General features: G+C 67.0%; 53 protein-coding genes and 1 tRNA gene (2 of these 54 cut by a window edge). 37 read left to right on the forward strand and 17 right to left on the reverse strand.

All coding sequences use genetic code 11. From position 1 onward, the window contains the following. Positions 1–413: the 5' portion of a GntR family transcriptional regulator gene (locus tag ASE61_RS11860; RefSeq protein ID WP_244492805.1), read on the reverse strand. The gene continues 265 nt to the left of window position 1, outside the view; only the first 413 of its 678 coding nucleotides appear in the window; its start codon is at positions 411–413; its stop codon lies off the left edge, out of view. Between the two features lie 76 nt (positions 414–489). Between ASE61_RS11860 and ASE61_RS11865 the strand changes: the two genes are divergently transcribed. The 4 genes from ASE61_RS11865 (at position 490) to ASE61_RS11880 (ending at position 5,303) form a co-directional block, all read left to right on the forward strand. Beyond that, complete coding sequence (locus ASE61_RS11865; RefSeq protein ID WP_061967108.1) at positions 490–2,214, forward strand: IlvD/Edd family dehydratase; 1,725 nt, start codon at positions 490–492, stop codon at positions 2,212–2,214. A gap of 203 nt (positions 2,215–2,417) precedes the next feature. Beyond that, the gene (locus ASE61_RS11870; protein ID WP_061967109.1) at positions 2,418–3,728 is read left to right on the forward strand and encodes a DUF3137 domain-containing protein; all 1,311 of its coding nucleotides are present in this window, start codon (positions 2,418–2,420) and stop codon (positions 3,726–3,728) included. Then, the gene (locus tag ASE61_RS11875; protein WP_061967111.1) at positions 3,725–4,297 is read left to right on the forward strand and encodes a LemA family protein; all 573 of its coding nucleotides are present in this window, start codon (positions 3,725–3,727) and stop codon (positions 4,295–4,297) included. The genes ASE61_RS11870 and ASE61_RS11875 overlap by 4 nt, the downstream gene beginning before the upstream one ends. A 19-nt stretch (positions 4,298–4,316) precedes the next feature. Then, positions 4,317–5,303, forward strand: coding sequence for an OmpA family protein (locus ASE61_RS11880; protein WP_156407063.1), 987 nt, complete (start codon positions 4,317–4,319; stop codon positions 5,301–5,303). A 73-nt stretch (positions 5,304–5,376) separates the two neighbouring features. Here the strand turns inward: ASE61_RS11880 and ASE61_RS11885 are convergent, their stop codons facing one another. From ASE61_RS11885 to ASE61_RS11900, 4 genes are all read right to left on the reverse strand, one after another. Continuing rightward, on the reverse strand, positions 5,377–5,871 hold the full coding sequence (locus tag ASE61_RS11885; RefSeq protein WP_061967114.1) for a hypothetical protein: 495 nt from the start codon (positions 5,869–5,871) through the stop codon (positions 5,377–5,379). A 13-nt stretch (positions 5,872–5,884) separates the two neighbouring features. Further along, complete coding sequence (locus tag ASE61_RS11890) at positions 5,885–6,142, reverse strand: hypothetical protein (protein ID WP_061967116.1); 258 nt, start codon at positions 6,140–6,142, stop codon at positions 5,885–5,887. Positions 6,143–6,231: 89 nt separating this feature from the next. After that, positions 6,232–7,179, reverse strand: a complete 948-nt coding sequence (locus tag ASE61_RS11895; RefSeq protein WP_162260095.1) for a tetratricopeptide repeat protein — start codon at positions 7,177–7,179, stop codon at positions 6,232–6,234. 67 nt (positions 7,180–7,246) lie between these two features. Beyond that, positions 7,247–8,962 (reverse strand): caspase family protein, encoded by a 1,716-nt coding sequence (locus tag ASE61_RS11900; RefSeq protein ID WP_061967119.1) that lies wholly within the window; start codon positions 8,960–8,962, stop codon positions 7,247–7,249. Positions 8,963–9,212: 250 nt separating this feature from the next. Between ASE61_RS11900 and ASE61_RS11905 the strand changes: the two genes are divergently transcribed. Further along, entirely contained in the window at positions 9,213–9,608 is a 396-nt protein-coding gene (locus ASE61_RS11905) for a cupin domain-containing protein (protein ID WP_061967120.1), read from the forward strand. A gap of 494 nt (positions 9,609–10,102) precedes the next feature. Here the strand turns inward: ASE61_RS11905 and ASE61_RS11915 are convergent, their stop codons facing one another. Both ASE61_RS11915 and ASE61_RS26445 read right to left on the reverse strand, forming a co-directional pair. Further along, positions 10,103–11,536 (reverse strand): undecaprenyl-phosphate glucose phosphotransferase, encoded by a 1,434-nt coding sequence (locus ASE61_RS11915; RefSeq protein ID WP_061967123.1) that lies wholly within the window; start codon positions 11,534–11,536, stop codon positions 10,103–10,105. A 184-nt stretch (positions 11,537–11,720) separates the two neighbouring features. Further along, positions 11,721–12,323 carry a hypothetical protein gene (locus ASE61_RS26445; RefSeq protein WP_156407064.1) on the reverse strand — a complete coding sequence of 201 codons (603 nt, stop codon included), beginning with the start codon at positions 12,321–12,323 and terminating at the stop codon, positions 11,721–11,723. Between the two features lie 86 nt (positions 12,324–12,409). Between ASE61_RS26445 and ASE61_RS11925 the strand changes: the two genes are divergently transcribed. Next, the gene (locus ASE61_RS11925; RefSeq protein ID WP_061967308.1) at positions 12,410–13,159 is read left to right on the forward strand and encodes an aspartate/glutamate racemase family protein; all 750 of its coding nucleotides are present in this window, start codon (positions 12,410–12,412) and stop codon (positions 13,157–13,159) included. 3 nt (positions 13,160–13,162) lie between these two features. Here the strand turns inward: ASE61_RS11925 and ASE61_RS11930 are convergent, their stop codons facing one another. From ASE61_RS11930 to ASE61_RS11945, 4 genes are all read right to left on the reverse strand, one after another. Next, positions 13,163–14,086, reverse strand: coding sequence for a 3-hydroxyacyl-CoA dehydrogenase NAD-binding domain-containing protein (locus ASE61_RS11930; protein ID WP_061967125.1), 924 nt, complete (start codon positions 14,084–14,086; stop codon positions 13,163–13,165). Continuing rightward, positions 14,086–15,819, reverse strand: a complete 1,734-nt coding sequence (gene araD, locus ASE61_RS11935) for an L-arabinonate dehydratase (RefSeq protein ID WP_061967126.1) — start codon at positions 15,817–15,819, stop codon at positions 14,086–14,088. The genes ASE61_RS11930 and araD overlap by 1 nt, the downstream gene beginning before the upstream one ends. Before the next feature lie 139 nt (positions 15,820–15,958). Further along, entirely contained in the window at positions 15,959–16,876 is a 918-nt protein-coding gene (locus tag ASE61_RS11940) for a dihydrodipicolinate synthase family protein (protein ID WP_061967128.1), read from the reverse strand. Continuing rightward, positions 16,866–17,567 carry a GntR family transcriptional regulator gene (locus tag ASE61_RS11945; RefSeq protein ID WP_061967130.1) on the reverse strand — a complete coding sequence of 234 codons (702 nt, stop codon included), beginning with the start codon at positions 17,565–17,567 and terminating at the stop codon, positions 16,866–16,868. Before ASE61_RS11945 ends, ASE61_RS11940 begins: the two co-directional genes overlap by 11 nt. Before the next feature lie 198 nt (positions 17,568–17,765). Here ASE61_RS11945 and ASE61_RS11950 point away from each other — a divergent pair, with 198 nt between their 5' ends. After that, entirely contained in the window at positions 17,766–18,737 is a 972-nt protein-coding gene (locus tag ASE61_RS11950; RefSeq protein WP_061967131.1) for a Bug family tripartite tricarboxylate transporter substrate binding protein, read from the forward strand. A gap of 37 nt (positions 18,738–18,774) precedes the next feature. On the opposite strand, the gene ASE61_RS11955 is transcribed toward ASE61_RS11950, so the two are convergent. Further along, positions 18,775–19,545, reverse strand: coding sequence for an HpcH/HpaI aldolase family protein (locus ASE61_RS11955; RefSeq protein ID WP_061967133.1), 771 nt, complete (start codon positions 19,543–19,545; stop codon positions 18,775–18,777). A gap of 203 nt (positions 19,546–19,748) precedes the next feature. On the opposite strand from ASE61_RS11955, the gene ASE61_RS11960 reads away from it, so the two are divergent. The 4 genes from ASE61_RS11960 (at position 19,749) to ASE61_RS11975 (ending at position 23,516) form a co-directional block, all read left to right on the forward strand. Continuing rightward, on the forward strand, positions 19,749–20,759 hold the full coding sequence (locus tag ASE61_RS11960) for a DUF2891 domain-containing protein (protein ID WP_061967134.1): 1,011 nt from the start codon (positions 19,749–19,751) through the stop codon (positions 20,757–20,759). Positions 20,760–20,969: 210 nt separating this feature from the next. Next, positions 20,970–22,175 carry an NnrS family protein gene (locus tag ASE61_RS11965; protein ID WP_061967137.1) on the forward strand — a complete coding sequence of 402 codons (1,206 nt, stop codon included), beginning with the start codon at positions 20,970–20,972 and terminating at the stop codon, positions 22,173–22,175. Between the two features lie 194 nt (positions 22,176–22,369). Further along, on the forward strand, positions 22,370–22,807 hold the full coding sequence (locus tag ASE61_RS11970; RefSeq protein ID WP_061967139.1) for an RrF2 family transcriptional regulator: 438 nt from the start codon (positions 22,370–22,372) through the stop codon (positions 22,805–22,807). A gap of 79 nt (positions 22,808–22,886) precedes the next feature. Beyond that, entirely contained in the window at positions 22,887–23,516 is a 630-nt protein-coding gene (locus ASE61_RS11975; protein WP_061967141.1) for a hypothetical protein, read from the forward strand. Here ASE61_RS11975 and ASE61_RS11980 read toward each other — a convergent pair whose 3' ends face one another. Further along, complete coding sequence (locus ASE61_RS11980) at positions 23,517–24,209, reverse strand: Crp/Fnr family transcriptional regulator (RefSeq protein ID WP_061967143.1); 693 nt, start codon at positions 24,207–24,209, stop codon at positions 23,517–23,519. 347 nt (positions 24,210–24,556) lie between these two features. Here ASE61_RS11980 and napE point away from each other — a divergent pair, with 347 nt between their 5' ends. The 16 genes from napE to ASE61_RS26815 all read left to right on the forward strand — a co-directional run bounded on the left by napE (position 24,557) and on the right by ASE61_RS26815 (position 37,050). Beyond that, positions 24,557–24,751: a periplasmic nitrate reductase, NapE protein gene (gene napE, locus ASE61_RS11985; protein WP_061967144.1), complete on the forward strand. Its 195-nt coding sequence runs from the start codon at positions 24,557–24,559 to the stop codon at positions 24,749–24,751. Between the two features lie 10 nt (positions 24,752–24,761). Next, the gene (gene napF / locus ASE61_RS11990; RefSeq protein WP_061967146.1) at positions 24,762–25,274 is read left to right on the forward strand and encodes a ferredoxin-type protein NapF; all 513 of its coding nucleotides are present in this window, start codon (positions 24,762–24,764) and stop codon (positions 25,272–25,274) included. Next, positions 25,267–25,554, forward strand: a complete 288-nt coding sequence (locus ASE61_RS11995) for a chaperone NapD (RefSeq protein WP_061967148.1) — start codon at positions 25,267–25,269, stop codon at positions 25,552–25,554. Before napF ends, ASE61_RS11995 begins: the two co-directional genes overlap by 8 nt. Continuing rightward, positions 25,551–28,052, forward strand: a complete 2,502-nt coding sequence (napA, locus tag ASE61_RS12000; protein WP_061967149.1) for a periplasmic nitrate reductase subunit alpha — start codon at positions 25,551–25,553, stop codon at positions 28,050–28,052. The genes ASE61_RS11995 and napA overlap by 4 nt, the downstream gene beginning before the upstream one ends. Then, positions 28,019–28,522, forward strand: coding sequence for a nitrate reductase cytochrome c-type subunit (locus ASE61_RS12005; protein WP_061967151.1), 504 nt, complete (start codon positions 28,019–28,021; stop codon positions 28,520–28,522). The genes napA and ASE61_RS12005 overlap by 34 nt, the downstream gene beginning before the upstream one ends. A gap of 9 nt (positions 28,523–28,531) precedes the next feature. After that, positions 28,532–29,245: a NapC/NirT family cytochrome c gene (locus ASE61_RS12010; protein ID WP_061967153.1), complete on the forward strand. Its 714-nt coding sequence runs from the start codon at positions 28,532–28,534 to the stop codon at positions 29,243–29,245. 169 nt (positions 29,246–29,414) lie between these two features. Beyond that, a complete protein-coding gene (ccoN, locus tag ASE61_RS12015; protein WP_061967154.1) occupies positions 29,415–31,070 on the forward strand; it encodes a cytochrome-c oxidase, cbb3-type subunit I in 1,656 nt (551 codons plus the stop codon). Positions 31,071–31,074: 4 nt separating this feature from the next. Then, complete coding sequence (gene ccoO, locus ASE61_RS12020; RefSeq protein ID WP_061967156.1) at positions 31,075–31,809, forward strand: cytochrome-c oxidase, cbb3-type subunit II; 735 nt, start codon at positions 31,075–31,077, stop codon at positions 31,807–31,809. 4 nt (positions 31,810–31,813) lie between these two features. Beyond that, positions 31,814–31,984, forward strand: a complete 171-nt coding sequence (locus tag ASE61_RS12025) for a cbb3-type cytochrome c oxidase subunit 3 (protein WP_061967157.1) — start codon at positions 31,814–31,816, stop codon at positions 31,982–31,984. A gap of 3 nt (positions 31,985–31,987) precedes the next feature. Next, positions 31,988–32,866 carry a cytochrome-c oxidase, cbb3-type subunit III gene (ccoP, locus tag ASE61_RS12030; RefSeq protein ID WP_061967159.1) on the forward strand — a complete coding sequence of 293 codons (879 nt, stop codon included), beginning with the start codon at positions 31,988–31,990 and terminating at the stop codon, positions 32,864–32,866. Beyond that, complete coding sequence (locus ASE61_RS12035; RefSeq protein ID WP_061967160.1) at positions 32,863–33,069, forward strand: hypothetical protein; 207 nt, start codon at positions 32,863–32,865, stop codon at positions 33,067–33,069. Before ccoP ends, ASE61_RS12035 begins: the two co-directional genes overlap by 4 nt. Positions 33,070–33,083: 14 nt before the next feature. Continuing rightward, positions 33,084–33,869, forward strand: coding sequence for a DUF2189 domain-containing protein (locus ASE61_RS12040; protein ID WP_061967162.1), 786 nt, complete (start codon positions 33,084–33,086; stop codon positions 33,867–33,869). After that, on the forward strand, positions 33,866–36,124 hold the full coding sequence (locus tag ASE61_RS12045) for a heavy metal translocating P-type ATPase (RefSeq protein ID WP_061967163.1): 2,259 nt from the start codon (positions 33,866–33,868) through the stop codon (positions 36,122–36,124). Before ASE61_RS12040 ends, ASE61_RS12045 begins: the two co-directional genes overlap by 4 nt. Then, positions 36,121–36,336, forward strand: a complete 216-nt coding sequence (gene ccoS / locus ASE61_RS12050; RefSeq protein WP_061967166.1) for a cbb3-type cytochrome oxidase assembly protein CcoS — start codon at positions 36,121–36,123, stop codon at positions 36,334–36,336. Before ASE61_RS12045 ends, ccoS begins: the two co-directional genes overlap by 4 nt. Continuing rightward, on the forward strand, positions 36,333–36,635 hold the full coding sequence (locus ASE61_RS12055) for a DUF6522 family protein (RefSeq protein WP_061967167.1): 303 nt from the start codon (positions 36,333–36,335) through the stop codon (positions 36,633–36,635). Before ccoS ends, ASE61_RS12055 begins: the two co-directional genes overlap by 4 nt. A 163-nt stretch (positions 36,636–36,798) precedes the next feature. Further along, positions 36,799–37,050: a hypothetical protein gene (locus ASE61_RS26815; protein ID WP_162260089.1), complete on the forward strand. Its 252-nt coding sequence runs from the start codon at positions 36,799–36,801 to the stop codon at positions 37,048–37,050. 54 nt (positions 37,051–37,104) lie between these two features. On the opposite strand, the gene ASE61_RS12065 is transcribed toward ASE61_RS26815, so the two are convergent. Further along, a complete protein-coding gene (locus ASE61_RS12065) occupies positions 37,105–37,968 on the reverse strand; it encodes a LysR family transcriptional regulator (protein ID WP_061967170.1) in 864 nt (287 codons plus the stop codon). Between the two features lie 121 nt (positions 37,969–38,089). Between ASE61_RS12065 and ASE61_RS12070 the strand changes: the two genes are divergently transcribed. From ASE61_RS12070 to ASE61_RS27415, 6 genes are all read left to right on the forward strand, one after another. Beyond that, a complete protein-coding gene (locus ASE61_RS12070) occupies positions 38,090–38,563 on the forward strand; it encodes a formate dehydrogenase subunit gamma (protein WP_061967172.1) in 474 nt (157 codons plus the stop codon). Beyond that, positions 38,560–40,116 carry a formate dehydrogenase beta subunit gene (locus ASE61_RS12075; protein WP_061967174.1) on the forward strand — a complete coding sequence of 519 codons (1,557 nt, stop codon included), beginning with the start codon at positions 38,560–38,562 and terminating at the stop codon, positions 40,114–40,116. Before ASE61_RS12070 ends, ASE61_RS12075 begins: the two co-directional genes overlap by 4 nt. 11 nt (positions 40,117–40,127) lie before the next feature. Continuing rightward, complete coding sequence (fdhF, locus tag ASE61_RS12080; protein ID WP_061967176.1) at positions 40,128–42,968, forward strand: formate dehydrogenase subunit alpha; 2,841 nt, start codon at positions 40,128–40,130, stop codon at positions 42,966–42,968. Positions 42,969–42,973: 5 nt separating this feature from the next. After that, positions 42,974–43,201: a formate dehydrogenase subunit delta gene (locus tag ASE61_RS12085; protein ID WP_061967178.1), complete on the forward strand. Its 228-nt coding sequence runs from the start codon at positions 42,974–42,976 to the stop codon at positions 43,199–43,201. A 58-nt stretch (positions 43,202–43,259) separates the two neighbouring features. Beyond that, positions 43,260–44,705 carry an OFA family MFS transporter gene (locus ASE61_RS12090; protein ID WP_061967180.1) on the forward strand — a complete coding sequence of 482 codons (1,446 nt, stop codon included), beginning with the start codon at positions 43,260–43,262 and terminating at the stop codon, positions 44,703–44,705. A 283-nt stretch (positions 44,706–44,988) separates the two neighbouring features. Further along, a complete protein-coding gene (locus ASE61_RS27415; protein WP_274532868.1) occupies positions 44,989–45,114 on the forward strand; it encodes an MFS transporter small subunit in 126 nt (41 codons plus the stop codon). 153 nt (positions 45,115–45,267) lie between these two features. Here the strand turns inward: ASE61_RS27415 and ASE61_RS12095 are convergent, their stop codons facing one another. Continuing rightward, on the reverse strand, positions 45,268–45,522 hold the full coding sequence (locus tag ASE61_RS12095; protein ID WP_156407065.1) for a hypothetical protein: 255 nt from the start codon (positions 45,520–45,522) through the stop codon (positions 45,268–45,270). Positions 45,523–46,111: 589 nt separating this feature from the next. Between ASE61_RS12095 and ASE61_RS12100 the strand changes: the two genes are divergently transcribed. Both ASE61_RS12100 and ASE61_RS12105 read left to right on the forward strand, forming a co-directional pair. Next, on the forward strand, positions 46,112–47,212 hold the full coding sequence (locus ASE61_RS12100) for a TRAP transporter substrate-binding protein (protein WP_061967183.1): 1,101 nt from the start codon (positions 46,112–46,114) through the stop codon (positions 47,210–47,212). A 25-nt stretch (positions 47,213–47,237) separates the two neighbouring features. After that, positions 47,238–49,955, forward strand: a complete 2,718-nt coding sequence (locus tag ASE61_RS12105) for an EAL domain-containing protein (protein ID WP_061967185.1) — start codon at positions 47,238–47,240, stop codon at positions 49,953–49,955. Positions 49,956–50,061: 106 nt separating this feature from the next. Here ASE61_RS12105 and ASE61_RS12110 read toward each other — a convergent pair. Both ASE61_RS12110 and ASE61_RS12115 read right to left on the reverse strand, forming a co-directional pair. After that, positions 50,062–50,135 (reverse strand) — tRNA-Gly (locus ASE61_RS12110). 62 nt (positions 50,136–50,197) lie between these two features. Further along, a complete protein-coding gene (locus ASE61_RS12115) occupies positions 50,198–52,351 on the reverse strand; it encodes a caspase family protein (protein WP_061967186.1) in 2,154 nt (717 codons plus the stop codon). A gap of 374 nt (positions 52,352–52,725) precedes the next feature. Between ASE61_RS12115 and ASE61_RS12120 the strand changes: the two genes are divergently transcribed. Beyond that, positions 52,726–54,282, forward strand: coding sequence for a methyltransferase domain-containing protein (locus ASE61_RS12120; RefSeq protein ID WP_061967188.1), 1,557 nt, complete (start codon positions 52,726–52,728; stop codon positions 54,280–54,282). A 65-nt stretch (positions 54,283–54,347) separates the two neighbouring features. Further along, positions 54,348–55,882, forward strand: partial view of a transglycosylase SLT domain-containing protein gene (locus ASE61_RS12125; RefSeq protein ID WP_061967189.1) — the 5' portion only. 238 nt of this gene lie beyond the right edge of the window; the window shows 1,535 of its 1,773 coding nt (coding positions 1–1,535); the start codon lies at positions 54,348–54,350; its stop codon lies beyond the right edge, outside the window.

The raw sequence follows: 55,882 nt of genomic DNA on the forward strand, positions 1-55,882 counted from the left end.
GTCTCGTGGAACGTCATGTTCGCCCGAAACGCAGCGCGGGCGTCGCTGTTGGCCACCGCAGCGCTGTGCGTGTCCTGGATGTCTTCGAGCCGCGAGACGAGGCCGGCAGGCGCGGGGAGGGGAATCTGCTCGGCGGCCAGCGTTTCGAGAGCCACCCTGACCGAATAGATCTGGCGGACGTCCCCGGGGTCCAGCAGCCTCACGACAGCGCCGCGGTTGGGAACGCGCTCCACCAGCCCGACCCTTTCGAGCTCGGCCAGCGCCTCGCGCACGACATGGCGCTTCACCTCCAGCCGTTCGGCCAGGTCTTCCTCGACCAATCGCTCGCGGGGCATCAGCCAGCCGAGCACGATCTCCTCCTCAAGCGTCGCAGTGATGCTGCGGACGCGGTCGGTCGTCTGAAGCTTGAGCAATCTCGCGGGCATGTCACCTTATATCTCTTCAACAGTATTGTTGACAATCCTGGCAACGATATGCATCCGATGAGGCATGACCCAGCACGACGATGATACGCCGCCTCCCGGCCCTGCTGCGCGTGGCATGCGTCGCAATCTCGCGACCTATGGCGACCCGGGCTTCTCGCTGTTCCTGCGCAAGGCCTTCATCAAGGCGGCCGGCTTCTCCGATGATGCGCTCGACCGGCCGATCATCGGCATCACCAACACCTTCAGCGATTTCAACCCCTGCCATGGCAACGTGCCGCGCCTGATCGAGGCGGTGAAACGCGGCGTCATGCTGGCTGGCGGGCTGCCGATGGAGTTTCCGACGATCTCCATCCACGAATCCTTCGCCAATCCGACCTCGATGTTCCTGCGCAACCTGATGGCGATCGACACCGAGGAGATGATCCGCGCGCAGCCGGTGGATTCCGTCGTGCTCATCGGCGGCTGCGACAAGACCGTTCCGGCACAGCTCATGGGCGCCGTCAGCGCCGACGTGCCGGCGATCCAGCTGATCACCGGGCCGATGCTGGTCGGTCATCACAAGGGCGAGGTGCTCGGCGCCTGCACCGATTGCCGCCGTCTCTGGGGGCAGCACCGCGCCGGCCAGATCGACGAAGCCGAGATAGAGGTGCTGAGCGGGCGCCTTGCCCCGACCCAGGGCACCTGCATGGTCATGGGCACGGCCAGCACGATGGGCTGCCTTGTCGAGGCGCTCGGCATTGCGCTGCCCGGCACCGGCACCATCCCTGCAACCCATGCCGACCGGATCCGCGCGGCCGAGGCCAGCGGGCGCGAAGCGGTGCGCCTCGCCAAGGGCGGCCCGAAGCCGAGCGAACTTCTGACCGAGGCCGCCTTCCGGAATGCGCTGACCGTGCTGCAGGCGATCGGCGGTTCCACCAATGGGCTTGTCCATCTCGCCGCGATTGCACGCCGGGCCGGCCTGAGCATCGATCTCGAGGAGTTCGACGCGATCGGCCGCAAGGTGCCGGTGCTGATCGATCTCAAGCCCTCCGGCGACCATTACATGGAGCATTTCCACTGGGCCGGTGGCGTGCCGAAGCTGATGAAGGAGCTGGGCGAGCATCTCGACCGCTCGGCCGCCACCATCGACGGCCGCACCATCGGCGAGATAGCGGACGCTGCCGAGGAGGTGCCGAACCAGAGCATCATTCGAACGACGCAGAGTCCGGTGAAGCCGACCGGCGGTATGGCAGTGCTGCGCGGCAATCTCGCGCCCGGCGGGGCGGTCATCAAGCACTCCGCCGCTTCGCCCGCGCTGCTGACGCATACGGGCCGAGCTGTCGTCTTCACCTCGGTCGAGGACATGGTCCGCCGCATGGATGACCCGGGTCTCGACGTGAAGGCCGATGACGTCCTCGTGCTGACCAATGCCGGCCCCCGAGGCGCCCCCGGCATGCCCGAGGCAGGCTACATCCCGATCCCGAAGAAGCTGGCCCAGGCCGGCGTCAAGGACATGGTCCGGATTTCGGATGCCCGCATGAGCGGCACGGCCTTCGGCACCATCGTGCTGCATATCACCCCGGAATCCGCCGTGGGTGGCCCGCTCGGGCTTGTTCGCGATGGCGACCTGATCCGGCTCGATGTGCCCGCGCGGACGATTGCGTTGCTGGTCGACGAGGCCGAATTCGCGCGCCGCAAGGCACAATGGCGCCCGCCGGCGCATCTTTCCGAAGAGTCGCGCGGCTACCGCCATCTCTATCTGACCACCGTCCTGCAGGCCGACGAGGGCTGCGATTTCGATTTCTGCTGAACAACCTCCGCGAAGCGACCGGAGGCGACGCCACCTGCGACATCGATAAGGTCGACGCGCTTGCCGGCGTCGGGCGGTGCGTCGTCGAGGCCGGCATCCGCCATCCCCGGCAGAAGGCGAAGCCTGGTCCATCAAACGAGGGACGCGGAGCCTGACGGTTTCCGGCGTGATCGTGCGAGGTGAACCGCACGGATACGCGCTGGATGGAACGGCCCGATCGCCCTGTCACAACGCAGCCCGAAGAGGGCTGGCCGTCTTCGGCGGTCGCGTTGCAACGCCAGCAGCGCAGGGCGAAGCGTTTCATCGTACGCATTGCGCTTTTCGTGATGGCGGGTCCGGTCTGCCTGGCGCTGCTGGCTTTCCTGATCTTCTGGCTCGGCTCCGATTCCGGCTGGTCGCTTCTCGGCCTTCCATTGATCGCGCTCGCGGCGCTGGTCTCGCTGGCGCTGCCGCTGCTGGTTCCGGCGCTGTTCGTCCTCGGAGCCTGGGCGCTCTTCCGCAGCTATTACAAGAAGCCTCCGGCGGCACCTGCCGCGGCACTGGTTTCCTCCGATACGACTTCGCCGCTCGTGGCAGAAGTCGCCCTGCTGGAGGCCTTGCGCGGCAAGCTCGCAATCGAAGCTCGGCGGCGGACGCTGCTCTTCGTCCCACTCGGCCTTGCGGCGGCTCTGCTGCTGTATTGGCTGATGATCGGAAGCAGTGGCTCCTCGAAGGGCTCGCCTTTCGTCGCCCTCGTCATCTTCCTGGTGATCGGCGGCGGCGGAGCGTGGATCTGGGCGGTCGGGGTCCCGGGAGGCCGCTACCGGAAGGCCTTCAAGGAAAGCCTGATCCCGCGCCTGCTCGCGGCCCATGGCGAGCTGGTCCACAACCTCGGGGCGAAGCCCGATCTCAGCCGTGCCGTCGCGCTCGGCCTTCTGCCCGCCTATGACGATCTCGATGCCGATGACGGCTTTACCGGGCGCTATCGCGGCCGCCCGATCACGATCAGCGAGATCGCGGTTACCCGCAAGGCGGGCAAGAGCAACCAGACACTGTTCCAGGGGCTCTATGTCGAGCTCGGCGTCTCCACGCCGTTTCGCGGCACGACGATCCTGCGCGACCGGGACGGCCAGCAGCCCGGCAACGGCTTGCAGAGGCTGCGCCTCGAAGATCTGGTCTTCGAGGAGGTCTACGCGACATGGTCGAGCGATCAGGTCGAAGGCCGCGCCGTCCTGACGCCGGCGGTGATGGAGCGGCTGCTCGTGATGGCGGACGGCCAATCCTTCCTGCCGCCGCTCTTCCTGGTCAGCGGCGACAGGATGGTGTTTGCGCTTCCGACCATCATTCCTGGCGCGCTGTTCGAGCCCCCCGGCCTCGAGACCCATGTCGCGGCACAGCAACTCGCCAGCCTCGAAGCCGATTTCGCCCGCGTCTTCGCGCTCGTGGACGCGATGATCGACATGCATGTCGCCGTGCGCGCGCCGCACGAGGCGCTTCCTATTTCGCCCACACACCCTGCCGGGAGCCCGCCATGACCCTGTTCCTGATCCTGTTCGCGCTCGCTGCCGGCATCGTCCTCTATGTCTGGTATGCGGCGATCGTGACGCGCCGGAACAAGGTCGCGGAGACGCTGGGCGGCATCGACGCGCAGCTCCAGCAGCGCCACGACCTGATCCCGAACGTGCTCGCCATCGCCCGCCGCTTCCTCGAACACGAGAAGACGCTGCTCGACCAGATCACGGCGCTCAGGACGCAGGCGCTGCCGCAGATCGGCGAGCGCGATTTCGGGCGGATCGCCGAGAAGTTCAAGGCGGAAGCCTCGCTCGGCGCCGACATGACCCGACTGTTCGCGGTGGCGGAGAGCTATCCCGAGCTGACCTCGTCCGGGCCGATGATGGAGGCCCAGCGTAGCTATGCCGAGGTCGAGGCCAACATCGCTGCGGCCCGGCGCTTCTACAACAGTGCCGTCGGCAATCTCCGCAACGCGGTGCAGATCTTTCCTGGCGGCTTGCTCGCCGGGGCGGCCGGCGTCGGCACCCTGCCACCGTTCTACGAGGCGGAGGCCGCAAGCCGCGCGCCGATTTCCGCAGCCGACCATCTGTGACAGCCAAAGAGGTGTGACGATGCCCCGTTCGCTAAAGCTCTTCACGCTCCTGCTGACGCTGCTGCTCGCGCCGCTTGCAGCGGCGGCGCAGGATCATCCGCTGCTCGGCCGCTACGGCGATTCCAAGCAGGTCGGCTACAAGGTCGACGCCTATGACGAGGCCCGCATCATCACCGGCAAGATCAACGAACGCGGCTCGACGGCGCAGGACGGGCCGGGCTGGGCGCTGATCGAAGGCAAGATCACGACGCTCTACTACATCCTGCCAGCAGGCCGGACGAGCCTGGAAGCCCAGCGCAACTATGAGGCCGCGCTGAAATCCAAGGGCTTCGAGATCGCCTTCACCTGCTCGACGGAAGGCGGGACCTGCTTCAACGAGGGGCCGTTTCCCGGCCTTTTCCTCGGGCTCGCGCTCGATGGCCGGGTCGACATGCCCAAGCTCCAGCTCGGCGATCTCGTCCGCAATTACTTCGGCAAGGGCAATGGCCGCTATCTCTATGCCAGGCTGAACCGGCCCACTGGGACGGTGCATGTCAGCCTGGCCTTCTCCGATGACGAGAGCCGGGGGCGGGCGGTGATCGCCCGCGTCATCGAGAGCACGACGATGGATACCGACATGATCAAGGTCGTCGAGGCCGACGAGATGAGCCGAAACCTCGATGCCCAGGGCCGGATCAATCTCTACGGAATCCTGTTCGATTTCGACAAGGCCGAGATCAAGCCGGAATCGCAGCCGCAGCTCCAGCAGATCGCGGCGCTTTTGAAGCGCAATCCGGCGCTCAGGCTCGATGTCGTCGGGCATACCGACGGGCAGGGCGGGGCGGCCTACAACCTCAAGCTCTCCGATGCGCGCGCCTTTGCGGTGGTCGCCGATCTCGCGATGCGCCACGGCATCGACCGGACGCGCCTCAACCCCGTCGGCAAGGGCATGGACCAGCCGATCGCCTCCAACGCCGACGAGGCCGGCCGGGCGCAGAACCGCCGGGTCGAGTTGGTGAAGCGATAGCGTTCTCGCGAAAGGGCGGCGTCGTTGCGGGCATCCCCCGGAACAACGCCGCCCTCATCGGGGCGACTGCGCTTCAGATGTTGTGCAATTCTGCGATGAGGATGGCTTCCCAATCCGTATTGTTCTTGGCCTCGCCCTTCGCCGGCCACTGGATGTGGATATGGGTCAGGTGCTCGAAGGCGATCCGGTCCATGGGCTTGGCGGTCGGCTTGGCAAACCGGGTCTTGTAGATGCCCTCGGCATCCCATTCACCTTGGTCATAGACCATGAGGTTCCAGGCCATGTCCTTCTGGCAGCGCAGGAAGGCATCGACCAGCCGATAGCCGATCTCGCGTTCGCTCGACCATTTCTCGAAGTTGGGCGGCTCCCAGGCGTAGATGATGATGTCGAGGGCGCGCCCCGTATTATGAGCGTCGTCGGCTGCGCCGCGGCCGGCTTTCTGCAGGCGGCCCTTGCGAACCTCCTTGCGGGTTTCCTTGTCGTAATGGTCGAAGGCGAGCGACTGGAGCACGCCCGGGCCATGTGCCTTGAGGACGCGCTCCAACGCTTCGACGGCTTTCGCGACCATGGCGCGACGGGCCTCAGCGCCTGCCGGGCCGTCCGCGGCGCCCCCAGCGGCGCGCGGCGGCGACGCGATGGCGCCACCATCCGCCGGCGCGTCGACGGTGGGTGAGGCGCCCCACCAGCAGCGAGAATTCGGCGTCGGTTTCAGGGGCTGCCGCGAGGGCTTGGTCGAGGGACAGGCGCGACGGCGCAGCTTCGGCAGGCGCTGTCAGCGCTGCGGTGGCGCCACTGGCGACAAGCCCGGCGAGGGCGATCAGAAAATCATGGCGTTGCATGGCGGAATCTCTCCTGTGAAGGGGGAGATGCTACGCTTCCTCCGTTCGAAATAAGTCATCCAAGTGGATGAGATCGTTGAATTTTATTACTAGCGCATGCGGCAGGAACGCCTCAGGTTCCTGGCGGCGACTTCGTCTCCCAGCGTCGAGCCTTCGCGCCAGTATTCGCAAGCCTTGGTGCGGTCGCGCGGCACGCCCTGGCCGTTGGCGTAGAGCACGCCCATGTTGGTGTAGGCGCCCGGCGTCTTCGCGGCGATGGCGCGCTGATAGTAGTCGCGCGCCTTGGCATAGTCGCGCCGGACGCCGCTGCCCTCCGCATACATCGCACCGAGCTGGACCAGGGATTCGTTGAGCCCGGTTCCGGCGGCACGCTCGTAGAGCGCCATGGCGAGGCCGGAATCGCGCTTCACCCCGGCGGCGCCGCGGCGCAGGATGCTGGCGAGATCGTGCATCGCCCCGGCATGGCCGAGTTCGACCGCCTTGCGCAGATAGGTGACCGCATCGGCGGTGTTGCCGCTTTTCTGGATCGCGCGGCCGAGCTGGAAATAGGCGCGTCGCGGCGCACCAGCCGTATCCACCGCCTTGCGGCAGGCGCGGATGGCGGCCCCGGCATCGATCGCCGCGAAGGTGACGCCGGGGACGCTTGCCGGCTTCTCGGGATCGGCCGCAGCGGCCGCGGCACGGTCGCAGGCCTCCAATTCGGCGGAGGAGCCGGCGGTCGGATCGGCATTGCCGATGACGACGGCGCGACCGGACCCCTGGTCGACGGGTTTCGGGATGGGGGCAGCACCCTTCAGGCTCGCGATCCTGATCTCGGCCAAGGCCTTGTAGATGCCGGTGAAGCGGCCAGCACCGACCTGGTCGAGATAGGCCTGGTACATGGCGGGATCGCTGCTGGACTGGATGCTCTGCCAGAAGATGTCCTCGGCCGAGAGCTGCGCCTGTGCGATGCGCAAGGGTGCCGGGGCGGCGGCCAGGGGAAGCGTGCCGCCTGCCAGGGCCGTCAGGATCAGGGCGAGGGAACGTGTGGACGACATGGCTGCTTCCTTCGGCATCGGCTTGCCGGCTCCGTGCCGGCGTCTCGTCTGCGGGCGATCGGCGGCGCTATCGCCCGGCGCAATTGGCTTTCTCCCCGGCGATGGAGGCGGCGTTTCCAGCCGCTGCACCTTGCCTGAACAACTCGCAGGCCTTGCCGATATCCTTGAGGACGCCCCGGCCGTTGAGATAGGCGGCGGCCAGCTCCGGATAGACCGTCGGTTCCTGAAGCTTGAGCGCGAGATTGTAGAAGGCGACGGCCTTGGCATGGTCGCGTCCGGTGCCTTGCCCATTCGCATAGATCAGGCCGATGCGGACGACCGCGCCGCTGATGCCGGCATCGGCGGCGCGGTAGAACAGGGCGAGCGCGCGGGATGCGTCGCGGGGCCTGTCCTGACCGGCGAGAAGCTTGTCGGCCAAGGTGTAAAGGGCGAGCGGGTGGCCGAGATCGGCTGCCTTCTGCAGGAAGCGGGTGGCGTCGACGCGGTTGCCGTTCGCCTCATAGGCGCGAGCGAGCTGGTAGAAGACGCGCCGGGGCGGCGCCTGCGCGTCGGCTGCCCGGGAGCAGGCGGAGATGGCCTGGATGGTGTTGCCGGCGCTCAACTCCCCGCCAGCGATGTCGGCCGGTTTCTCGGTGTCGCGGCTGTCGGCGGCAGTGCGGTCGCAGGCGGCGACATCGGGATCGCTGGATGGCGCCGGGGACGAGGCGGCCGGAGGCGGCTTCGGTGGCGCCATCTCGGTGCGGGCCGGCGGGGAGGGCGCGCCGCCGCGCAGCGCGATGAGACGCAGTTCGGCGAGTTTGCGGTAGGTGCCGCTGAAGGTGTTGCCGCGGACCTGTGCGAGATAGGCCTCGAACATGGCCGGCTGCATGCTGCCCTCGATCGATTGCCAGAAGACGTCCTCGGCGGCGCCGGGCCGGGGCTGTCGAGGCGCCGGCGCATCGGATTGGGCGAGGAGCTCCGGCTTTGCGGCCGGCAGCGCGCCGGTCAGGTTCACGCGGCCGACGATGCCGTCGTAATAGGCCGGGATCTGCTCGTGGCCGATGCTGCGGGCGAGGTCACGGACCTTGGCCTGCGTCTCCTTGGCGATGTCGATCAAGGTGAGGTCGGTGCGCTCGACCAGGGGCAGGAAGCTGCGGACGAAGATCGAGGTCGCCGCCGGATCGTTCGGCGAGAGCTTGTCCAGCGCCTGCTGCTTGGAGCCGGCCGAGAACATGATGAAGACGCCGTTCGAGGCATCCATGCGGGCGAGCCCCTGCGAACCGACGAGCGCGCGCGTGCCGGGGCGGGCGAAGGGATTGTTGCGGCAGGCATCGAGAATGGCCACCACGGTGCCGGCGCCGCGTGCCTGCAGGCGGTCGATGATCTCGGCGGCGTTGAAGGCGGCGTCCTTGACGAGCCCGGATTCACCTTCGCGGGCAGCGGGCACGTCGACCGGCAGCAGCCAGTTCTGGCCGTCGATCTCGAAGCCGTGGCCGGAATAATGGAAGAGCACGGTGTCGCCGGGGGCGATGCGCCCCTCGATGGCGGCCAGCGCGCGGCTGATCTGGCGCTGCGTGCCGTTCTCGACCAGCTCGATCTCGAAACCGGCGCGCTTCAGGGCGGCGCTCATCGCCCGCGCGTCGTTGACGCCGGCGCTCAGCGGCGAGATCTCCTGATAGGCGTCGTTGCCGACGACGAAGGCGAGCTGTTTCGCCAGAGCGGCCGCGGGCAGGACGATCGCAGAGAAGGCCGACAGGAGCGTGCCGGCGATCCAGGCGATCCATGAAGGGCGATCTCTTGCCATCGTCCGATGGATGCAGGCCGGACCTCCCGCTGGCTTCCTTCATTTGAACGATGCCGTGCGTGAATGCGGGAAGGGCGGAGCGAGGCGTGCCATCCCGAGGTGGTTTTTGGCGTGCTTCCCAGGGCCGCCACGGGCTGTTCGCAAGGTTGCCTGATACGCGCGGCGGCGACAGAGGCTTCATCGCACTGGATTCCCGGTCGCGGCGGCGGCATGCTCCTCGAAAATCCGGATCGGAGCGAGGAGCAGTTCATTGGACATCACGCGCGCAGGCTCCCGGCCTTCCGGGAAGGGGCCCTCGGACTGGTTCACCGGAGCGGTTCGGATCGATCCGCTCTGCAATGCGCATGCGGCCGAGCGCGTCCAGGGCGCTAGCGTCACCTTCGAGCCCGGCGCCCGCACGGCCTGGCATACGCATCCCCTCGGCCAGACGGTGATCGTCACGGCCGGCCTCGGCCGCGCGCAATGCTGGGGCGGGCCGATCATGGAAATCCGGCCCGGCGACGTGGTCTGGTTCCCGCCCGGGGAGAAGCACTGGCACGGTGCCTCTCCGGCCACGGCGATGACGCATATCGCGATCCAGGAGGTTCAGGACGGCAAGGCCGTCGACTGGATGGAGCAGGTCTCCGACACCCAATATGGCGGGTAGCGACAGTCGCGGTCATTGACGCGCCTGTTGGGGAGCGCTCGTATCTTGTGCTTTTATTTTGTTGCGAATTGGATCATTGATATATGCGTGGTTTAACGCCTGCGTAACCTTACGAGAGAGTCATGCGACCCGAACGCGTGCAACGGTTTCCCGCACCTGTTCACGCCCCCGGCTTCGGCCGACGGCCGCAAGCGGCGAACGATAATGAACCGGCCAATTCCGAAAGCATCGCGAGCATCGTGATCGGCCGCTCCCTGCTCGTCGGGGCGGCGCTGCTGGTCATCGCGCTTCTCGCCGGCTGGGGCTTCTGGCTCGGCCGCGCCGTATGGCGCCATTTCGCCTGACCGGGTGCCGGTGCGGCCTTCCGGTTCGCCGATCAGGGGCGGGCTGCCATGCGCTTGCCACGCGCCTCGCCGCCGCGACCCGATGATCCCGGCCGTTGATCCTGCACCGGCTTCTTCCGAAAACCGCATGCCACGTTTCAGGCCGATGCTTCAGCGGGCGTTGGCGAAGGCCTTCCGGCTCAGAACGGTCCGGAACAGGATCCGGATGTCGAGCCAGAACGACCAGTTGTCGATATACCAATGGTCATAGGCGACGCGCCCGGCCATCTTGGCGTCGGTATCGGTCTCGCCGCGGAAGCCGTTCACCTGTGCCCAGCCGGTGATTCCCGGCCTGACATTGTGGCGGCGGGCATAGTTGGCGATCTTGCGCTCGAATTCGACATCATGTGCCAGCGCGTGGGGGCGCGGGCCGACAAGCGACATGTCGCCGGCGAGGACGTTCAGGAACTGCGGCAGCTCGTCCAGGTTGTAGCGTCGCAGCAGATGGCCGAGGCGCGTGATCCGGGGATCGTTGCGCTTGGCCTGAACGACGACCTTGCCGTCATCGGTGGTGGTCATCGTGCGGAACTTGAAGATCCGGAAGGCCTGCTGATTGAAGCCGTAGCGCCGCTGGCGGAAGAGCACGGGACCGGGCGAATCGAGCCGGATCAGGACCGCAATCAGGAGGAGGAGCGGCAAGGTCAGGATGATGCCGCAGGAGGCGGCGACGATGTCGAAGGCGCGCTTGGCTGCGACTTCCACCGTCGAGAGCGGCTGGCGCGTCAAGCGCAGGCTCGACAGCGTGCCCGTATGCACGACATGCGCATTGCCGAAGCGCTCCATGATCGGCTCGGGCGCGAGATGGATCGCGACCGGCAGGTTCATGAAGGCGTCGACGCAGGCCGTGATGGCTTCCTGCTCGGACCAGGGGACGGCGATGAAGACCGCGTCCGGTCGCGTCATCCGGCAGTTCGCGACGGCGGCTGTGAGATCGGCGGCAAGCGCAGCTTCGCCGCCCGATTTCAGAAAGGCGACGTCGGTGACTGCGAAGCCCATATGCCAGGGCTTGTGCCGTGAAACGAAGGACATGATGTTCGCTTCCCGCCCGATGAGAAAGGCGCGCTCGGCGGTGATCCGTCCGCTCCGGCTGCCGGCGGCGACCAGCCGGACGACGGCCGAGCGGGACAGCGCAATGACGGGGATGCCGCAGAGATAGGTCGCGACCATCACGATGCGTGAATAATGGTCCGCGATCTTGGCGAGGAACAGCAGGGCCAGGAAGGCGACGAGGGTGATGTTCCAGACGGCGAAGGCCGAACCCATCTGTCCCCGTGCCGAAAGGTAATTCGCGATCTGATAGCGTCCGCGCATCAGATTGACGAAGACGAACAGCGTCGCGAGCATCGCCGCCAGCTCCCGCGTGGAGCGGTCGACGCCCGGCAGGCCGGTCGCGCCGAGGTGATAGGCGAAGGACACCGCATAGACGAGGGAGGCGACAACTGCCGCATCGCAGGCCGCCGTCAGGGGGCCGAGCCAAAGCCGCCCGAGACCCGCATAATTGTCGCGCAGAGCCTGCGGCATATCGCTCAGATCATTGACGCTCATCTCTCTCCCGCCCGGCTTGCGCATGTTCCGTCGCGGCACGATGTGCCGGTCTGGAGCATGGTGGGAGCAGAGTGGCAAGGCGCATGCCGCGGCGATGCGGGCCAGTTTGGCGCAGGTGAGGGCTTTCTTGGGGACAAGGAAGCCTGTGCCGACAGCGTGCCGGCACAGGTTGTGCCAGGATGAATCAGGCAGGCTTGCGGAAGCGCTGCGCCATCGTGTCGAAGGTGGCGGAGAGGATACTGCCGAGCGTTGCGCCGGCGACCTTCACGATCGCATCATGCGGCAGGCCGTGGCGGGTCTTTTCCAGCGTCTGGAGCCATTCGAGGCCGATGGCGAGGGCGACGATACCCGCCAATACGAGCCAGCGCTGCCGCGGATAGGCGAAGGCGAAGGTCGCGCCGGCTGCGAAAAAGGCGAGGAAGCGCTCAAGATCCGCACCCAGCAGCGGAATATGCGGGCGCACTCCCAGCGGCGACAGCGTCGAGAACAGAATCGTCAGCAGCGCGGCCCAGCCCGCGAACGCGGCAAGGCGGCGAAGCTTTTCAAGCGAAGGAATCAAGGCCGGGCTCCGGACGAACAGCGAGACGGGCAGGCGAGACCGGGACCAGCGCCGGCAGAAGCGCGCGAAAGCCAGTTTTATGACAATGCAAAAACGACGAAGCAATGGCGGCGGCGAGAGTTTTGGCCGGGCCTTATGAATTTTCTCTTCATGGGCTTTTCGGGCATCCAGGCCTGTGATCCCGCATCGGCTTTTCCTGAGAATCGCGGGATTGCTCCCGATTTTCATACAGTCGCATTTTCCACATGCGAACCGATGCCCACTTCGCCCGAAAATGCTCTAGCTTGCTGACACATCGGCAGATGGGAGGCTTGATGACCGAGATTTCGACAGCGTCTGCGGCGGGGCGGATCGCGCGGGGCGGCAAGGCGATCTATGGCGTTCCATTGGGCATCCTGATGCTGGAGGCGCGCTTCCCGCGGATTCCCGGCGACATGGGCAACGGCACGACCTGGCCTTTCCCGGTGCTGTACCGCGTCGTCGGCGGGGCCAGCCCCGAGAAGGTCGTGCTCAAGGGCGCTGCCGGCCTGCTGCCCGATTTCATCGAGGCGGCGCGCGATCTCGTCCGGCTCGGCGCCGAGGCGATCACCACCAATTGCGGCTTCCTCTCGCTCTTCCAGCGCGAGCTCGCGACGGCTGTCGGCGTGCCGGTCGCGACCTCGTCCCTGATGCAGGTGCCCTGGGTGCAGGCGACGCTGCCGCCCGGCAAGCGCGTCGGCATCGTCACGGTCTCGGCGGCGACGCTGACGCCGGCGCATCTCGAGGCGGCCGGGGTGCCCCTCGACACGCCCGTCACCGGTACGGAGAACGGGCGCGAATTCTTCCGCGTCCTGATCAAGGCCGAGAAGGACGACATGGATGTCGCGCTCGCCCGGCAGGACGTGGTGCAGGCGGCGCTCGATCTCGTCGCCGGCCACCCCGATATCGGCGCCATCGTGCTGGAATGCACGAACATGCCGCCCTATGCGGCCGATGTGCAGGCGGCGACCGGGCTGCCGGTCTACGACATCTATTCGCTGATCAGCTGGTTCCACGCCGGCCTGCGACCGCGCCGCTTCGGCTGAGCGTCACTCGCTGACGAGCTTGCGGGCGCGCAGCAGCGCCAGCAGCCCTTCGTCGCGGCGCTCTTCGAGCTGCGCGATCGTGCGCCCCGCGGCTTCCTCCGCCACGCCCTCGATGATCCGTTGCTGGACGTCTTCGTCGAGGGAAGGCGTCCCGAGGGATTCCCAGCGCCGGACCTGGCTCGGCCCGAGATGGGCGAGATAGCCGGCGATGCCGCCTTCGCCGCCGCCGAGATGATAGGTCATGTGCGGCCCCATCAGGGCCCAGCGCAGGCCGGGGCCGTTGCAGAGCGCGGCATCGATCTCGGCGACGCTGGCGACGCCCTGCTCGACCAGGTAAACCGCCTCCCGATAGAGCGCGGAAGCCAGCCGGTTGGCGACATGGCCGGGCATCTCGCGCTGGAGGACGACCGGGCGCCGGTCGAGGCTGCGATAGAACGCGGCGGCGCGATCGACGATCGCCTCATCCTCGCCGACGATCTCGACCAGCGGCACGAGATGAGGCGGGTTGAAGGGATGGGCGACGATCACCCGGCGCTTGTTCCGGCAATCCGCGATGATCGTGCTGCGCAGCAGGGCCGAGGTGCTGCTGGCGATGATGATCTCAGGCGGCAGCTCCGCATCGAGACGGGAGAGCAGCGCGCGTTTGGCGGATTCGTTTTCGGGGCCGTTCTCCTGAACGAAATCAACCCCTTGCAGAGCTTCATCGAGATCATTTGTGAACTGATACTGGCCGGTATTGGCCAGCCCGAGCTCGGCGAGCTGCTCGCGCGCCCGCTCGACCGTGTGGCGGAACTTCTCCTCCGCGCCGGGCGCGGGATCGTAGGCTGAAACGTTCAGGCCATGGCCCATGGCGAGCGCGGCCCAGGAACTGCCGATCAGCCCCGCGCCGATGACGGCGATGCGCCCGATGTCGCGGATATCCTGCATCAGTGGATCTCGGGCTCTGGCACCTTCGCCGTTCCCTCCAGATAATCGAAATCGCAGCCCTTGTCGGCCTGGCGGATATGCGCCGCCGACATCTTGCCCCAGCCACGCGGATAATCGCGGTCCGGCGGCGTCCAGACGGCGAGGCGGGCGGCGATCTCGGCCTCGGTGAGATTGACCGAGATGTTGCGCGCCTCGACATCGACGCTGATGATGTCGCCGGTCTGCACCGCCGCGAGCGGACCCTTGATATAGGCCTCCGGCGCGACATGGAGGATGCAGGCGCCGTAGCTGGTGCCGGACATGCGGGCATCCGAGATGCGGAGCATGTCGCGCACGCCCTGCTTCAGGAGCTTCTTCGGGATCGGCAGCATGCCCCATTCCGGCATGCCGGGGCCGCCGACCGGGCCGCAATTCTTCAGCACCATGATGTGGTCCGCGGTGACGTCGAGATTCTCGTCGTTCACGGCTTTCATCATCGCATCGTAATGCTCGAAGACGAGGGCCGGGCCGGAATGCTTGAGCAGCCGCGGCTCGGCGGCGGAGGGCTTGATGACGCAGCCATCGGGCGCAAGGTTGCCCTTGAGCACGGCGAGGCCGTTGGCGGTCGAGACGGGCTTGTCGAGCGGGCGGATGACGTTGTCGTCATAAACCTTGGCGAGTGCGATGGTCTCGGCGATCGGCTTGCCGGTCACGGTCATCGCATCGGTGTGGAGCTTGCTTTCGAGCTGCTTCAGCAGGGCGGGCAGGCCGCCGGCATAGAAGAAATCCTCCATCAGGAAATCGCCGGAGGGGCGCAGGTTCGCGACGACGGGGACATTGCGCGAGAAGGCGTCGAAATCATCCGGCGTCAGCGGCACGCCGGCACGGCCGGCCATGGCGACGAGATGGATGATCGCATTGGTCGAGCCGGCGACGGCCATATGCACCGTCAGCGCGTTCTCGAAGCTCTTGCGGGTCAGGATCTGGTCGGGCGTCAGGTCTTCCCAGACCATCTCGACGATGCGCTTGCCGGCGGCGGCGGCCATGCGGGGATGGGCGGCGTCGGCGGCGGGGATCGCGGAGGCGCCGGGGAGGGTGAGGCCCAGCACCTCGGCGTGGCTCATCATCGTCGCGGCCGTGCCCATCACCATGCAGGTGCCGTAGGAGCGGGCGATGCCGCTCTCCATGTCCTTCCAGTCGCTGTCGGTGATGTTGCCGGCTTCCTTCTCGGCCCAGTATTTCCAGACGTCCGCGCCGGAGCCCAGCACCTTGCCGGCCCAGTTGCCGCGCAGCATCGGCCCAGCCGGCACGAAGATGAAGGGCAGGCCGGCACTGCAGGCGCCCATGATCAGGGCCGGCGTGGACTTGTCGCAGCCGCCCAGAAGGACGGCGCCGTCGAGCGGGTGGGAGCGGATCGATTCCTCGGTCTCCATCGCCAGGAAGTTGCGGTAGAGCATGGTCGTAGGCTTCTGATATTGCTCGGAAACCGACATCACCGGGATCTCGATCGGGAAGCCGCCGGCCGCCCAGACCGCGCGCTTCACCGCCTCGGCGCGGTCGCGCAGATGGGTGTGGCACGGGTTGATCTCGGACCAGGTATTGATGATGCCGATGACCGGCTTGCCCATGAACTCCTCATGGCCGAACCCCATCTGCAAGGCCCGCGAGCGGTGCCCGAAGGAGCGCAGGTCGCTCGCCCCGAACCAGCGCCAGCTACGCAGGGTCTCGGGCGTCTTGCGGGGGCGGGTGGACATCGGCGTTTCCTCGAATTCTTGTCGTTCTAACCGGTGCCGGAGGCGTGATCGGGCTTGACCCGATCATCTCGGAAACCAGTGTCATCTTGTCATGAGATTCCCGGGGCTGCGCTATGCTTCGCCCGAGAATGACGGCCTATCACTCAGCTGCGGCTTTCACTGCGCCCCAGCCCGACACGATGCCGCGCAGCTCCGCCCGCTCGGCCTCGTTCAGCTCGGGCAGGCCGGGGAGGCGGACCGGGCCGACATCCGTGCCGAGCAGGCCGAGCGCCTCCTTCACCACGGTGACATTGGCGCCGTTGCCATATTTGGTGCGCAGCTTCTCGAAGCCGGCGATGGCATCGACCTCACGGCGCGCCGTGTCGTAATCGCCGGCTTCCAGAGCGCGCCAGACGGCGAGCGAGCGTTCCGGCGCGACATTGATCAGGCCCGAGGTGAAGCCTCGCGCACCCAGCGCATGGAAGGGCGCGGCCCAGCCTTCGGCGAGGCCGCAGATCCAGTTGGCGGAAGAGCCTTCCGTCTCGCGCACGCAATCGGCGAGCAGCATCATGTTGTTCGAGGCGAATTTCACGCCGGCGACGTTCGGGTGGGTCGCGACCCGGATCAGGTCTTTCACGCCGATCGCGTCCGAGCGGATATAGGCGACGAGCGGGATCGTCAGCGCCTCGGCGATGGCGAGGATGTAGTCGGCCTGGGACTGCGGCGCCGCGAAGGGGTCGAGCGGGTGATGCACCATCGCGGCATCGCAGCCGGCCTTGGCCGCGAGCTTGCCGGTCGTCACGGCTTCGCGCAGCGAGCGGCCGATGCCGGCGGTGACCAGCGCCTTGCCGGCGGCAGCTTCGGCAGCGATGGCGTGCGAGCGCTCCACCTCGGCCGTCGTCATCGGATAGAATTCGCCGGTATTGCCGGCCGAGACGATGTTATGGATGCCGGCTTCCGCGATGCGCCGGACGATCCTGCCGGTCAGCGCCCAGTCGGCTTCGCCATCCGCCTTCCAGGCGGTGACATGGACGCCGGAAATGCCGCGCAGCGCGCGGCGTACCTTGTCATTCGTCATAGTCCAGTCCCTCCGCATCCGCGCCGAAGACCAATCGTACATGGGCCTTCGCCGAGCGGACGATGTGACGGCGCATCCTGAGTTCGGCGAGCGCGGGATCGCGTGCCAGCAGCGCCTCGTAGACGTCCCGATGTTCCTCGAAGCCGCGGCGGCGCTCATCCAGCTCAGAGTGCAGGGCGATGCGCTGGGCATGGTCGTACATGCGCTGGCCGTCGAGCCGGCGTTCCAGATAGGTGCAGCCGGAGATGCGATGGATCGCGCGGTGATAGGCCTCGTTCAGCGCGACGAGATCTTCGAGGTCGCCATGTTCGGTGGCCTGCTCCATCTGGGCGATGAGCTGGCCGAGCTCGGCTGCGCCGACCTTGGTCAGATGGTTCGCCGCGATATGGGCCATGACGCTTTCGAGCGCGGCACGGCCGAGCGCCATCTCCAGCGCCTGACGGGGGGAGAATTCGACGAAGACGCCGCGCCGCGCCTCGGTCCTGACCAGCCCCTCGCTTTCAAGCTTGCGGATCGCGTCCTTCACCGGGGTGGTGCTGACGCCGAGCATCTCCGCGAGATGGCGTTCGTTCAGCCGCTCGCCATTGCGGAAGCGCCCGGCGACGATGGCGCGGCGCAGGCGCTCGTGGACATGCTCGCGCAGCGAGCGCAGCAGATCGGGAGCGACAGGTTCGACGGCAGGCTGCAACATGATTCTTCCGCGGCGCGCGGCCGAAACCGCCTCGTCGCGGTGGTCGGCCCTGCGCCATGAGCCATCAAGACAGCACAAAGCGCTGTGTGCGGCAATCTGAAATTTCAGATTTCAAACTCGCAATCCTGTGCTATCGCTTGGGGGTAAGCGCCCGCCACGAGGTGCGAGCGGATTGGCCGCAACGGGAGGAACGAACCGATGAGCATTACACGCAGGACCGTCATCGCCGCCGCCTGTCTCGCCGCGGCAGGCCCCGCCTTCGCGCAGGGCGAGTATCCCGGCAGCAAGGTCGTCACCATCGTCGTGCCCTTCGCGGCCGGCGGCACCACCGACCTGCTCGGGCGCATCCTGGCTGATCGGCTGGGCCAGCGACTCGGTGGCAAGTTCATCGTCGAGAACCGGCCCGGCGCCGGCGGCAATACCGGCGTCGCTGCCGTGGCGCGCGCTCCGGCCGACGGTTACACGCTGACCATGGGCACGGTGTCGAGCCATGCGATCAACCCGGCCGTCTATGCCCGGCTGCCCTTCGACCACATCAAGGATTTCGCGCCGATCTCGCAGGTGGCGAGCGTGCCGAACATCCTGATGGTCAATATCGACCTGCCGGCCAAGACCGTGCCGGAGCTGATCGAGCTCCTGAAGAAGAACCCCGGCAAGTACTCCTTCGGTTCGTCCGGAGCGGGCACCTCGACCCATATGGCGGCCGAGCTGTTCAAGGTCTCGACCGGCACCGACATGGTGCATGTGCCCTATCGGTCGAGCGGGCAGGTGACGCAGGACCTGCTCTCCGGCCAGATCCAGATCACCTTCGACAACATCACCATCGCCTGGCCGCATGTGCAGGCGGGCAAGATCCGCGCGCTCGCGACCGCGACGCCAAAGCGGCTCGCGGTCGCCCCGGACCTGCCGGCGCTGTCGGAGTTCATTCCGGGCTACGATGCCAGCTCATGGCACGGCTTCTTCGCGCCGTCGGCGGTGCCGAAGGAGATCGTCGCCAAGCTCTCGGCGGAGACGCAGGCGATCATGAAGGAACCGGCGGTGATCGAACAGCTCAAGAAGCTCGGTGTCGATCCGGTCGGATCGAGCCAGGAGCAGTTCACCGCCCATATCGCCTCCGAAACCAGGCGCTGGGCCGAGGTCGCGCAGAAGGCGAACGTGAAGATCGAGTGAGGGCCGGGGCGAGCGCCCCGGCTTCAGGTTCCGCCGATCAGCGCTGCGGGGCGAAAGCCTTGGCCAGCGCGTCGGCATGCTTGGTTATCAGGCCGAGATCGGAGCCGACGGCGACGAAGCGATAGCCCCATTCGATATAGCGGCGCGCATCCGCCTCGGACGGCGTCAGAATGCCGGCCGGCTTGCCGAGCGCGGTCAGGCGCTTCACCGCATCCTGGATCGCGGCCTGGACTTCCGGGTGGCCGGGGTTGCCGATATGGCCGAGCGAGGCCGAGAGATCGGCCGGGCCGATGAAGACGCCGTCGACGCCATCGACCGAGGCGATCGCCTCGATCTGGCTGAGCGCCTCGCCGGTCTCGACCTGCACCAGCACGCAGATCTCACCATCGGCGCGTTTCAGGTAGTTCTGCACGCGCCCGTAATGGCTGCCGCGGCCGCTGACCGTGATGCCGCGGATGCCGGCAGGCGGATAGCGGCAGGCTGCAACGGCCTTGCGTGCCTCCTCGGCGTTCTGGACGAAGGGCACGAGCACGGCCTGCACGCCGATATCGAGCAGGCGCTTGAGCAGCACGGCGTCATTCCAGGCCGGGCGGACGATCGGGGTCGCCGTGCCACCCTTCAGGGCCTGCAACTGGGCGAGAACGTCGGGCGGCTCGTTGGGGGAGTGCTCGGTATCGACCAGAATCCAGTCGAAGCCGCTCTGGCTGATGATCTCGGACACGATCGGGCTGCACAGGCTGCTCCACAATCCGATCTGAAGCTCGCCGCGCTTCAGCGCGGCCTTGAAGGCGTTGGCAGGCAGGTCCACGGCTTTTTCCCCTCGGGCGAATGGTTGGCGACGCTGCCGAGCCGATCGAAACCGGCGTGGAGCGCGCCATCCTTGTTAGACCAGACCGAAGCGATGAAGGAACCCGACGCGAGGAGATGGCGGGGTTGCACCTCGATGACGCATGGCGCTTTGCGATGGCCGAATCGCTGGTAGGTTGCGCGGCATCGGAGACAAGCCACGCCATGACCACCCCCTCGCTCACCGAAGAGATCGCCCAGCGCTTCGCCCGTATCGCACTGGGTCATGTCCGCCGCGAATATCCGAACAAGCCGGACCATACCCTGGCCGGGCCGCAGGACGCGCGGACGCCGAGCGAGCTGCATCCGGTGTTCTACGGCAGCTATGACTGGCATTCCTGCGTGCACAGCTACTGGATGCTGGCGCGCCTGCTGCGGCGCCATCCGCAGATGGAAGCCGCTGCCGATATCGTCGCATTGTTCGACGAACAGCTCGTTCCGGAGAAGATCGCGGTCGAATGCGCCTATCTCGCCCAGCCGACGGCACGCGGCTTCAAGCGGCCCTATGGCTGGGGCTGGCTGCTGAAGCTCGCGTCTGAGTTGCGGGGGCTGGATGACGGGCGCTGGGGCCGGGCGCTGGCGCCGCTCGCCGAGGCTTTCGCCCAGCGCTTCCGCGACTTCCTGCCGATCGCGACCTATCCCGTGCGGGTCGGCACGCATTTCAACACCGCCTTCGGCCTGCGGATGGCGGCGGATTACGCGGATGCGACCGGGGATGGCGCCTTCCTCACCCTGCTGCGCGAGACGGCCTTGCGCTGGTACGGCGCCGACGCAGATTGCCCGGCCTGGGGCGAGCCGAGCGGCGACGATTTCCAGTCCTCGGCGCTGATCGAGGCGGAATGCATGCGCCGCCTGCTGCCGGCGGAACAGTTCCTGCCCTGGTTCGAGCGCTTCCTGCCGCGCATCGCGCAGAGCGAGCCGGCGATCCTGTTCACGCCGGCGACCGTGACCGACCGGACCGATGGCAAGATCGCGCATCTCGACGGGCTCAATCTCAGCCGGGCCTGGTGTTGGAGCGCGCTGGCCGCAGCCCTGCCGGAATGGGACGTGCGGCGCCCGGTCATAGCGAACGCCGCAAGGCTGCATCTCGAAGCCGGGCTGCCGCATATCGCGGGCGACTATATGGGCGAGCACTGGCTCGCGACCTTCGCCGTGCTCGCCATCGAGGAGCGGTAAGCCGGTCGATGCGGCTCCGAACCACGCCGGGCAGGGAACATAAGGGATCTCATGCGCCGGAAGGATCGGCGCCGGCGCAGCGCTTTTAGCGATCAACCCAGAGTTTGCGTTTTCGCAAATAGGCGATCCGCCCAGCGGCTAAAGTCGCGACGCCAAGGGGGGCGGGCGCGCAACGATCCGCCGCGCCCGGTTACGCCAGGAGAAGCCAGCATGGCGCCCATTCCGAGGCTGAAGGCCTATGACGGACCTGCGCTGCTGTCTTACGGCTTTCGGCCGCTCTTCCTGCTGGCTGCGCTGCAGGCCGGGCTGACGATCCTGGTCTGGCTCGGCTTCGTCACCGGCCATCTCGCCATCCCCACGGCTTTCGCGCCGGTGGACTGGCATATCCATGAAATGCTCTTCGGCTATCAGGCGGCCGCGGTCGGCGGCTTTCTGCTGACGGCCATTCCCAACTGGACCGGGCGATTGCCGGTGCAGGGCGCGCCGCTGCTCGTGCTGGTTCTCGCCTGGATCGCCGGCCGTGTCGCGGTCGCGACTTCGGCGTTGATCGGATGGCATTTCGCGATGGCGATCGATGCGCTGTTCCTCATCCTGCTGGCTGGTGCTGCTGCACGCGAGGTCGTCGCCGGCCGCAACTGGCGCAATCTCAAGGTCGTCGTGCTGATCGGCCTGCTGCTCGCGGCCAATCTCGCCTTCCACCTCGAAGCGGCGCTGACGGGTGGGGCCGATTATGCCCGCCGCTTCGCCATCGCCACCGTGCTGATGCTGGTCGGGCTGATCGCCGGGCGTATCGTGCCGAGCTTCACGCGCAACTGGCTGGCGCCGCGCGGGGCAGGGCGCCTGCCGATCCCGTTCGGCGGCTATGACAAGATCGTGCTGGCGGCGAGCGCGTTCGCACTCGGCCTCTGGGTTGTCCTGCCGAATACGCTTGCGAGCGGCATCGCGCTGGTGCTCTCGGCCGTGCTCCATGCCGTCAGGCTCGCGCGCTGGGCGGGCGATCGCACCTGGCGCAATCCGCTGCTCGTCATCCTGCATGTCGGCTACGCCTTCGTGCCGCTGGGTTTCGCGCTCTCGGCAGCGGGGAGCTTCGGGCTGGTCGGCCCCGGCGCCGGTTTGCATGCCTGGACAGCCGGCGCCTTCGGCACCGTGACGCTCGCGGTGATGTCGCGGGCCAGCCTGGGTCATACCGGGCGCCCGCTCGTCGCGACTGCGGCAACGCAGGCCTGCTACGCGCTGGTCGTCATCGGCAGCGTGGCGCGGATCTGCTCGGCGCTCGGGCATGGCCCGGTCGCGCTGCTGCATATCGCCGGGCTGTGCTGGTCGCTGGCCTTCCTCGGATTCGCGGCGAGCTACTGGCGGGTCCTGACCGGGGCGCGGCTCGGTTCGAAGGTTGCTTCCGCAGCAGGGCCGGCCTGAAATGGCCAAGGTAAAGGATCAGCTGATGCGCGCGGAAGCGGATTGCCGTATTGAGGCGCCGGAGATGTGCTGCGTCGTGCTTCAGAAGGCTGGTGCCCTGGGCGAGGGGGCTCACCGCGCCGCGAACAGGATTGTCGGATGGTGCTCCTTCCAGATCATGGCGAGAACCGACCCGGCTGCCGCGGACAGCGTCCATGCGCCTGACCCAGTTCAGCGAATATGCGCTGAGGCTGCTGGTCTTCGCGGCGGCGCATCCGGAGCGGCTGGTTACCGTCGAGGAGGCCGCGACCGCCCATGACATTTCGCGGACCCATCTGATGAAGGTCGCCAATCTCCTGGTCCGGCAGGATTTCCTCAAGGGCGTGCGCGGCCGTGCCGGCGGCCTGATGCTGGCGCGCGCACCGGCGGAGATCTCGCTGGGCATGCTGATCCGCGCGACGGAGCCGGCCTTCGCGATCGTCGAGTGCTTCGGCGAGGCGGAGGGGCGCTCGGTCCTGCGCGGGGATCGCTGGCGCGGCATTCTGAGCGATGCGATGGAAGCCTTCCTCGGCGAGCTCGATCGCTATTCCCTGACCGACCTGCTGGCCGATCCGGAGCGCCTCGGCCTCGGCCTTGGCCGGCAACCGGTCTGACGCGCGGCTGCTTTCACACGATGACATCATTCCGGGGCGAAGCCGCGAGGCCGGCAGCCCCTTGCTCGAAGGGAGTGCGATGAGTTTCCCGTCCTTCTTCGCCGACGCGCCGCGCCTCAAGGTCCGCGACCCGCTCTCCGCCTTCCTCGGGACCAGCGAAGGCGGCATCCTCGAATATGGCTACGAGGACGCGGTGCGGCTGGCCGGCCATTCCTGCCCGGCGGTCGCGGGCGCCTATCTGATGGTGCTCAACGGGCTCGGCTATCTCCATGACGAGGAGATGCCGGAGCGCGGCGGCATCGAGGTCTTCATGCGCGGCGAGCGCGACCAGGGCACGACCGGCGTCCTGGCCTCGGTCGCGACGCTGCTGACCGGGGCTGCGCCTGAGACCGGCTTCGGCGGGATCGGACCCGCGCAGCGCTTCTCCCGGCGCGACCTGCTGCATTTCGGCGCCGATATCGAAGGCACGATGGCTTTGCGCCGCCGCGATACCGGAGCCGGGGTTGTGATCGACATCGATACGGGTGCGGTGCCGCATGCGTTGGCGATGGGCGGATTGATGCCACAGGCGGTGGCCGGGGAGGCGGATGAGGCGGAGCTCGAGAGTTTTGCCGCGCTCTGGCAAGACCGCGTCCGCCGAATGCTGATCGAGCATGCCGACGATCCGAAGCTGATCCATCTCTACGACTGGTCGCCGGACGAGGCCTGATCAGCCGGCGTTCTCCGCCAAGCGTTTCAGGGCGGGTGCGTCGCAGACGACGAGCTTCTGGCGCCCACCCTCGACCAGTCCTTGCGCCTCCCAGGCGCTGAGGATGCGGGAGACCGTGTGCAGCGTCGTGCCGGTCATCTCGGCGATGTCGCGTCGCGAGATCGGGAAGTCGACCCGCAGGCCGGCCTCGACGGGCTTGCCGGCCTGCTCGACCAGCCTGAGCACGGCATGGGCCACGCGCCGCTCGACCTCCTCGGTCGACATCTCGCGGATGCGGGTATGGGCCTCGTCCAGACGCTGGCCGATGGTGCGGATCGCGTTCATCGCCAGATGCGGGTTGTCGGCGACGAAGACGTCCCAGGATTCGGTTGGCCAGCTCGCGACGAGGCTGTCGACCGCCGCTGTTGCGGTGCCCGGATAGTCGCTGCGGCCCAATGCCCGCGTGAAGCCGAACAGGTCGCCGGGATGGACGATGCGCACGATGATCTGCTGGCCGTCGCGCGTGACCTGCGTCACCTTCAGCCGGCCATGCAGCAGAAGGTAGAAGGCCTTGGCTGTCTCGCCCTGCTCGAAGACGGCCTCGCCCTGCGGGACCCGCCGTGCGCTGGCCTGCGCCGTCATGCGGTCGAGCTGCTCGTCGCTCATCGCGGCGAACAGCGGAACGCTGCGCAGCACGCTGCGGTCCATTCCCACGTGACAGCCTTTCCTTCGGACGGGTTCAGGGGCGCCCGCGATGTCCCGATCCGTCGGCGCGCGGCGCCGGATAAGACTGCAATCGATGGCCGCGTTCAAGTGCGGCACGGCGGCCCGCAGAGGAAAGGCGATGCCCATTACAGAGCGTTGTAAGAAGGGCAATATCCGGGCCACCAGGACCGGATAGGTCGCATTCGGCGGACCTTGTTTGCGTTATGTCAAAGACGGCTGCGAAAGGGCAGCGCAGTGTGGCCCTTGACATGGACAGCACCCGGGAATCCATATTCTCTTTAGTCAATCTCTCAACACGAGCCGGTGCGATATGCGGCCGGCCGAAAGGGGTGGAGATGACGATCGAGACCGCGAAGACGGGCGGCCCGGAGGCTGCGCCCGAGAAGCCGACACGTCGCGCCGAACTCCTCGCCTTCCTGACGCTGGCCGTGCTGATCTGGCCGGTTGTGGCGGTTGGCGTCGTCGGCGGTTACGGCTTCCTCGTCTGGATGTCGCAAATCGTCCTCGGCCCGCCCGGGCCTCCGCGTTGAGGAGGCGGGCATGGGCGAGAATGCCATCGATCTCGGGCGGCGACGTTTCCTGACAGGCCGCTCCGCGCAGCCGCAGCCTGAAGGCGTGCGGCCGCCGTGGTCGCGCGCGGCTGCGGTCGCGGCGGCCTGCACCGGCTGCGGTGCCTGCGTGCCGGCCTGTCCGCAGCACATCATCGCGCAGGATGCCGGAGGCCGGCCGATCCTGAGCTTCGCCGAGAGCGAGTGCAGCTTCTGCGGCGCCTGTGCGGAAGCTTGCCCCGAGCCGGTCTTCGATCGCCTGCTCCCGGCCTTCGAGCACGTTGCGGCGGTCGGCGCCGATTGCTTCGCCGGACGGGGCATCGTCTGCCAGAGCTGCGGCGATGCCTGCCCGGAGAGCGCGATCCGTTTCCGGCCGCGGCCCGGCGGCCCGGCCTTGCCGCAGATCGCGGCCGATCGCTGCAACGGTTGCGGCGCCTGCATCGCCGCCTGCCCGGCACAGGCCATCGCGGTTAGTGCGCATTCGGCGGAGGCCGCCCATGCCTGAGTGTCCGCGCCAGCGCTTCCATCACATTTCGAGCGCCGTCGTCTCGGCCCTGCCGGCCAAGATCGAGGTCGTGCTCGCCAGCATCGCAGAGCTTCCCGAGACCGAGATCCATCGGGTCGAGAACGGCAAGATCGTGATCGTGCTGGAAGGCTCCAGCACCGGCGTGATCGGCGACCGGCTGGCCGCCATCAGCCTGATCGACGGCGTGCTCTCGGCCAACATGGTGTTCGAGCAGATCGAAGACCTCGAAACCCTCGACGACCCCGGAGTGATCCCATGACCCTGTCTCGTCGCGAGATGCTGAAGGCGCAGGCGGCCGGCGTCGCCGCGCTCGCCGCCAATATGAGCGTGCCCGCCGAGGCCCAGCCGGTTGCGGGCGGCGTCGGCAGCCTGCAGATCAAATGGTCGAAGGCGCCGTGCCGCTTCTGCGGCACCGGCTGCGGCGTCATGGTCGGCGTCAAGGAAGGCAAGGTCATCGCCACTCATGGCGACATGAAGGCCGAGGTCAATCGCGGCCTGAACTGCATCAAGGGCTATTTCCTCTCCAAGATCATGTACGGCAACGACCGGCTGACCCAGCCGCTGCTGCGCAAGAAGAACGGCGTCTACGCCAAGGACGGCGAGTTCACGCCGGTGTCCTGGGAGGAGGCCTTCGACACCATGGCCGCCAAGGCCAAGGAAACGCTCAAGGCCAAGGGGCCGACCGCGCTCGGCATGTTCGGCTCCGGCCAATGGACGATCTTCGAGGGCTATGCCGCGACCAAGCTGATGCGGGCCGGCTTCCGCTCCAACAATCTCGACCCGAACGCCCGCCACTGCATGGCCTCGGCGGCCTATGCCTTCATGCGCACCTTCGGCATGGACGAGCCGATGGGCTGCTACGACGATTTCGAGCATGCCGACGCCTTCGTGCTCTGGGGCTCGAACATGGCGGAGATGCACCCGATTCTGTGGACGCGGGTGACGGACCGCCGGCTCGGCCAGCCGCATGTGAAGGTCGCGGTGCTCTCGACCTATACCCACCGCAGCTCCGACCTCGCCGATATCCCGATCGTGTTCAAGCCGGGCACGGACCTGGCGATCCTGAATTACATCGCCAACCACATCATCTCGACCGGGCGGGTGAACACCGATTTCGTCGAGAAGCACACCACCTTCGTCAAAGGCGCGACCGAGATCGGCTACGGCTTGCGCCCCGATGATCCGCGCGAGGTCAAGGCACGCAAGGCGGAGGATGTCACGGCGACGACGCCGATCGACTTCGCCGCCTTCGCGGCCTCGGTCAAGGACTACACGCTCGAGAAGGTCTCTGCGCTGACCGGGGTCGAGCCCGGTTTCCTGCAACAGCTCGCCGAGCTCTATGCCGACCCCAAACGCAAGGTCATGTCGCTCTGGACCATGGGCTTCAACCAGCATGTGCGCGGCGTCTGGGCCAACCAGATGGTCTACAACCTGCATCTGCTGACGGGGAAGATTTCGGAGCCGGGCAACAGCCCGTTCTCGCTGACCGGCCAGCCCTCGGCCTGCGGTACCGCCCGCGAGGTCGGCACCTTCGCCCATCGCCTGCCGGCCGACATGACGGTGACCAATCCCGAGCATCGCAAGCATGCCGAGGAAATCTGGCGCGTCCCGCACGGGATCATCCCGGAGAAGCCCGGCTACCACGCCGTCGAGCAGGACCGGATGCTCAAGGACGGCAAGCTCAATTTCTACTGGATCCAGGTCAACAACAACCTGCAGGCCTCGCCGAACAGCAGCAACGAGGCCTATCCGGGCTATCGCAACCCCGACAACTTCATCGTCGTCTCCGATGCCTATCCGACGGTGACGGCGATGGCCGCCGACCTGATCCTGCCCGCCGCGATGTGGGTCGAGAAGGAGGGCGCCTACGGCAATGCAGAGCGGCGCACCCATGTCTGGCACCAGCTCGTCAATGCGCCGGGCGAGGCGCGCTCGGACCTCTGGCAATTGATGGAGTTCTCGAAGCGCTTCACCACCGACGAGGTCTGGCCGGCTGAAATCCTCGACGCCAATCCGAACTACAAGGGCAAGACCCTGTTCGACGTGCTCTATCGCAACGGCAATGTCGACAAGTTCGATGTCTCCGAGATCGATCCGGGCTACGAGAACCGGGAGGCGAAGGCCTTCGGCTTCTACGCGCAAAAGGGGCTTTTCGAGGAATATGCCGCCTTCGGCCGCGGTCATGGCCACGATCTCGGGCCCTATGATCTCTACCATCAGGTCCGCGGCCTGCGCTGGCCGGTGGTCGACGGCAAGGAGACGCTCTGGCGCTACCGCGAGGGGCTCGACCCCTATGTGAAGCCGGGCAAGGGCGTCGAGTTCTACGGCAACAAGGACGGCAAGGCCCGGATCATTGCGGTGCCCTACGAGCCGCCGGCGGAATCGCCCGACACCGAATACGATCTCTGGCTCGTCACCGGCCGCGTGCTGGAGCACTGGCATTCCGGCTCGATGACGATGCGGGTGCCGGAACTCTACAAGGCCTTCCCCGGCGCGCGCTGCTTCATGCATCCGGAAGATGCCCGCAAGCGCGGGCTCAACCAGGGCGCCGAGATCCGATTGATCTCGCGCCGCGGCGAGATGCGTACCCGCGTCGAGACGCGCGGGCGCAACCGCATGCCGCCCGGCGTGGTCTTCGTGCCCTGGTTTGACGCCAGCCAGCTCATCAACAAGACGACGCTCGACGCCACCGATCCCATCTCCAAGCAGACGGATTTCAAGAAATGCGCGGTCAAGATCGTTCCGGTCTCGGGCTGATGCGCTCGCGGACCTTGCTCGGGGCGGCCCTCGCGGCCGGCCTCGTCCTCGCCTTCGGCGCCGCCGTCTCGCAGGAGGGCGGCCCGATCAAGATCGTGCCGCGCCTGACCGGGACGGTTGACCCGATGGCGCTCGAACGCGTGCCGGCGCTCGGCCGCCCGGTCGTCGACGATGTCCGGCGCATGCGCAACTATCCCGAGCAGCCGCCGGTGATCCCGCATGCGATCGACGGCTATCAGCTCACCCTGAACACCAATCGCTGCATGGACTGCCACAAGCGCGAGTTCACGGAAGGCTCGGGCGCGCCGATGATCAGCGTCACCCATTTCCAGGACCGCGACGGGCAGGTGCTCTCGGACGTGACGCCGCGGCGCTATTTCTGCACGGCCTGCCATGTCCAGCAGACCGATGTCCCGCCCCTGGTCCAGAATAGGTTCCAGGACGCCAAAGACATCGGCCGGAAGCCATAGGCGCGCATCATGGCCAGGCTCAAATCCTTCATTCTCTGGTGCTGGGGCGTCGTCGTCAGCTTCTGGCGCATCATCAGCCGGCCGAGCGCCTATCTGCCGCTCGGCCTGCTGACGCTCGGCGGCTTCGTCGGCGGCGTGCTGTTCTGGGGCGGCTTCAATACGGCGCTGGAAGTCACCAACACCGAGAAGTTTTGCACCTCCTGTCACGAGATGCGCGACAACGTCTATCAGGAGCTGCAGTCGACGGTGCATTTCTCCAATCGTTCGGGCGTGCGCGCGACCTGCCCGGACTGCCATGTCCCGCATAACTGGACCGACAAGATCGCCCGCAAGATGCAGGCCTCGAAGGAGGTCTGGGGCAAGATCTTCGGGACGATCTCGACGCGCGAGAAATTCCTCAACATGCGCCTCGAACTCGCCAAGCACGAATGGTCGCGGTTGAAGGCGAACGACTCGCTGGAATGCCGCAACTGCCACTCCTCCGTCGCGATGGACTTCACCAAGCAGACCCGCCGGGCCGCAGAGATCCACAGCCGCTTCCTGACCACCGGCGAGAAGACCTGCATCGACTGCCACAAGGGCATCGCGCATCTGCTGCCGGACATGACGGGAATCGAACCCGGCTGGAAGGACGCGCCCGAGCTGCAGGGCAAGGGCAGCGCCTCCTGGCATGGGCCGGAACGTGCCGTCCGCACCTATCTCGCGGAGATCGAGACGCGGTGAGATTCCGTTCCGCTGACGACCGCGTGGCGTGCCCTGCGTCAATTTTGCCTAGGGCATTATGTCCGATCTCCAGATCGGCAAATCAGGTATCTGAGATGATTCTTTTATGCGATATCCGTCGCGAAGGCACGGGGCCGTCGGCCCGCGCCAGTCATGGAGAAGGTGAGCGATGATTGCGGCACTCACTGTCGCTGAGCGGCAGCGCGCCATATCGATCTCGGCGCTTCTGGCGCTGTGCGGGTTTGCCATGGCGATCGCCGGCCGTGACGACCTGTTCGCCGTGCATGGCGCGATCATCCTGCTCTTCGGGCTCGGCTGCATCGGCCTTGTCATGTCGAGCTATTTCGCGCCGGAGCCGTCCGACGAGCGCCTGACGCGCTATTACGACGATCCGACGCGGGTCGGCATCGTGCTGTCGCTCGGCTGGGCCGTGGCCGGCATGTTCTTCGGCGTCTGGGTCGCGGCGCTCCTGGCCTGGCCGGATCTCACCTTCGATGCGGGATGGGCGAGCTTCGGCCGCCTGCGGCCGGTCCATACCTCGGGCGTGATCTTCGGCTTCGGCGGCAATGCGCTGATCGCGACCTCCTTCCACGTCCTGCAGCGGACAACGCGGGCGCGCCTGCCGGACCAGTTCAGCCCCTGGTTCGTGCTGATCGGCTACAACCTGTTCTGCGTGCTGGCGGCCAGCGGCTACCTGATGGGCATCACCCAGTCGAAGGAATATGCCGAGCCGGAATGGTATGCCGATATCTGGCTGGTCATCGTCTGGGTCACCTATTTCCTGATCTACATCCGCACGCTGCAGCGGCGGAAGGAGCCGCATATCTACGTCGCCAACTGGTACTACATGGCCTTCATCCTGGTCGTGGCGGTGCTGCACATCGTCAACAACCTGGCGGTGCCGATCTCTTTCGGCGAGGCCAAGAGCTATTCGCTGTTCTCCGGCGTCCAGGATGCGATGACGCAGTGGTGGTACGGCCACAACGCGGTCGCCTTCTTCCTGACCTCCGGCTTCCTCGGGATGATGTACTACTACCTGCCGAAGCGGGCAGGGCGGCCGATCTACTCCTACAGGCTGTCGATCATCAGCTTCTGGGGCATCACCTTCATGTATATGTGGGCGGGCTCGCACCACCTGCACTACACGGCGCTGCCGCAATGGGTGCAGACGCTGGGCATGACCTTCTCGGTCGTCCTGCTGGTGCCGTCCTGGGCCTCGGCCGGCAATGCGCTGGCGACGCTCAACGGCGCCTGGGGCAAGGTGCGCGACGACGCGACGCTGCGCTTCATGATGGTCGCCGCGGTGTTCTACGGGCTCTCGACCTTCGAAGGCTCGTTCATGGCGATCCGGGCGGTCAACTCGCTCTCGCACTATACCGACTGGACGGTCGGCCATGTCCATGCCGGCGCGCTCGGCTGGGTGGCGATGATCACCTTCGGCTCGCTCTACGCGCTGGTGCCGTGGATGTGGAAGGTCGAGCGGATGTATTCGCCCAAGCTGATCGAGGTCCATTTCTGGCTCGCTCTGGCCGGGACCGTCATCTACGTCTTCGCGATGTGGAACTCGGGCATCATCCAGGGCCTGATGTGGCGCACCTATAACGACAGCGGCACGCTGGCCTATTCCTTCATCGACAGCCTGGTCGCGATGCATCCCTATTACATCGCGCGCACCGTCGGCGGGCTGCTGTTCCTGATCGGTGCGATCGTGGCCTCCTACAATGTCTGGATGACGATCCGGATGTCCCGTTCGCAGGCTGCGGCGGGCGCCGGCGACAGCGACCTGCCGGCGCTCCAGGGCGCTGCGCTTCAGGCGGGGGAGTAAGCCGATGCGCGAGTTCTTTCATCGCAAGCTCGAACGCAGCGCGATCGGCTTCGTCCTCGCCATCATCGGCGTCTCCGCGATCGGCGGCTTCGTCGAGATCGCACCGCTCTTCACTATCGGCGAGACCGTCGAGAAGGCGCCGGACATGCGCGTCTACACGCCGCTCGAGCTGGCGGGGCGCAACATCTACATCCGCGAGGGCTGCTATGCCTGCCATAGCCAGATGATCCGGACGCTGCGCGACGAGGTCGAGCGCTACGGGCCGTATTCCCTGGCGGTCGAGTCGAAATACGACCATCCGATGCTCTGGGGCTCCAAGCGCACGGGGCCGGATATCGCCCGGCTCGGCGGCAAGTATTCCGATGCCTGGCATGTCGCGCATCTGATCAACCCGCGCGATGTCGTGCCGCAATCGGTGATGCCGAAATACGGCTGGCTGATGCGCAACGAGTTGAAGACCGAGGATCTCGGCCGGCATCTCGCCGCGCAGCGCACGGTGGGCGTGCCCTATACCGATGCGCAGATCGCCAATGCCGGCACGGATGCCTATGGCCAGGCGAGCCCCGACAGCGCCTACGCGGGCGGCGTCAGCGAGCGCTATGGCGAGGCGACGAATGTGCGCGCCTTCGACGGCGAGCCGGGGCGCCTGACCGAGATGGATGCGGTGGTCGCCTATCTCCAGGTGCTGGGCCGCCTGACCGATGCCGCGCAGAAGCAGACCGCCGCGGCGGAGAAGTGAGACGATGGATGTCGATCACCACACGCTTGTCGGTTTCGCCAAGAGCTGGGGGCTGTTCTACCTCGTGGCCATGGCGATCGGCGTGCTGATCTACGCGCTGTGGCCGTCGAACCGGAAGCGCTTCGATCGGGCCAAGAAGAGCATTTTCGACAAGGACGATAGGCCGGGGGACTGAGCGATGGCAGATGCGAGGCGCGACCCCGCCACGGGGACAATCACGACGGGCCATGAGTGGAACGGCATCGAGGAACTCGACACGCCGATTCCGCGCGTGGTGCTGTTCTTCCTGGCCGTCACGACCCTGTTCGCGATCGGCTACTGGCTGCTGATGCCGGCCTGGCCGCTGGGCGTGACCTATACCAAGGGCTTGCTCGGCATCGACCAGCGCCAGGTCGTGGCCGAGCAGGTGCGCGATGCCGCCACTGAGCGGGCGAGCTGGACCGCGAAGCTCGACAAGGCCTCCTTCGCCGAGATCGCCGCCGATCCTCAGCTGATGCGCCATGTCCGCGATACCGGCCGCACGCTCTTCGAGGATAACTGCGCGGTCTGTCATGGCGTGCAGGGGAAGGGAGGCCCGGGCTTCCCCAATCTCGCCGCCGGCTCCTGGCTCTGGGGCGGCAGCCCGGAGGCGATCGCCGAGACGATCCGCGTCGGCATCAACGGCACGGCAAAGGACACCCGCACCGGGCAGATGATGGCTTTCGGCCGCGACGGCATTCTCCAGCGCGAGCAGGTCCTAGCCGTCGCCTCTTATGTCCGCTCGCTGTCGGGCCAGAAGCTCGACGCGGCCGAGCAGGCGCGCGTGCCGGCGGGCAAGGAGGTCTTCGCGGCGAATTGCGTCGCCTGCCATGGCGAGAACGCCAAGGGCCAGCATGATCTCGGCGCCCCGGACCTGACCGACGCCAACTGGATCTATGGTGGCGACCTGCAATCGGTCGTGAACAGCATCCATGGCGGGCGGCAGGGCCATATGCCGAGCTGGGAAGGCCGGCTCTCGCCGACCGATATCAAGCTGCTGGCGCTCTATGTCGGTACGCTCGGTGAGGCGAAGCGATGAGCGCTTCAGCAGACGGCGAAACACGGCGGCGCGGTGGGCGGAAAGCCTTCTGGCTCGCGCTCGCCGGGGTGCTGGCGGGCGGGCTGATCCTCGCCAACGCCCATCTGGTCTATGTCGCCATAGGCTCGCAGCCGGACTGCGTGCCGCATGCAAAATCGGCGGGCGAGGCGGGCGGGTTCCGCGCTGCGCGCCCGTCCTGCTGAGGGAGGAGAAGCACATGGCTGCGATCGGGAACGGCCAGGAGATGCCTCTGCCTCTCTCCGCCCAGCGACGGCGTAATCTACCGGCGGGTGCGGCTCTGTCCTGGCTCGGCGCGGGCTGGCGCGATCTCTGGCGCAATCCGGGGCCGAGCCTGCTCTACGGGCTCGCGGTCTTCGCGGTCTCCGCCGCGATCGTCTGGGGGCTGTTCCGGCTCGGGCTCGACTACATCCTGTTCCCGGCGCTGGCGGGCTTCATGGTGATGGGGCCGCTCTTGGCGATCGGGCTCTACCAGAAGAGCCGCGCGATCGAGCAGGGCGAGCCGGTCAGCCTGTCCCGGATGATCTTCGTCAAGGCGGCCTCGGGCGGGCAGGTCTGGTACACGGGCGCGATCCTGTCGCTGCTGATGCTGGTCTGGATGCGGGCGGCCGTGATCATCTACGCGCTGTTCTTCGGGCTCAGGCCATTCCCGGGCCTCCACGAGGTCGCGGCGATGCTGTTCGGCACGCCGATCGGCTGGGCGATGCTGCTGGTCGGCACCGTGGTCGGCGGGCTGTTCGCGGCCTTCTCCTTCGCGATCAGCGCCTTCGCGATCCCGATGCTGCTGGACGAGCGGGTCGATGCCTTCACCGCGATGGGCACCAGCATCTCGATGGTGTGGCGCAACCTGCCGGTGATGATCGCCTGGGGAGCGATCGTGCTCGCCCTGTTCCTTGTCTCGGTCGCGACCGGGCTTCTCGGCCTGATCGTGGTCTTCCCGCTGCTCGGCCATGCGACCTGGCACAGCTATCGGGCGCTCAGGTGAGCTGCTGCGCGCCGCCGCTGGCTCTGGACGGCGCACCCGATCCGTCGGCGGTGCGGCAGGAGATCCGCCTCGCCAGCCGCGATCTCGGCAATGGCCTGCGCCAGAGCGACCTCTCGGTGCCCGGCCTGCATTGTGCCGCCTGCATCCGAGCGGTCGAGACCGGCCTTGCCCGGCTGCCGGGCGTGGCGCAGGTCAGGGTCAATCTCTCGACCCGTCGCGCAGCGGTGCAATGGCGGGGCGAGGAAGCGCCTGACCTGCTGACGGCGCTCGCCGAGCTCGGCTATCCCGGCCATCTCTTCGAGAGCGAGGCGGAGGGGACAGACCCCGAGCGCGACCGGCTGATCCGGGCGCTGGCGGTCGCCGGCTTCTGCGCCATGAACATCATGCTGCTCTCGGTCTCGGTCTGGTCGGGGGCGGAGCCCGAGACGCGGCAGGCCTTCCACTGGATTTCGGGCGCGCTGGCCTTGCCCTGTCTGATCTATTCCGGCCGCATCTTCTTCGCCTCGGCCTGGGCGGTGCTGCGGCGCGGGCGCACCAACATGGACGTGCCGATCTCGATCGGCATCTGTCTCGCCTTTGCTCTCAGCCTCTACGACACGATCCATGACGGGCCGCATGCCTATTTCGACGCGGCGACCTCGCTGATCTTCTTCCTGCTGATCGGCCGCACGCTCGACCACCTGATGCATGAGAAGGCGCGCGCTGCCGTGCGCGGGCTGATGCGGCTGGCGCCGCGCGGCGCGACCGTGCTCGATACCGATGGCGGGCGGAGCTATCTGCCGCTGGCCGAGGTGGCGCCGGGCATGCGGATCGCGCTCACGGCCGGCGAGCGCGTCCCCGTCGACGGCATCGTGGAGGAGGGCGCTTCCGAGCTCGATTGCGCCATCGCGACCGGCGAGAGCGCTCCGCAATCCGTGTCGTCGGGCATGGCGGTGCAAGCCGGGACGCTTAATCTCTCGGGGCCGCTGACGATCCTCGCGACGGCCAAAGCCGAGAGCTCCTTCTTGGCCGAGATGGTCCGGTTGATGGAGGCCGCGGAAGGTGGCCGCGCCCGCTATCGCCGCATCGCCGACCGGGCGGCGGCGCTCTATTCGCCGGTGGTCCATGCGACCGCGCTGATCGCCTTCCTCTGCTGGATGATGGCGACCGGCGACTGGCATCGCGCGACCACCATCGCGATCGCCGTGCTGATCATCACCTGCCCCTGCGCGCTGGGGCTGGCCGTGCCGATCGTCCAGGTCGTGGCCTCGCGGCGCCTGTTCGAGACCGGGATCATGGTCAAGGACGGCTCGGCGATCGAGCGGATCGCCGAGATCGACACGGTTGCCTTCGACAAGACGGGCACGCTGACCTTCGGCCAGCCGCAACTGGTCGATCCCGCCGCAATCCCGGCCAGGGATCTGGCCATCGCGGCGGGGATCGCCCGGCGTTCGAGCCACCCGCTCTCCCGCGCCATCGCGGCTGCAGCGCCGGAAGCAGGCTTGGCGCTGACGGACATCCGGGAGCATCCCGGCTTCGGCGTCGAGGCCGAGCTGGAAGGGCATTGCTATCGCCTCGGGCGGGCGGAATGGGCCCTTGCGGAAGCGGGCGGTCAGCCGGAAAGCGGGACGGTGCTGAGCCGCGACGGCGCGCTCGTCGCCCGCTTCGCCTTTGCCGAGACTTTGCGCCCGCAGGCGCGGGCCGCTGTCGATGCCTTGCGGGCCGATGGCCTTTCCATCGTGCTGTTGTCCGGCGACAGATCTGCAGCGGTGCAGCCGATCGCCGGTAGGCTCGGCATCGACGCTGTCTCAGCCGGTCTGCTGCCGGCTGGAAAGGTTGAGCGTCTCGCCGCACTGGCTGCCGAGGATCGCAAGGTGCTGATGGTCGGTGACGGCCTCAACGATGCGCCGGCACTGGCCGCGGCGCATGCCTCGATGGCGCCGGCTTCGGCCGCAGATATCGGTCGCAACGCCGCGGATTTCGTCTTCCTGCATGACGGGCTCGATGCGGTTCCCACGGCGATTGCCGTCGCGCGGGCGGCAGGGCGGCTGATCAGGCAGAATTTCGCCCTGGCGATCCTCTACAACGCGCTGGCCCTGCCAGTTGCCATCGCGGGTTACGTCACGCCGCTGATCGCGGCGCTCGCCATGTCGCTGTCCTCGATCCTCGTCGTGGCCAACGCCCTGCGGCTCGATGCGGGCAAGGCGCAGGTTCGTGCCGAGACTGACACGCGGCAGGCCGGAAAGCTTGTCCCGGCCTGCGAACCCGGCGAATGAGCAGCCTGGTCTTCCTCGTTCCGTTGGCGCTGGTGCTTGGCGGGGCGGCGCTCGCCGCCTTCCTGTGGTCGTTGCGTAGCGGCCAGTATGACGATCTCGACGGCGCCGCCGAGCGGATCCTGCTCGATGAGGACGAAGGCGCTCTGGATGCGGCCGGCCCTTCGGTGCAGAAGGAGCCGGAACGATCGACGCGCCGGAGCGACATGTCATGACCACCGGTGAAGCCTCGCCCGAACCTCCCTTCGTCCGGGATGCGGACGGCTCCTTCGTGCTCGATGCTGCGCGCTTGGCGAAGCGCTTCGGCTGGTCGGCGGAGGAATTGCGAGACCTGATGCGCCGCGGACTGGTAACGAGCCGGGTCGAGCGCGGCGAGGCGGAGGATGAGGGGCGCTGGCGCCTCTCCGTCCGCTGCGGCAACCGCTGCTGGCAAGCCGTCGTCCAGCCCGATGGCACGGTTGCGGACGAGCAGCTTGATTTCGCTCCGCCGCAGGGCCGCCGCGAGCGGCGCTGACCGATAGCCTGCGGCCCGGCTTATGTCCGGCGCGCGGGTCGGCTGACCGGAGCCTTGCTATACATTTCAGGCCGCGATCCCGATAATGACCGCTCAGCAGGGTGAATCGCATCGGCAGTCGCCGGTCTTCGCTGTCCTCCTGCGCTTTCTCGACGAGGGAACGATGCGTCTTCTCCACCTTGCCCCGGCCACGGCCCTCCTTGCGGCACTCGGCGGTTGCGTCTCCAGCGAGCCGGTCGCCTATTCGGAACCCCCCGTGGTGCAAAGCATGACCTTCCAGCCGCAGCAGCGCAGCTATCTCGATGCCGGCCCGGCTCCGGCACGCCTGAGCGGGCCCGGCAATACGCGCGATAGCCAGACGGGCTTCGCCGGACGTTCCGACAGCTTCGGCGGCGGCGTGCTGCCCTCGTTCTGAGGCGGCGGGCGAGCCAAGCCCCGCCGCGATCAGCCTGCCTCCTGCTTCGACGGCTCAGGGCGAGCCGATCGAGAGCAGGGTGCCCGCCATCTCCCTGATCATCGCGAGAGCTTCGGCCTGGGGCCCGTCCTGCGTGCCCGCGCGGGAGATCGCGTAGGCCGGCATGATGAAATGAGGCGCGTCCTCGACGAGATGCAGCGTTCCGGCCGCGAGATGCGGGGCGATGATGCGTGCAGGAAAATAGCCGGAGCCGCCATGCTCCAGGATATGCTGCAGCCCCAGCCAGCCGACATTGGCGCTGAGCAGCGCGCCGCCGAAATCGGGGAAGCTCGCGCTGTGGCGCGCCTGGAATTCCGAGCCCCAGTCGACGAGGACATAGCCGGACTGCGGCTCGGGGGCGGATTGCGCATCCGTCGCAATCATGACCAGGCGGTCGTCGAACAGATGCTCGACCTTCAGACCCGGGCGGCTCTGCGGTGTGTACATCACGCCGATATCGAGGCGCCCCTCGATCAGCCCGTGCATCAGCTCCGGCTCGAGCGCACTCTCGATCCGGATCGACACGTCGGGCCGGGCCCGCTGCATCGACGGTAGCCAGCGCAGCAGGAACTCCTCCCAAAGGCCGATCCGGCCGCCGACGGCCAGCGTTCCGGCCGCGCCCTCGGGCAGCCCGATATCGTGATGCGCCTGCACCACCGTCTGGACCAGCGTCGCGGCATGACGCTGGAAGCGGTGCCCGGCCGCCGTCAAGGTCGTTCCGGCCTTGTTGCGGACGAACAGCCGGCAGCGCAATTGCTCCTCCAGCACGTTGATCCGCGTGCTCACCGTCGACTGGCTGACATGGAGCCGGTCCGCCGCGCCGCTGAAATTGCCGGCCGAGACCACCGTCAGAAAGGTTCGTGCCAGTTCCGTATCCATATCGGCCGTCTTTTAAATCTATAAACCCGATACGTAAGTTTATAATTATTCGTTTGTCAAAACCATCTGCCTGCATGAGCCTGCGATTCAAGCAGATCGTAGAGATCGCAGGGGAAAAGCGTTGGAGCGGCATCTGGCCTGGGATGGCGATATCGCCGCCCGCATCATCTCGGAATGGAAATCCCGCGAGGGCGCCTTGCTGCCGATCCTGCACGCGCTGCAGGAGGAGTTCGGCTATATCCACCCGGCAGCGACGGCCCTCGTGGCAGATGCGCTGAATATCGGGCGCGCCGAAGTCCATGGCGTCATCACCTTCTATCCGGATTTCCGGCAGGCACCGCCTGCGGCCCATAGCCTGAAGCTGTGCCGGGCCGAGGCCTGTCAGTCCCAAGGCGCGGAGCGGCTGGCGCGACAGGCTCAGGAGGCGCTGGGCATCGGCTTCGGCGACACCAGCGCGGATGGCCAGGTCCAGCTCGAAGCGGTCTATTGCCTGGGACTCTGCTCTGTCGCCCCATCCGCGATGCTCGACGGCCGGATCGTCGGGCGGCTCGACGACGGCAAGCTCGCCTCGCTGCTGACGGAGGCCGGACAATGACGCCGCGGTTCTTCATCCCCTGCGACGCGGCGGCCATCGCGGTCGATGCCGATCGCGTGGCGGAGGCCTTGCAGGTGGCGGCGGGTGCGCGCGGGGTCGCCATCGACATCGTCCGCACCGGCTCGCGCGGGCTGCACTGGCTGGAGCCGCTGGTCGAATACGCCACCCGCGACGGCCGCATCGGCTATGGGCCGGTCTCTCCGGGCGATGCCGCCGGTGTGCTCGATGCTGCCCTGGCCGGCACGAGCCATCCGCTGTGCCATGGCCTGACGGAGGCGCTGCCCTTCTTCGCGAAGCAGACCCGGCTGACCTTCGCGCGCAGCGGCATCGTCGATCCCCGTTCCCTGGAGGACTATATCGCCCATGGCGGCTATCGCGGGCTGGCCGCTGCGCTCGATGCCGGCCCGGCGGCGACCGTCGCGGCCGTTACGGAGTCCGGCCTGCGCGGACGCGGCGGCGCCGGCTTTCCGACCGGAATCAAATGGGACACTGTCGCCAAGGCGCAGGGCGATCGGAAATACATCGTCTGCAACGCCGACGAAGGCGATAGCGGCACCTTCGCCGACCGCATGATCATGGAAGGCGATCCCTTCGTCCTGATCGAGGGCATGACGATCGCGGCCATCGCCGTCGGCGCGACCTATGGCTACATCTATGTCCGCTCGGAATATCCGCATGCGATCGCCGCGCTGGAGCATGCGCTGGGCGAGGCGCGTCGGAAGGGCATGCTGGGTGCGGCGATCGCGGGCTCGTCCCATGGCTTCGACATGGAAGTCCGGGTTGGCGCCGGTGCCTATGTCTGCGGCGAGGAGACCGCTCTTCTCGACAGTCTTGAGGGGCGCCGCGGCGTCGTTCGGGCCAAGCCGCCGCTGCCGGCACATAAGGGGCTCTTCGGCTGCCCGACCGTCATCAACAACGTGCTCTCGCTCGCAAGCGTGCCGATCATCCTCGACAAAGGCGCGGCGTTCTATCGCGATTTCGGCATGGGGCGCTCGCGCGGCACGATGCCGATCCAGCTCGCCGGCAATATCCGCCATCCCGGCCTGTTCGAGGTCGGCTTCGGCATCACGCTCGGCGAGCTCGTTGACGAAATCGGTGGCGGCACTGCGAGCGGCCGGCCGGTGCGCGCGGTCCAGGTCGGCGGGCCACTCGGCGCCTATTTCCCGCGAGAGTTGTTCGATACGCCGTTCGACTACGAGGCCTTCGCGGCGCGTGACGGGCTGATCGGCCATGGCGGCATCGTCGTCTTCGACGACAGCGTCGACATGGCCCGGCAGGCGCGTTTCGCGATGGAGTTCTGCGCCGTCGAATCCTGCGGGAAATGCACGCCCTGCCGTGTCGGTTCGACCCGTGGCGTCGAGGTGATCGACCGCGTCATCGCCGGCGAGCAGCGCGCCGCCAACCTGGCGGTGCTCGAAGACCTCTGCCACACCATGAAGCTCGGTTCGCTCTGCGCGCTCGGCGGGTTCACGCCCTATCCGGTGATGAGCGCGCTCACCCATTTTCCGGAAGATTTCGGCGTCACGCCGCCCAGCCGCCAGGCGGCGGAGTGAAGGAGGTCGCCATGCAACTCGTCCAGGAAACCGACTATGGCACGCCGGCTTCCAAGGCCGAGGCCATGGTCACGCTCACCATCGACGGCCGCAGCGCGACGGTGCCGGCCGGCACCTCGATCATGCGCGCGGCGATGGAGATCGGCACCGAGATTCCCAAGCTCTGCGCCACCGACATGCTCGACGCCTTCGGCTCCTGCCGGCTCTGCCTGATCGAGATCGAGGGCCGCAACGGCACGCCGGCCTCCTGCACGACGCCGGTCGCGGAGGGACTGGTGGTGCATACGCGCTCGGAGCGGCTCGACCGTTTGCGCAAGGGCATCATGGAGCTTTATGTCTCCGACCATCCGGTCGCGGCGCTCGACCCGGTCGGGCAGGGCGATATCGCGCTGCTCGACACGGTCGCGGAGGTCGGACTCACCGAGGTCCGCTACGGCTTCGACGGCGCGCGGCACCGCGATACCGGGCTCGACGAATCCAATCCCTATTTCAGCTACGACCCCGCCAAATGCATCGTCTGCTCGCGCTGCGTGCGGGCCTGCGAGGACGTGCAGGGCACCTTCGCGCTGACCATCACCGGCCGCGGCTTCGAGTCGGTGATGGCGGCCGGCACCGACCAGTCCTTCCTGGAGTCGGACTGCGTCTCCTGCGGCGCCTGCGTGCAGGCCTGCCCGACAGGCTCGCTGATCGAGAAGGCGGTCATCGCCAAGGGCAAGCCGGAATGGTCGACGGTCACGACCTGCGCCTATTGCGGCGTCGGCTGCTCGTTCAAGGCCGAGATGCGCGGCGACGAGGTCGTCCGCATGATCCCCTACAAGGACGGCAAGGCCAATCACGGCCACTCTTGCGTGAAGGGCCGCTTCGCCTGGGGCTATGCCAACCACAAGGAACGCATCCTCAACCCGATGATCCGGGAGAAGATCACCGACCCCTGGCGCGAGGTGTCCTGGGAGGAGGCGATCGCCCATACGGCGAGCGAGTTCAAGCGCATCCAGGCCAAATACGGCACGGGTTCGATCGGCGGCCTGACCTCGTCGCGCTGCACTGATGAGGAGACCTTCCTGGTCCAGAAGCTGGTGCGCGCCGGCTTCGGCAACAACAATGTCGATACCTGCGCCCGCGTCTGTCATTCGCCGACCGGCTACGGGCTCAGCACGACCTTCGGCACCTCGGCCGGCACGCAGGATTTCGATTCCGTCGAGCAGACCGACGTGATGCTCCTGATGGGCGCCAACCCGACCGATGCGCATCCCGTCTTCGGCTCGCGGATGAAGCAGCGCCTGCGCGAGGGCGCCAAGCTCATCGTCATCGATCCGCGCCGGATCGAGCTGGTGCGTGCGCCCCATGTCGAGGCGGCCTATCACCTGCCGGTGCTGCCCGGCACCAATGTCGCGATCCTGACGGCGCTCGCCCATGTCGTCGTCACCGAAGGGCTGGTCGACGAGGCCTTCGTGCGCGAGCGCTGCGAATGGGATGCCTTCCAGGACTGGGCGGTCTTCGTTGCCGAGGAGCGCAACAGCCCGGAGGCCTTGTCGAAGGTCACCGGCGTCGCGGCCGCCGATATCCGTGGCGCGGCGCGCCTGTTCGCCACCGGCGGCAATGGCGCGATCTATTACGGGCTCGGCGTCACCGAGCACAGCCAGGGCTCGACCGCCGTGATGGCGATCGCCAATCTCGCCATGGCGACCGGCAATATCGGCCGGCCGGGTGTCGGCGTGAACCCGATGCGCGGGCAGAACAACGTCCAGGGCTCCTGCGACATGGGCTCCTTCCCGCATGAGTTCTCGGGCTATCGCCATGTCTCGAACGATGCGGTGCGCGGCCTGTTCGAGGATGCCTGGGGCACCTGGCTCGACAAGGAGCCGGGCCTGCGCATCAACAACATGCTCGACGCGGCCCTGGATGGCTCCTTCATGGGGCTCTACGTCCAGGGCGAGGACATCATGCAGTCCGACCCGGACACGCGCCATGTCGCAGCGGGCCTGTCGGCGATGGAATGCGTCGTCATGCAGGACCTGTTCCTGAACGAGACGGCGAACTACACCCATGTCTTCCTGCCCGGCAGCACCTTCCTGGAGAAGGACGGCACCTTCATCAATGCCGAGCGGCGCATCCAGCTCGTGCGCAAGGTGATGGAGCCGAAATCCGGTCTGGCCGACTGGGAGATCACCGCCGCGCTCAGCAACGCGCTGGGCTACCCGATGCATTACGACCATCCCTCCGAGATCATGGATGAGATCGCGCGATTGACGCCGACCTTCGCCGGCGTCTCCTTCGAGCGTCTTGCCGAGCTCGGCTCGATCCAGTGGCCCTGCAACGAGCAGGCGCCGACCGGCACGCCGGTGATGCACATCGACAAATTCGTGCGCGGCAAAGGCCATTTCGTCATCACCGAATACCTTGCGACCGACGAACGCGTCGGGCCGCGCTATCCGCTGCTGCTGACGACCGGGCGCATCCTCTCGCAATACAATGTTGGCGCGCAGACGCGGCGCACCGAGAATGTCGTCTGGCACAAGGAAGACCTGCTCGAGATCCATCCGCATGACGCGGAGGAGCGCGGCATCGCCGACGGCTCCTGGGTCAGGCTGGCCAGCCGCTCCGGCGAGACCACCTTGCGGGCGCTGGTGACCGAGCGCGTCGCGCCCGGCGTCGTCTATACGACCTTCCACCACCCGGACACGCAGGCCAACGTCGTCACCACCGATTATTCGGACTGGGCGACCAACTGCCCGGAATACAAATGCACGGCCGTGCAGGTCTCGCCTTCCAATGGACGCTCGGACTGGCAGGAGCGCTATTCCGCCTTCGCCGACAACAGCCGGCGGATCATGCCGCCGGCGGCGGAGTGAGCGCGATGCAGCTCGACCGGCTCATCCACATGGCCAACCAGATCGGCAGCTTCTTCGCGAGCCAGCCCCGGGCCGAAGTGGCCGAGGCGGTTGCGACCCATCTCCGGAAATTCTGGGACCCACGCATGCGCAGCGCCATCTGCGCGCATTTCGACGACGGCGGCAGCGGGCTCGACCCGCTGGTTCGCGATGCCGTCGCGCTGATCGCCACTGAGCGGACGAAAACCGGCTGAAACTCGCCAAAGCGCGAAGCCGAAAACAGGGCAACGACCCGGCTGGAGGAGGAAACGCATGACGACGATCGACCGACGAAACGAATACGCCAAATCGATGATCCCCTTCCTGGATCGCGAGCGAACCATCGCCAAGCCCGGTTACAGCCGCTGGCTGGTGCCGCCGGCTGCACTCTGCGTCCATCTGTGCATCGGCCAGGCCTATGCCTTCAGCGTCTTCAACCTGCCGATGACGCGCCTGATTGGCGTCTCGCAATCGGCCCCGGACGACTGGAAGTTGACCGAGCTCGGCTGGATCTTCTCGATCGCGATGGTGTTCCTCGGGGTGTCGGCCGCCGTCTTCGGGCGCTGGGTCGAGGAGGGCGGGCCGCGCAAGGCAATGTTCACCGCCGCGATCTGCTGGGCGAGCGGCTTCCTCATCTCGGCGCTCGGCGTGAAGCTGCACAATCTCTGGCTGATCTATCTCGGCTACGGCGTGATCGGTGGCTGCGCGCTCGGCATCGGCTATATCTCGCCGGTCTCGACATTGATGAAATGGTTCCCGGACCGGCCGGGAATGGCCACGGGCATGGCGATCATGGGCTTCGGCGGCGGCGCACTGATCGCCTCGCCGCTCTCGGTCTGGCTGATGAGCAAGTTCCAGACGGCGACTGATGTCGGCGTGCTCTGGAGCTTCATCACGCTGGGCTGCGTCTATTTCCTGTTCATGATGTTCGGTGCGCTGACGGTCCGGGTGCCGGCGCCGGGCTGGAAGCCGGAAGGCTATGTGCCGCCGGCGACGGCGAGCAAGCTGATCACCAAGAACGACGTCTTCGTCTACCAGGCGATCAAGACCCCGCAATTCTGGCTGATCTGGACGGTCCTCTTCGTCAACACCACCGCCGGGATCGGTGTGCTCGGCCAGGCTTCCGCCATGAGCCAGGAGATGTTCCCCGGCCGGATCACCCCGGTCGCGGCCGCCGGTCTCGTCGGGCTGATGAGCCTGTTCAACATGGGCGGGCGCTTCAGCTGGGCCTCGCTCTCCGACTATATCGGGCGCAAGAACACCTATTTCTGCTACATGGTGCTGGGCTTCATCCTCTACATCACGGTGCCCTATGCCGGCGGCAGCGGCAATGTCGTGCTGTTCGTCATCTGCTTCCTGATCATCGTCAGCATGTATGGCGGCGGCTTCTCGACCGTGCCGGCCTATCTGCGCGACATGTTCGGCACCCGCTATGTCGGTGCCATCCACGGCATCCTGCTGACGGCATGGTCGGCGGCGGGCATCGCCGGGCCAGTGCTGATCAACTACATCCGCGAATACAATCTCGCGCATGGCGTGCCCAAGGCGCAGGCTTACAACGTCACCATGTACATCATGGCGGGACTGCTCGTGATCGGCTTCATCGCCAATCTCTGCGTCAGGGCGGTCGATAAGCGGCATCACATGGTGAGCGAGGCCGAGCCGTCACGTGGTCTTGATCTGCCGGGCGGTGCCCAGGCCGCGCCCGCACAGGCGTGAGGAGCGGAGCCATGTCGATCATAGCACCTCGGGAGCCGCCATTGCGGCTCCTGCTGCTGGCCTGGCTTCGCTATTGGCTCCGGCACGCCATGGCATCGCTTCGGCCGCAGCACAGCGCCACCGGCATCGCTGCCCTGGTTGCGGGTAGCGGCCACCCATCGGGCTTCTAGGGCGATTTCTGGATATTCTGAATCCGGAAAACGACCTAGGCCGTTGTTTTTGCTGCATTTAATTCTGAGAAGTCGACGTCCGCTCCGCTCGAAAATGTTCCGAGGAGATCATCATGCAGAGTAACGATAGCGCTCCGACCAGCACACTTCGCCTCGTCGTGGCCTGGAGCATCGCGGGCATTCCACTACTGGGCGGCGTAGCCCAGACGCTGGTCAACGCGATGAAGCTCTTTCAGTAATCCCAACGGTCGGAGCTGCGCATCGTCGCTGCTCCGGCCAAGAACTAGAGCATCGGACTGAATGCCGTATTCAGTCCGATGCTCCAGGCTTTTGATTTGGCATCGGCATTCTCCGAAAACCGCGTTCCACTTTTCGGGCCGATGCTCTGGGCACTACTCCGGCAGCCGAAGCCCGGCCAGGAAGGTCGCGACGGTCAATGTCTTGGTCGGCTGAGCCCGGCATTGGCGTTCGACGGCATCCAGCACTTCGCCATCCCCATATCGCGACAATCGCGATGGAGAGCCTTGGCGCAGGGCGTCGATCACCCAGCGGCCGATCAGGCCGTGCATTTCAGCATCCGCGGCTTCGCGCTTCATCCAGGCTTCGCAGGTGATGTAGTCCTGCAGGAATTCGCCCTGGCGCAGCACCTCGCTCGTTGCTGCTGCCGGGCAGGCCAGAATCCAAAGAGCCGCCACCGTCGCCAGACGCACCATCCCCCACCCCTTCCGCTCTCCCCAACGCTGCTTCCGACCTTCGTGTGCCGCCGGCTCCGGACCGACAGGCTTCCTTGCTTCGCGCCCGCCACCTGACGCGCGCGACGGGGAGCCTCGATGCCTGACGATACGACCTGGGACGGGAGCAGTAGATCAGCGAGCATAGCAAGCTTCGCTTTCGCTGCAACAGCCGAAACCTTCCACGGACGTTGTTACAGGCCGCTCCGGCTTTATCTCGCGTCTGCAATATAGTTTCGACCGTACCGGCAGGAGTATTCAAAATCAGCTTCGACAAGCTTGCCGCGCACGGGCAAGGCCGGCCTTGCAGATCCATGCTCGAAAGGCCAAAGGCACAACGGCGCTGCGACAGCGCGATCAACCGCACATGGCGGGCTTCGCGCCTTGCGTGCGGAATGCGGTGGAAAGATGGGGCCATCGGCGCAAGCGTCGGCTTCCGGTTTAACCGCGGTTAACCGCCACGGCTGAATATCATCCGATTGGATACCGCTACCACGGGGGGGAGATGGCCAAGGCCCGCGACAACGCCATCACCCGCCGCCCGCTCCGGCGCGTGCAGCCTATGATTGCAGTTGTTGCCGCGGCGCTCGCCTTCGCAGGTTGCGCGGCCCTGGCCCAGACACGTCCCGAGGAGCCGGTCAAACTGCAGATCATCGGCGGGCTCGCCGGCATCACCCAATACACCAAGATCGAGCAACCCTTCTGGCAATCGGAGATCAATGCGCTGTCGAAGGGGCGCATCACCGCGACGATCCGGCCGCTCGATGCGGGGAGCTTGCGCAACCAGGAGATGCTCCAGCTCCTGCGGCTCGGCGTGGTCTCGTTCGGGACGGCCCAGCTGAGTGCCGTCGCGGGCGACGAGCCGGAACTGAGTGCCGTCGACCTGCCCCTGTTGAACCCCGATGTCGCGACGCTGCGCCGGACCGTCGCTGCGTTCCGGGAGCATCTGCGCAGCCTGCTGCGTGAGCGCTACGAGATCGAGCTCCTCGGCATCTATGCCTATCCGGCGCAGGTGCTGTTCTGCACCCGGTCCTTCAAGGGGCTCGACGATCTCGCCGGGCGGAAGGTGCGGACTTCCTCCGTCGGGCAATCCGAGCTGATGGCGTCGATGGGCGCCGTGCCGGTGATCCTGCCCTTTGCCGAAATCGTGGCGGCTCTGCGCGACGGGGTCGTCGATTGCGCGATCACCGGCACCTTGAGCGGCTATGAGATCGGCCTGCCGCGCGTCGCCGTGGCGGTGCACGCCCTCGCGCTCAATTGGGGCGTCTCGCTCTTCGGCGCGAACGCGACTTATTTCGATGGTCTGCCCGCGGATGCGCGCGACACCATCCGGCAAGGCGTGGGGCAGCTCGAGGAGCGGATCTGGTCCCAGGCGGAAGCCGATACGCAACGCGGCCTCGCCTGCAATGCCGGGACGGAAATCTGCTCCGGCAAGCCCGGGCGGCCGATGACCGTCGTGCCGGCCCTGCCAGCGGACGCGACGCGCCGGCGCCTCCTTGCCGAGGTCGTCCTGCCGCGCTGGTTCGAGCGTTGCGGGGAGGACTGCGTCGTGGCCTGGAACACCTATCTCAAGCCGCTTCACGCCATCGAGCCTCGGACGCCGTGAACTCGCCGCCCCTCGACGAGGACCAATGATCAAGCGCCTTAAACTCATGGTGGTAGCGGGGGCGGCCGTCATCCTGACGGTGGCTGCGATCGGCGCCTCCAATCTGGTTCGCCAGAGGGAGGTGACCGCCTGGCGGGCTGCCGAGCAATCGCTGGAAGGCCAGGCCGTTGCCGCCGAGAATGCGCTCGACCGGCAACTCCTGCAGGTCGATGGCGCGTTGGCGAGCTTTGCAACCCTGTTCGATGTCGCTCAGATCGGCCCCGGCCAAAGGGAGCCCGCCAGCCGCCTGCTTCGGGGCCTCAATTTCCAGACGATGGCGTTTCGCGACCTGCTGCTCGTCGGGCCCGATGGCAGCATCATTGCTTCCGCCAGGTCGAGCGGCGCACGCCATAGCCTGCCGCTGGATGTCGCCATGGTCTCGCGCGCGCCGACGAATCTGATCGGCCCGATTCGAAACGCCGTCACCGGGGACTGGTCGCTTTACGTCGCACGCCGGATTCCCGCGTGGCACGGCGTCGTCCCGGTTGCCGAGGTGCCCCTGCACACGATGATGAAACTCCTGGCGGAGGCCGGTGTCGGCTCCGACACGCGGATTTCGCTCGAACGCGCCGACGGCCAGATCGTCGCGATGCTGCCGCATGACGAATTGCTGATCGGCAAGCCCCGCGTTCCCGCCTTGCCCACGCGATTGGCGAAGGGCAAGGCTTTCCTGATCGGCGAGAGGGGCAGCGAAACCGCGACCCTGAACGTGGTCAGAGGCTCGCTCTATGGCGATATCCGGCTCGTCTTGAGCGTGAAGAGCACCGAGGCTCTCGCGGATTGGCGCCAGGATCGCGACCGGACGATCACGGCGGCCGTCATCGGGGCGCTGCTTCTGTCGGCCTTTGCCGGAGCGATCCTGCTGGCCATCCACCAGCGCGAACGGGCGGATGCCGAGCGCGGGCGGGCGGCAGTCCTCCTCGACAACGCGATCGAGGCCATGTCCGACGGCTTCGTGATGTGGGACGAGGGCGACCGGCTGGTGACGTGCAACCAGCGCTATCGCGACCTCTATGCGCTGAGCGCGCCCTTCATGACCGCCGGTGCGCATTTCGAGGATATCATCCGCAAAGGGGTCGAGCTCGGCCAATATCCCCAGGCGACCGGCGAGATCGAGGAATTCGTCAGGGATGTCGCGACCTGGCATCGCCAGGGCAGTGGCTCGATCGAGCGCCTGCTGCCGGACGGGCGCTGGCTGCTCATCACGGAAAGGCGGATGAGGGATGGCGGGACGGTCGGAATCCGCACCGATATCACGGCACTCAGGGGAGCGCTCGCGGAGCTGGCTGCCGCCAACACGCGGGCCAACGAGGCGGCCGAAGAGGCACGACAGCAGAACGCGGCTCTCGTCGAGCAGGAACATCGCATCCGCTTCCTGGCCCATCATGACGACCTGACGAGCCTGCAGAATCGCTTCGCCTTCCGCAGCCAGATCACGAAGTCGCTGCTGCGGAAGGAGGGCGGTTCCGCGGTGGCGGCCCTGCTGTTCCTCGACCTCGATCGCTTCAAGGACGTCAACGATACGCTCGGGCATCCCGTCGGCGACCTGCTGCTCCTCTCGGTCGCGGAACGCCTGAAGACCTGCGTGCGGGATACCGAATGCGTCGCCCGCCTGGGTGGAGACGAGTTCGCGGTTCTCAGCCTCGATCCGGGGCAACCGCAGCAGGCCGTGGCGCTCGCGACCCGCATCATCGAGGTTCTCAGCGAGCCTTATGTCCTCAAGGATCGGACGATTTCCATCTCGGCGAGCGTCGGCATCGCCATTGCCGAGAGCTCGGGGTTCGATGCGGATCTGCTCCTGAAACAGGCCGATCTCGCGCTTTACCAGGCCAAGGCCCGGGGACGCGGGGTCTGCTGCGTGTTCACGGCGGAAATGGACGAGCAGTTGCGCGCTCGTCTCGCCCTGGAAATGGATCTGCGTCAGGCTGTCGAAGAGCGGCAGTTCGAGCTGTCCTACCAGCCGATCTTCGATCTGAAATCCAGCAAGCTCTGCGGCTTCGAGGCGTTGCTGCGCTGGCACCACCCGGAACGGGGACTGGTCGGGCCGGCGGAGTTCGTGCCGCTGGCGGAGGAGACGCGACTGATCGTCGATCTCGGAGAATGGGTCCTTCGCCAGGCCTGCATGGACGCGGTCCAGTTGCCGGGCGATCTTCGCATCGCCGTCAACCTCTCGCCGGTGCAATTGATCTTCGGCGATGCGGTGGCGACCGTGCGCGATATCCTCGGCGAGACCGGGCTCGACCCGAGGCGGCTCGAACTCGAGATCACCGAGACTGCGCTGCTCGCCAATGACAATCGCAACCTCGGAACGCTGAGGAGTCTCAAGGAACTCGGCGTCCGAATCGTGCTCGACGATTTCGGCACGGGCTATTCGAGCCTGAGCCACCTGCGGCTCTTCCCGCTGGACAAGGTGAAGATCGACCGTTCCTTCGTGCGCGACATGACCGCCCATTCCGACAGCGCGGCCATCGTCGCGGCCGTCGCGGCGCTGGCGGCCGAACTCGGCATGACCACCACGGCAGAGGGCATCGAGACGCAAGATCAGCTCGATGCGGTCGACCGGGCGGGCTGCACGGAAGCGCAAGGGTATCTGCTGGGGAAACCGCAGCCGATCCTGAAAGCCGTTCATACGACGCTGTTCAGGCGCTCGCCGCGCAACCGCAACCAGGGAAGCCGCGCACGCGACACCTCCGATACGCCGTAGTTCGCTTGAGGCAGCGCCATGGGAGCTTCCTCGCCGGCCTGAGCGGCCCGGCCGGCGGGCGCGATGCCGACGGGAATGATCCCGGATATTCAGGATGGCAGGGGAATGGAGCGGGTACCGGGAATCGAACCCGGGTATTCAGCTTGGAAGGCTGCTGCTCTACCATTGAGCTACACCCGCATCGGGCGCCAAATTCCCCATCGGACCCGTCAGTGTCAAGGGGCGCGGCGTCGTTGTCGGCGTCAGAAGCCGAAGTTGAAGCCGGCCTTGACGATATCGCCTGCGGTACGCGCACGCATGGTCGCATACTGGGTGGGGGCGAGCCCGGTATAATCCTGCAAGGTCAGCTTCTGGTTGCCGAGATCGTAATGCGTGTAGTCGAGCCGGAGCGTCATGCCCGGCATGATCGCGTATTCGATGCCGCCGCCGAGCGCCCAGCCGCTGGCGATACCGGAACGGGAGGCCGTGGCGCCGGAGGTCGTCGCCGGATTGTCGGGCGTGATCGAGCCTTTCTGGTCGACGAGGCCGTAGGCATAGCCACCGCTGCCATAGATCATGAAATCGCCGAGCACGAAGCCGGCGCGGGCGCGGACCGTTCCCAGCATCGAGACCTCGTTCTCGGCGCGCGTGGTGAAGCGGGTCCCGCTGGGATTGGCGGAAATCGTCTGGCTGCCACCGAGCCGCGTCGCGGACAGGTCGGTTTCGGCGCCGATGACGACTGCGCCGATCTGATAGTTGAAGCCGAACTGCGCGCCGCCGACCATGCCGCTGCCGTCGGGCGACAGGCTGCGCGGCACGGCCGCGGCATTGATCGCGCTGGCGGCGAGGACCGAGGTGCCGGCCACGGTCGCGGTTGTCACGACGGTCGTTGTCGTTGGGAAAGGCGTCGAGTTGGTGGTCGTGGTGGTGCTCGTCGTCGTCGTGGTCGTCGGCGTGAAGGTTGGGCTGCCGAAGGGGCCAGCCACGGTCGTGCGGTCACTCTGCCGGCCGCCGCCGAGCGAGCCGCCGACATAGAAGCCGGTCCAGCGTGGGCGTTCCGGAAACAGGGCGGGCAGGTCGGGCGCCATCGCCTGTGGCGCCATCGGAGGCGGTGGCGGGGTGACGGGGGCCTGGCGCGGCATTCCCGTCCGCGCGGGGGAGACGCCGCGCGGCGTATAGTCGGCACGGCGCGAGCGGGGCTGCTGGACGGCCGGGCAGACCGGGCAGGTCTGTGCAACCTGGGCGCGGTTGCGGCTCGGCGCAGTCGCCGCCAGCCGCAGGGCGGCAGCCGTATGATCCGACACCGGGTAGAGCCGGGCGTAGAGCCTGAAGGATTCGGCATCGCCGGCGAGCACGGCCTCGGCCCAGGCTCGCTCATCCGTCCGCTGGGCGAGGATGCGATTCAGCCGCAGTGCGTTCTGATCTTCGGGATTGATCGCCAGCGCGTTGCCGTAGATGTCGCTGCGGTCCCAGGCGATCGCGGTGCGGGCGGCGTCGGCCGGGGACATGCCGCGCAGCGAGGCCAGCGTCGGGCGTGCCGTCAGGGGTACGTTGCCGGCCGTGGCTGCTTGCGCCGCAGGGGCGCCGGCCGGGCGCTGGAAGAAGCTGAACTCCGTGATCAGCGAAGACGTGTCCCAGGGAATCTGGGTGCCGTTGGTGGAATCGTAGACGGCGAGACGGATGCGCCGGAAGATCTGCTCGACGGCCAGACCCGGCTCGCGAGCCTCGCGCAGGAAGGCGGTGGTGAAGGGGCTGTTGGCACCGGTGCCGTCCGCGGCGGTGGAGCCGGGCGATGTGGCGAAGGCGACGAAGGTGCCGCTGCCGGAATCGATGCGGGCGAGGCCGGCTTCGTTGCTGATGCCTTCATTGGCGCCGTCGACGATCTGCAGGGCAAGGCCGCGGGCGACCTGACGGCCGGCAAAGGGATTGTCGCGGCAGGCGTCGAGAATCGCGATCTTGGACTTGGCGCCAGCCCCGTCGAGGCGGCGCAGGATGTCGCTCAGCGACAGGGATTGCTCAGCGATATTGGTGCCGATCTGCGGGCGGATATCGGTCGGCAGGATGTAGTTGGCGCCGTCGAGCTGCACGGCATGGCCGGCATAATAGACCAGCGCCGTCGCATCGGGACCGCCGCGGCGCACCTTGTCGACGAAGACGTCGAGCGCGCTGCGCAGACCGGCGAGCGAGAGATCGAGCGCCGGCGTGATGTCGAAGCCCGCTTCCTGCAGCATGCTGCGCGTGGCGTTGGCGTCGTTCAGCGCGTTGGGCAGCTTGGTGACATTGGCATAGCCGCCATTGCCAACGACGAAGGCGAAGCGCTTCTGGGCAAAGGCGGGCGTGGCGCCGAGGCCGAACGTGACGAAGACCGCCGCGAGGGCGATGACGAGATACGCATAGGCCCGGGCTTGAATCCGCATGCTGCTTCCCCTGCGCGCGAGAAGAACGACTCGCTGGACCTGTCTGACGCCCACGATTCGAGCAGGCGTCCGCCATATGATGGAGATTCCCAGAAAGCCGGGGGATCAAGCAACATCAAATCGACACGGAAAAAACACGGTTCGGACGTGAGGCGAGGGCCCGATTCATCAGTATCTGCTTCGCGTTAGCAGCGTCAGTCATAGCGATTTTTCAAGTATAATCGCGCCAGTGTGACTTAATTGCCAGCGTATCGGCGGCCTTGTTCGACCTGCGCTGGAGGCTCAATGTCAGGCGTGGCGCTCCTTCAAATGAATGAGGCGCCGCGACGACGCTTCGGCTCGAATGACGGGGACGGAGCCCGGCGGGAGCGGCCATGACCAGCGATCCAGCCATCAATCCCTATGACGCCGTGGCCTATCCCGGCCACTCCTTCTCGCAGACCCATCCATCGCGATTGGCAACCATCGCGCATTTCCATGGCATGGACCCGGCACTGCCGACGGCCATGCGCGTGCTCGAACTCGGCTGCGGGCGTGGCGGCAACCTCATCCCGATGGCCGCGCAATATCCCGGCAGCCACTTTCTCGGCATCGATCTCAGCGGCGACTCGATCCGGCAGGCGCATGCCAACGCGTCGGAACTGGGCCTCACCAATCTTGCTTTCGAGCAGCGCGACATCCTCGCGGTGGCCGGGGAGATCGGGACCTTCGACTACATCATCGTCCATGGCGTCTATTCCTGGGTGCCGGATGTCGTGCGCGAACGGATCATCGCCCTGTTCGGGCAATTGCTGGCGCCGCAGGGCGTCGCCTATGTCAGCTACAATGCGCTGCCCGGCTGCCGTCTGCGTGATCTCGCGCGCGACGTCATGCTGTTTGCCGTCAAGGACATCGAGGACCCGCGTGAGCGGGTCAGGGTCGCCCGCGCCGCCCTGAAGGAGATTGCCGAGGCCAGCGACCCGGACAGCTTCCACGGCGCGGCGCTGCGGCAGCGGCTGAAGCAGATCGACGAACTGCCCGACAACGTCCTCTATCACGACGATCTCAACCCCGGCGCACGCGCCTTCGCGCTGCATGAGGTGCTGTCGTCTGCCGAGCGGCATGGGCTGCAATTCCTGGCCGAGGCCTCGTTCCCCAACCTCTACGGTGCCGCCAAGGGGCCGGCCCAGCAGATGCTCGACCGGATGCCGCTGGAGCAGATGGCGCTGCGCGAGCAGACGCTCGACCTGCTGATCGGGCGAGCCTTTCGCGAGACGCTGCTGTGCCGGGCGGATATCCCGCTCAGGCGCGGCGTCCGGCCGGGGTCGCTCAAGCCCTATCATCTCGCGGCCAATGCGCGGCTGGCGCCCCCGGCCGAGAAGGAGGCCAAGCCCGGCGTCCAGCGCTTCAGCTTTGACGAAGGCGTGCAACTTGCCGTCGACCTGCCGGTGGGCAAGGCCGCGCTCGCCATCCTGAGCACGATCTGGCCGGCGAGCATCGCCTGGGACGAGCTGATGGAGCGCGCATGCCGCGACGCTGCGGGCGAACTCGGGCCAGACCGCGCCCATGAGATCGCCCGGCTCGACGAAGCCCTGATCGCGATCTTCAAAGCAGGATTGCTCGATATCAGGCTGGAGGCGCCGCCGCTGACGACGGCGATCAGCGAGAAACCCGCAGCCAGCGAGATCGCGCGCTGGCAGGCCTCGAGCTCGGCCGAGGTCACCGACCTGCGCCACCGGACCGTTCAGCTCGACGGCGTCGTCGTGCGCAAATTCGTCAGCCTGCTCGACGGTTCGCGTGACCAGCGCATGCTGCTTGATGCGATGAACGCCTTCCTCGACGAGGCCCGTGCCGCCGGCGCGGCCGTGCCAGGCCTGCCGGAGCGGGCGACGGCGGAGGAAGTGGCGATGCATCTGAAGGATGTCGCGCGCCTCGGGCTGCTGCGGGCGTGACGATTGTGAAGCGCCCCACTGAGGGGTAACCTTGCGGCAGGGGCGATGGAGCGCAGGCCAGCGGAATGAGCGAGCGCTTCCGGCAATTCCAGGCGCTGTTTCCGGAGGAGGCTTGCCTCGCCGCGCTGATGCGCCTGCGCCATGGCGGAACGAGCCTGAAATGCCACGCTTGCGGCCGGCCGGCGCAGTTCGAGCCGCGCCCGAAATTGCGCGGTTTCGCCTGCCAGCATTGCAACTACATGATCCATCCGGCGGCTGGGACGCCGCTGGAAAGCCGGCGCACGCCGCTGCAGCTCTGGTTCTACGCGCTGAAGGCGGTGTCGGAACAACCGGGCAAGGCTGCCGTCAGCGCGGTCGTGCGCGAGGCGAGCGTGCCGCAGGTAACGGCGCAGCGCCTTGTCGACGATCTGGCTGCGCTCGCCGGGCGAGGCGACGCGGGTTGGCTGGAGAAGCTGCGGAGCCTAGTGACGGGGAAGCCGGAAGCGGTCCCTACGCCGTCGCCCCCTGCACCCCCGTCGCTCGCCGTGGTTCCCGGTGCTGCCGCTGCTGCGCGGAAGAGGAGCGTGGAGCCGCCGCGATCGGCCCCGGCCCGGCCCGTTGCCGCCGTGCCAGCTCCGTCTCCCGCTCAAACTCTAGCTGCTGCTCCGCCAATGCCGTCCGTGAAGCCTGCGGACACTGCCGGATCACACACGACGTCGCCGAAGAAGGCCGCCTCCGGGCGCAAGGCGATCGCTGCCGTGGCAGCCGGCGCTGCCTGCGTGACCGCCGCTGTGCTCGGCCTTGCCTATGCGCGGCTCCAGCAGCAGGAGCGGCCGGAGCCGGAGCGGGGCATCGAGATCGCGGCCGTCGAGGCTCCGGCGCTCAAGGACGCGCCGGCCCGGCCCTCGCTGATCCTGTCCTCGGTCGAGCAGGATCTGGAGGGCGCGCGGCAGGCGGCCCAGTTCGCCCTCGACAATGATCCGTCGCTGGCGGCGATCAAGCCGCAGGAGGAGGCGCCGACCCAGCAGGTTCCGGTCAACCAGTTGCAATTGCCGTCCAACATCCTGCTGGTGCCGCCGAAGATGCAGAGCGGGCCGCCGCCGGGGCCTGTCTCGCCAAGCGGTGCGCCGCAGCCGCCGCAGCAGATTTCCAGCGGCGATCCCGATCAGGTGCTGACCTTCGGGCCGATCAAGATCCGCCGTCACCTCGTCGACCTGATCGTGCGCGCGAGCAAGGTCGTCGGGGCAGACCCGACCCTGCTGATGGCGGTGGCCGACAAGGAATCCTCGTTCTCGACGGCGGTGAAGGCGCAGACTTCCTCGGCGACCGGGCTCTACCAGTTCATCGAGCAGACCTGGCTTGGCGTGATCTACGAGTTCGGGACGAAGCACGGGCTCGCCGCCGACGTGAAGCTGATCGGCAGATCCGGCCGGCAATTCGTCGTGACCGATGGTTCCCAGCGGCAGCGCATCCTCGACATGCGGCGCGAGCCCTATATCTCGGCGCTGCTGGCGGCCGAGATGCTGAAGCGCGACACGCTCAGGCTGGAGCGGGCGCTCGGGCGCCATCTCACCGGCGGCGAGATCTACCTGATCCACTTCCTCGGTCCCGACGCGGCGCA

It is taken from the genome of Allobosea sp. Root670 (assembly GCF_001429415.1).
Taxonomy (GTDB): domain Bacteria; phylum Pseudomonadota; class Alphaproteobacteria; order Rhizobiales; family Beijerinckiaceae; genus Allobosea; species Allobosea robiniae.

What these genes read in the sequence shown, in the direction of transcription:
- ccoN (WP_061967154.1), top strand. Translation starts at nt 29,415, where the DNA reads ATGATTGCGGCACTCACTGTCGCTGAGCGGCAGCGCGCCATATCGATC.
- ASE61_RS12090 (WP_061967180.1), top strand. Translation starts at nt 43,260, where the DNA reads ATGACGACGATCGACCGACGAAACGAATACGCCAAATCGATGATCCCC.
- ASE61_RS12115 (WP_061967186.1), bottom strand. Translation starts at nt 52,351, where the DNA reads ATGCGGATTCAAGCCCGGGCCTATGCGTATCTCGTCATCGCCCTCGCG.
- ASE61_RS11995 (WP_061967148.1), top strand. Translation starts at nt 25,267, where the DNA reads ATGCCTGAGTGTCCGCGCCAGCGCTTCCATCACATTTCGAGCGCCGTC.
- ASE61_RS27415 (WP_274532868.1), top strand. Translation starts at nt 44,989, where the DNA reads ATGCAGAGTAACGATAGCGCTCCGACCAGCACACTTCGCCTCGTCGTG.
- ASE61_RS11880 (WP_156407063.1), top strand. Translation starts at nt 4,317, where the DNA reads ATGCCCCGTTCGCTAAAGCTCTTCACGCTCCTGCTGACGCTGCTGCTC.
- araD (WP_061967126.1), bottom strand. Translation starts at nt 15,819, where the DNA reads ATGTCCACCCGCCCCCGCAAGACGCCCGAGACCCTGCGTAGCTGGCGC.
- fdhF (WP_061967176.1), top strand. Translation starts at nt 40,128, where the DNA reads ATGCAACTCGTCCAGGAAACCGACTATGGCACGCCGGCTTCCAAGGCC.
- ASE61_RS11865 (WP_061967108.1), top strand. Translation starts at nt 490, where the DNA reads ATGACCCAGCACGACGATGATACGCCGCCTCCCGGCCCTGCTGCGCGT.
- ASE61_RS12100 (WP_061967183.1), top strand. Translation starts at nt 46,112, where the DNA reads ATGGCCAAGGCCCGCGACAACGCCATCACCCGCCGCCCGCTCCGGCGC.
- ASE61_RS11885 (WP_061967114.1), bottom strand. Translation starts at nt 5,871, where the DNA reads ATGGTCGCGAAAGCCGTCGAAGCGTTGGAGCGCGTCCTCAAGGCACAT.
- ASE61_RS11870 (WP_061967109.1), top strand. Translation starts at nt 2,418, where the DNA reads ATGGAACGGCCCGATCGCCCTGTCACAACGCAGCCCGAAGAGGGCTGG.
- ASE61_RS12035 (WP_061967160.1), top strand. Translation starts at nt 32,863, where the DNA reads ATGAGCGCTTCAGCAGACGGCGAAACACGGCGGCGCGGTGGGCGGAAA.
- ASE61_RS26445 (WP_156407064.1), bottom strand. Translation starts at nt 12,323, where the DNA reads ATGAAAATCGGGAGCAATCCCGCGATTCTCAGGAAAAGCCGATGCGGG.
- napF (WP_061967146.1), top strand. Translation starts at nt 24,762, where the DNA reads ATGGGCGAGAATGCCATCGATCTCGGGCGGCGACGTTTCCTGACAGGC.
- ASE61_RS11930 (WP_061967125.1), bottom strand. Translation starts at nt 14,086, where the DNA reads ATGCAGGATATCCGCGACATCGGGCGCATCGCCGTCATCGGCGCGGGG.
- ASE61_RS11950 (WP_061967131.1), top strand. Translation starts at nt 17,766, where the DNA reads ATGAGCATTACACGCAGGACCGTCATCGCCGCCGCCTGTCTCGCCGCG.
- ASE61_RS11890 (WP_061967116.1), bottom strand. Translation starts at nt 6,142, where the DNA reads ATGCAACGCCATGATTTTCTGATCGCCCTCGCCGGGCTTGTCGCCAGT.
- ASE61_RS11895 (WP_162260095.1), bottom strand. Translation starts at nt 7,179, where the DNA reads ATGTCGTCCACACGTTCCCTCGCCCTGATCCTGACGGCCCTGGCAGGC.
- ASE61_RS12120 (WP_061967188.1), top strand. Translation starts at nt 52,726, where the DNA reads ATGACCAGCGATCCAGCCATCAATCCCTATGACGCCGTGGCCTATCCC.
- ASE61_RS26815 (WP_162260089.1), top strand. Translation starts at nt 36,799, where the DNA reads ATGCGTCTTCTCCACCTTGCCCCGGCCACGGCCCTCCTTGCGGCACTC.
- ASE61_RS12075 (WP_061967174.1), top strand. Translation starts at nt 38,560, where the DNA reads ATGACGCCGCGGTTCTTCATCCCCTGCGACGCGGCGGCCATCGCGGTC.
- ccoS (WP_061967166.1), top strand. Translation starts at nt 36,121, where the DNA reads ATGAGCAGCCTGGTCTTCCTCGTTCCGTTGGCGCTGGTGCTTGGCGGG.
- napE (WP_061967144.1), top strand. Translation starts at nt 24,557, where the DNA reads ATGACGATCGAGACCGCGAAGACGGGCGGCCCGGAGGCTGCGCCCGAG.
- ASE61_RS12040 (WP_061967162.1), top strand. Translation starts at nt 33,084, where the DNA reads ATGGCTGCGATCGGGAACGGCCAGGAGATGCCTCTGCCTCTCTCCGCC.
- ccoO (WP_061967156.1), top strand. Translation starts at nt 31,075, where the DNA reads ATGCGCGAGTTCTTTCATCGCAAGCTCGAACGCAGCGCGATCGGCTTC.
- ASE61_RS12025 (WP_061967157.1), top strand. Translation starts at nt 31,814, where the DNA reads ATGGATGTCGATCACCACACGCTTGTCGGTTTCGCCAAGAGCTGGGGG.
- ASE61_RS11945 (WP_061967130.1), bottom strand. Translation starts at nt 17,567, where the DNA reads ATGTTGCAGCCTGCCGTCGAACCTGTCGCTCCCGATCTGCTGCGCTCG.
- ASE61_RS12065 (WP_061967170.1), bottom strand. Translation starts at nt 37,968, where the DNA reads ATGGATACGGAACTGGCACGAACCTTTCTGACGGTGGTCTCGGCCGGC.
- ASE61_RS11960 (WP_061967134.1), top strand. Translation starts at nt 19,749, where the DNA reads ATGACCACCCCCTCGCTCACCGAAGAGATCGCCCAGCGCTTCGCCCGT.
- ASE61_RS12105 (WP_061967185.1), top strand. Translation starts at nt 47,238, where the DNA reads ATGATCAAGCGCCTTAAACTCATGGTGGTAGCGGGGGCGGCCGTCATC.
- ASE61_RS11940 (WP_061967128.1), bottom strand. Translation starts at nt 16,876, where the DNA reads ATGACGAATGACAAGGTACGCCGCGCGCTGCGCGGCATTTCCGGCGTC.
- ASE61_RS12005 (WP_061967151.1), top strand. Translation starts at nt 28,019, where the DNA reads ATGCGCGGTCAAGATCGTTCCGGTCTCGGGCTGATGCGCTCGCGGACC.
- ASE61_RS11875 (WP_061967111.1), top strand. Translation starts at nt 3,725, where the DNA reads ATGACCCTGTTCCTGATCCTGTTCGCGCTCGCTGCCGGCATCGTCCTC.
- ASE61_RS12085 (WP_061967178.1), top strand. Translation starts at nt 42,974, where the DNA reads ATGCAGCTCGACCGGCTCATCCACATGGCCAACCAGATCGGCAGCTTC.
- ASE61_RS11970 (WP_061967139.1), top strand. Translation starts at nt 22,370, where the DNA reads ATGCGCCTGACCCAGTTCAGCGAATATGCGCTGAGGCTGCTGGTCTTC.
- ASE61_RS11965 (WP_061967137.1), top strand. Translation starts at nt 20,970, where the DNA reads ATGGCGCCCATTCCGAGGCTGAAGGCCTATGACGGACCTGCGCTGCTG.
- ASE61_RS11915 (WP_061967123.1), bottom strand. Translation starts at nt 11,536, where the DNA reads ATGAGCGTCAATGATCTGAGCGATATGCCGCAGGCTCTGCGCGACAAT.
- ASE61_RS11900 (WP_061967119.1), bottom strand. Translation starts at nt 8,962, where the DNA reads ATGGCAAGAGATCGCCCTTCATGGATCGCCTGGATCGCCGGCACGCTC.
- ASE61_RS12010 (WP_061967153.1), top strand. Translation starts at nt 28,532, where the DNA reads ATGGCCAGGCTCAAATCCTTCATTCTCTGGTGCTGGGGCGTCGTCGTC.
- ccoP (WP_061967159.1), top strand. Translation starts at nt 31,988, where the DNA reads ATGGCAGATGCGAGGCGCGACCCCGCCACGGGGACAATCACGACGGGC.
- ASE61_RS12055 (WP_061967167.1), top strand. Translation starts at nt 36,333, where the DNA reads ATGACCACCGGTGAAGCCTCGCCCGAACCTCCCTTCGTCCGGGATGCG.
- napA (WP_061967149.1), top strand. Translation starts at nt 25,551, where the DNA reads ATGACCCTGTCTCGTCGCGAGATGCTGAAGGCGCAGGCGGCCGGCGTC.
- ASE61_RS11925 (WP_061967308.1), top strand. Translation starts at nt 12,410, where the DNA reads ATGACCGAGATTTCGACAGCGTCTGCGGCGGGGCGGATCGCGCGGGGC.
- ASE61_RS11975 (WP_061967141.1), top strand. Translation starts at nt 22,887, where the DNA reads ATGAGTTTCCCGTCCTTCTTCGCCGACGCGCCGCGCCTCAAGGTCCGC.